General features: G+C 75.7%; 59 protein-coding genes (2 of these 59 running past the window's edge). 32 read left to right on the top strand and 27 right to left on the bottom strand.

Going from position 1 to position 55424, the window contains the following annotated elements; translation table 11 throughout:
* From JOD57_RS17130 to JOD57_RS17115, 4 genes are all read right to left on the bottom strand, one after another.
* Positions 1 to 1239, bottom strand: the 5' end (the start) of a protein-coding gene (locus JOD57_RS17130) for a PEP/pyruvate-binding domain-containing protein (RefSeq protein ID WP_204693111.1). Its footprint begins 1278 nt before the window's first position; only the first 1239 of its 2517 coding nucleotides appear in the window; its start codon is at positions 1237 to 1239; its stop codon lies off the left edge, out of view.
* A 68-nt stretch (positions 1240 to 1307) separates the two neighbouring features.
* Positions 1308 to 1466, bottom strand: coding sequence for a hypothetical protein (locus tag JOD57_RS17125; protein ID WP_204693110.1), 159 nt, complete (start codon positions 1464 to 1466; stop codon positions 1308 to 1310).
* On the bottom strand, positions 1463 to 1855 hold the full coding sequence (locus JOD57_RS17120) for a DUF3037 domain-containing protein (RefSeq protein WP_204693109.1): 393 nt from the start codon (positions 1853 to 1855) through the stop codon (positions 1463 to 1465). Before JOD57_RS17120 ends, JOD57_RS17125 begins: the two co-directional genes overlap by 4 nt.
* Positions 1852 to 2718 (bottom strand): HipA family kinase, encoded by an 867-nt coding sequence (locus tag JOD57_RS17115; protein WP_239568580.1) that lies wholly within the window; start codon positions 2716 to 2718, stop codon positions 1852 to 1854. The genes JOD57_RS17120 and JOD57_RS17115 overlap by 4 nt, the downstream gene beginning before the upstream one ends.
* Before the next feature lie 24 nt (positions 2719 to 2742).
* Here JOD57_RS17115 and JOD57_RS17110 point away from each other — a divergent pair, with 24 nt between their 5' ends.
* Together JOD57_RS17110 and JOD57_RS17105 are read left to right on the top strand one after the other, a co-directional pair.
* Complete coding sequence (locus tag JOD57_RS17110; RefSeq protein ID WP_204693108.1) at positions 2743 to 3294, top strand: DUF1990 domain-containing protein; 552 nt, start codon at positions 2743 to 2745, stop codon at positions 3292 to 3294.
* Entirely contained in the window at positions 3291 to 4478 is a 1188-nt protein-coding gene (locus tag JOD57_RS17105; protein WP_204693107.1) for a serine hydrolase domain-containing protein, read from the top strand. Before JOD57_RS17110 ends, JOD57_RS17105 begins: the two co-directional genes overlap by 4 nt.
* Positions 4479 to 4542: 64 nt before the next feature.
* Here the strand turns inward: JOD57_RS17105 and JOD57_RS17100 are convergent, their stop codons facing one another.
* Positions 4543 to 5364 (bottom strand): formate/nitrite transporter family protein, encoded by an 822-nt coding sequence (locus JOD57_RS17100; protein WP_204693106.1) that lies wholly within the window; start codon positions 5362 to 5364, stop codon positions 4543 to 4545.
* 23 nt (positions 5365 to 5387) lie between these two features.
* Between JOD57_RS17100 and JOD57_RS17095 the strand changes: the two genes are divergently transcribed.
* Positions 5388 to 6107, top strand: a complete 720-nt coding sequence (locus tag JOD57_RS17095) for a monooxygenase (protein ID WP_307824755.1) — start codon at positions 5388 to 5390, stop codon at positions 6105 to 6107.
* On the opposite strand, the gene JOD57_RS17090 is transcribed toward JOD57_RS17095, so the two are convergent.
* The 3 genes from JOD57_RS17090 to JOD57_RS17080 all read right to left on the bottom strand — a co-directional run bounded on the left by JOD57_RS17090 (position 6108) and on the right by JOD57_RS17080 (position 8069).
* Entirely contained in the window at positions 6108 to 6626 is a 519-nt protein-coding gene (locus JOD57_RS17090) for a GNAT family N-acetyltransferase (RefSeq protein ID WP_204693105.1), read from the bottom strand.
* 47 nt (positions 6627 to 6673) lie between these two features.
* Entirely contained in the window at positions 6674 to 7399 is a 726-nt protein-coding gene (locus tag JOD57_RS17085; RefSeq protein ID WP_204693104.1) for an FAD-binding oxidoreductase, read from the bottom strand.
* 61 nt (positions 7400 to 7460) lie between these two features.
* On the bottom strand, positions 7461 to 8069 hold the full coding sequence (locus tag JOD57_RS17080; RefSeq protein WP_204693103.1) for a molybdopterin-dependent oxidoreductase: 609 nt from the start codon (positions 8067 to 8069) through the stop codon (positions 7461 to 7463).
* Between the two features lie 194 nt (positions 8070 to 8263).
* On the opposite strand from JOD57_RS17080, the gene JOD57_RS17075 reads away from it, so the two are divergent.
* The 5 genes from JOD57_RS17075 to JOD57_RS17055 all read left to right on the top strand — a co-directional run bounded on the left by JOD57_RS17075 (position 8264) and on the right by JOD57_RS17055 (position 12877).
* Positions 8264 to 8926 carry a succinate dehydrogenase cytochrome b subunit gene (locus JOD57_RS17075; RefSeq protein WP_307824754.1) on the top strand — a complete coding sequence of 221 codons (663 nt, stop codon included), beginning with the start codon at positions 8264 to 8266 and terminating at the stop codon, positions 8924 to 8926.
* A gap of 11 nt (positions 8927 to 8937) precedes the next feature.
* Positions 8938 to 10884, top strand: coding sequence for a fumarate reductase/succinate dehydrogenase flavoprotein subunit (locus JOD57_RS17070; protein ID WP_204693101.1), 1947 nt, complete (start codon positions 8938 to 8940; stop codon positions 10882 to 10884).
* Positions 10885 to 11658 carry a succinate dehydrogenase/fumarate reductase iron-sulfur subunit gene (locus tag JOD57_RS17065; protein ID WP_204693100.1) on the top strand — a complete coding sequence of 258 codons (774 nt, stop codon included), beginning with the start codon at positions 10885 to 10887 and terminating at the stop codon, positions 11656 to 11658. It begins immediately after the preceding gene.
* Between the two features lie 173 nt (positions 11659 to 11831).
* On the top strand, positions 11832 to 12332 hold the full coding sequence (locus JOD57_RS17060; protein WP_307824753.1) for a winged helix-turn-helix transcriptional regulator: 501 nt from the start codon (positions 11832 to 11834) through the stop codon (positions 12330 to 12332).
* The gene (locus JOD57_RS17055; RefSeq protein WP_307824752.1) at positions 12329 to 12877 is read left to right on the top strand and encodes a PaaI family thioesterase; all 549 of its coding nucleotides are present in this window, start codon (positions 12329 to 12331) and stop codon (positions 12875 to 12877) included. Before JOD57_RS17060 ends, JOD57_RS17055 begins: the two co-directional genes overlap by 4 nt.
* 4 nt (positions 12878 to 12881) lie before the next feature.
* Here the strand turns inward: JOD57_RS17055 and JOD57_RS25570 are convergent, their stop codons facing one another.
* The gene (locus JOD57_RS25570) at positions 12882 to 13673 is read right to left on the bottom strand and encodes a glycoside hydrolase family 16 protein (RefSeq protein ID WP_204693099.1); all 792 of its coding nucleotides are present in this window, start codon (positions 13671 to 13673) and stop codon (positions 12882 to 12884) included.
* Positions 13674 to 13678: 5 nt separating this feature from the next.
* The gene (locus JOD57_RS17045; protein ID WP_307824751.1) at positions 13679 to 14434 is read right to left on the bottom strand and encodes an LURP-one-related family protein; all 756 of its coding nucleotides are present in this window, start codon (positions 14432 to 14434) and stop codon (positions 13679 to 13681) included.
* Positions 14435 to 14674: 240 nt separating this feature from the next.
* On the opposite strand from JOD57_RS17045, the gene JOD57_RS17040 reads away from it, so the two are divergent.
* The 10 genes from JOD57_RS17040 (at position 14675) to JOD57_RS16995 (ending at position 24566) form a co-directional block, all read left to right on the top strand.
* The gene (locus JOD57_RS17040) at positions 14675 to 15865 is read left to right on the top strand and encodes an inositol-3-phosphate synthase (RefSeq protein WP_307824750.1); all 1191 of its coding nucleotides are present in this window, start codon (positions 14675 to 14677) and stop codon (positions 15863 to 15865) included.
* Complete coding sequence (locus JOD57_RS17035) at positions 15862 to 16782, top strand: hypothetical protein (protein ID WP_204693098.1); 921 nt, start codon at positions 15862 to 15864, stop codon at positions 16780 to 16782. Before JOD57_RS17040 ends, JOD57_RS17035 begins: the two co-directional genes overlap by 4 nt.
* Positions 16779 to 17804 (top strand): class I SAM-dependent methyltransferase, encoded by a 1026-nt coding sequence (locus JOD57_RS17030; RefSeq protein ID WP_204693097.1) that lies wholly within the window; start codon positions 16779 to 16781, stop codon positions 17802 to 17804. The genes JOD57_RS17035 and JOD57_RS17030 overlap by 4 nt, the downstream gene beginning before the upstream one ends.
* Positions 17805 to 17910: 106 nt before the next feature.
* Positions 17911 to 18906, top strand: coding sequence for a Gfo/Idh/MocA family protein (locus JOD57_RS26985; protein WP_204693096.1), 996 nt, complete (start codon positions 17911 to 17913; stop codon positions 18904 to 18906).
* The gene (locus JOD57_RS17020) at positions 18903 to 19862 is read left to right on the top strand and encodes an MBL fold metallo-hydrolase (protein WP_307824749.1); all 960 of its coding nucleotides are present in this window, start codon (positions 18903 to 18905) and stop codon (positions 19860 to 19862) included. The genes JOD57_RS26985 and JOD57_RS17020 overlap by 4 nt, the downstream gene beginning before the upstream one ends.
* Positions 19859 to 21322 carry a YcaO-like family protein gene (locus tag JOD57_RS17015; protein ID WP_204693095.1) on the top strand — a complete coding sequence of 488 codons (1464 nt, stop codon included), beginning with the start codon at positions 19859 to 19861 and terminating at the stop codon, positions 21320 to 21322. The genes JOD57_RS17020 and JOD57_RS17015 overlap by 4 nt, the downstream gene beginning before the upstream one ends.
* Positions 21319 to 22152: a sugar phosphate isomerase/epimerase family protein gene (locus tag JOD57_RS17010; RefSeq protein WP_307824748.1), complete on the top strand. Its 834-nt coding sequence runs from the start codon at positions 21319 to 21321 to the stop codon at positions 22150 to 22152. Before JOD57_RS17015 ends, JOD57_RS17010 begins: the two co-directional genes overlap by 4 nt.
* Positions 22149 to 23357, top strand: a complete 1209-nt coding sequence (locus JOD57_RS17005) for a glycosyltransferase family 4 protein (RefSeq protein ID WP_204693094.1) — start codon at positions 22149 to 22151, stop codon at positions 23355 to 23357. Before JOD57_RS17010 ends, JOD57_RS17005 begins: the two co-directional genes overlap by 4 nt.
* Positions 23357 to 24067 carry a PIG-L deacetylase family protein gene (locus JOD57_RS17000; RefSeq protein WP_204693093.1) on the top strand — a complete coding sequence of 237 codons (711 nt, stop codon included), beginning with the start codon at positions 23357 to 23359 and terminating at the stop codon, positions 24065 to 24067. Before JOD57_RS17005 ends, JOD57_RS17000 begins: the two co-directional genes overlap by 1 nt.
* A gap of 109 nt (positions 24068 to 24176) precedes the next feature.
* Positions 24177 to 24566: a VOC family protein gene (locus JOD57_RS16995; protein ID WP_239572554.1), complete on the top strand. Its 390-nt coding sequence runs from the start codon at positions 24177 to 24179 to the stop codon at positions 24564 to 24566.
* Between the two features lie 63 nt (positions 24567 to 24629).
* Here the strand turns inward: JOD57_RS16995 and galE are convergent, their stop codons facing one another.
* Positions 24630 to 25598 (bottom strand): UDP-glucose 4-epimerase GalE, encoded by a 969-nt coding sequence (gene galE, locus JOD57_RS16990; protein WP_204693091.1) that lies wholly within the window; start codon positions 25596 to 25598, stop codon positions 24630 to 24632.
* A gap of 36 nt (positions 25599 to 25634) precedes the next feature.
* Complete coding sequence (locus JOD57_RS16985) at positions 25635 to 25787, bottom strand: hypothetical protein (protein WP_204693090.1); 153 nt, start codon at positions 25785 to 25787, stop codon at positions 25635 to 25637.
* A 98-nt stretch (positions 25788 to 25885) separates the two neighbouring features.
* On the opposite strand from JOD57_RS16985, the gene JOD57_RS16980 reads away from it, so the two are divergent.
* Together JOD57_RS16980 and JOD57_RS16975 are read left to right on the top strand one after the other, a co-directional pair.
* Positions 25886 to 26719 carry a VOC family protein gene (locus JOD57_RS16980; RefSeq protein ID WP_204693089.1) on the top strand — a complete coding sequence of 278 codons (834 nt, stop codon included), beginning with the start codon at positions 25886 to 25888 and terminating at the stop codon, positions 26717 to 26719.
* Between the two features lie 43 nt (positions 26720 to 26762).
* The gene (locus tag JOD57_RS16975) at positions 26763 to 27008 is read left to right on the top strand and encodes a glutaredoxin family protein (RefSeq protein ID WP_204693088.1); all 246 of its coding nucleotides are present in this window, start codon (positions 26763 to 26765) and stop codon (positions 27006 to 27008) included.
* Positions 27009 to 27012: 4 nt separating this feature from the next.
* Here the strand turns inward: JOD57_RS16975 and JOD57_RS16970 are convergent, their stop codons facing one another.
* Positions 27013 to 27654, bottom strand: coding sequence for a maleylpyruvate isomerase family mycothiol-dependent enzyme (locus JOD57_RS16970; protein ID WP_204693087.1), 642 nt, complete (start codon positions 27652 to 27654; stop codon positions 27013 to 27015).
* A gap of 513 nt (positions 27655 to 28167) precedes the next feature.
* On the opposite strand from JOD57_RS16970, the gene JOD57_RS25565 reads away from it, so the two are divergent.
* Complete coding sequence (locus JOD57_RS25565; protein ID WP_239568574.1) at positions 28168 to 28884, top strand: RNA-dependent RNA polymerase family protein; 717 nt, start codon at positions 28168 to 28170, stop codon at positions 28882 to 28884.
* Positions 28803 to 29255 carry an RNA-dependent RNA polymerase family protein gene (locus JOD57_RS16965; RefSeq protein ID WP_307824747.1) on the top strand — a complete coding sequence of 151 codons (453 nt, stop codon included), beginning with the start codon at positions 28803 to 28805 and terminating at the stop codon, positions 29253 to 29255. The genes JOD57_RS25565 and JOD57_RS16965 overlap by 82 nt, the downstream gene beginning before the upstream one ends.
* Before the next feature lie 12 nt (positions 29256 to 29267).
* Here JOD57_RS16965 and JOD57_RS16960 read toward each other — a convergent pair whose 3' ends face one another.
* A complete protein-coding gene (locus JOD57_RS16960; protein ID WP_204693085.1) occupies positions 29268 to 29585 on the bottom strand; it encodes a hypothetical protein in 318 nt (105 codons plus the stop codon).
* 150 nt (positions 29586 to 29735) lie between these two features.
* On the opposite strand from JOD57_RS16960, the gene JOD57_RS16955 reads away from it, so the two are divergent.
* Both JOD57_RS16955 and JOD57_RS26420 read left to right on the top strand, forming a co-directional pair.
* On the top strand, positions 29736 to 30134 hold the full coding sequence (locus JOD57_RS16955; RefSeq protein WP_204693084.1) for a DUF1761 domain-containing protein: 399 nt from the start codon (positions 29736 to 29738) through the stop codon (positions 30132 to 30134).
* A gap of 136 nt (positions 30135 to 30270) precedes the next feature.
* Positions 30271 to 31734 (top strand): PRC-barrel domain-containing protein, encoded by a 1464-nt coding sequence (locus JOD57_RS26420; protein ID WP_204693083.1) that lies wholly within the window; start codon positions 30271 to 30273, stop codon positions 31732 to 31734.
* Between the two features lie 54 nt (positions 31735 to 31788).
* Here JOD57_RS26420 and JOD57_RS16945 read toward each other — a convergent pair whose 3' ends face one another.
* Entirely contained in the window at positions 31789 to 32820 is a 1032-nt protein-coding gene (locus tag JOD57_RS16945) for an aldo/keto reductase (protein ID WP_204693082.1), read from the bottom strand.
* A gap of 306 nt (positions 32821 to 33126) precedes the next feature.
* Between JOD57_RS16945 and JOD57_RS16940 the strand changes: the two genes are divergently transcribed.
* Both JOD57_RS16940 and JOD57_RS16935 read left to right on the top strand, forming a co-directional pair.
* Complete coding sequence (locus tag JOD57_RS16940; RefSeq protein WP_204693081.1) at positions 33127 to 34920, top strand: toll/interleukin-1 receptor domain-containing protein; 1794 nt, start codon at positions 33127 to 33129, stop codon at positions 34918 to 34920.
* A 1-nt stretch (position 34921) separates the two neighbouring features.
* The gene (locus JOD57_RS16935) at positions 34922 to 35860 is read left to right on the top strand and encodes a DUF4231 domain-containing protein (protein WP_204693080.1); all 939 of its coding nucleotides are present in this window, start codon (positions 34922 to 34924) and stop codon (positions 35858 to 35860) included.
* Positions 35861 to 35886: 26 nt separating this feature from the next.
* On the opposite strand, the gene JOD57_RS16930 is transcribed toward JOD57_RS16935, so the two are convergent.
* Together JOD57_RS16930 and JOD57_RS16925 are read right to left on the bottom strand one after the other, a co-directional pair.
* Positions 35887 to 37287: a TonB-dependent receptor gene (locus JOD57_RS16930; RefSeq protein ID WP_204693079.1), complete on the bottom strand. Its 1401-nt coding sequence runs from the start codon at positions 37285 to 37287 to the stop codon at positions 35887 to 35889.
* A 126-nt stretch (positions 37288 to 37413) separates the two neighbouring features.
* Entirely contained in the window at positions 37414 to 38253 is an 840-nt protein-coding gene (locus JOD57_RS16925; RefSeq protein ID WP_204693078.1) for an SRPBCC family protein, read from the bottom strand.
* Positions 38254 to 38378: 125 nt separating this feature from the next.
* Here JOD57_RS16925 and JOD57_RS16920 point away from each other — a divergent pair, with 125 nt between their 5' ends.
* The gene (locus JOD57_RS16920; protein ID WP_204693077.1) at positions 38379 to 39845 is read left to right on the top strand and encodes a protein adenylyltransferase SelO; all 1467 of its coding nucleotides are present in this window, start codon (positions 38379 to 38381) and stop codon (positions 39843 to 39845) included.
* Positions 39846 to 39879: 34 nt separating this feature from the next.
* Here JOD57_RS16920 and JOD57_RS16915 read toward each other — a convergent pair whose 3' ends face one another.
* Positions 39880 to 40914, bottom strand: coding sequence for an NAD(P)H-dependent flavin oxidoreductase (locus tag JOD57_RS16915; RefSeq protein ID WP_307824746.1), 1035 nt, complete (start codon positions 40912 to 40914; stop codon positions 39880 to 39882).
* Positions 40915 to 41096: 182 nt separating this feature from the next.
* Here JOD57_RS16915 and JOD57_RS16910 point away from each other — a divergent pair, with 182 nt between their 5' ends.
* Entirely contained in the window at positions 41097 to 41600 is a 504-nt protein-coding gene (locus tag JOD57_RS16910; RefSeq protein ID WP_204693076.1) for an inorganic diphosphatase, read from the top strand.
* A gap of 23 nt (positions 41601 to 41623) precedes the next feature.
* On the opposite strand, the gene JOD57_RS16905 is transcribed toward JOD57_RS16910, so the two are convergent.
* The 3 genes from JOD57_RS16905 to JOD57_RS16895 all read right to left on the bottom strand — a co-directional run bounded on the left by JOD57_RS16905 (position 41624) and on the right by JOD57_RS16895 (position 46545).
* A complete protein-coding gene (locus tag JOD57_RS16905; RefSeq protein ID WP_204693075.1) occupies positions 41624 to 42700 on the bottom strand; it encodes a DUF2855 family protein in 1077 nt (358 codons plus the stop codon).
* 72 nt (positions 42701 to 42772) lie between these two features.
* Positions 42773 to 43609, bottom strand: coding sequence for a class I SAM-dependent methyltransferase (locus JOD57_RS16900; RefSeq protein WP_204693074.1), 837 nt, complete (start codon positions 43607 to 43609; stop codon positions 42773 to 42775).
* Between the two features lie 92 nt (positions 43610 to 43701).
* Positions 43702 to 46545, bottom strand: a complete 2844-nt coding sequence (locus JOD57_RS16895; RefSeq protein WP_204693073.1) for an AfsR/SARP family transcriptional regulator — start codon at positions 46543 to 46545, stop codon at positions 43702 to 43704.
* A gap of 199 nt (positions 46546 to 46744) precedes the next feature.
* On the opposite strand from JOD57_RS16895, the gene JOD57_RS16890 reads away from it, so the two are divergent.
* Positions 46745 to 47440, top strand: a complete 696-nt coding sequence (locus JOD57_RS16890; protein WP_239568566.1) for a peptidoglycan-binding domain-containing protein — start codon at positions 46745 to 46747, stop codon at positions 47438 to 47440.
* 249 nt (positions 47441 to 47689) lie between these two features.
* Here the strand turns inward: JOD57_RS16890 and JOD57_RS16885 are convergent, their stop codons facing one another.
* Positions 47690 to 48346 carry a pyridoxamine 5'-phosphate oxidase family protein gene (locus JOD57_RS16885; protein WP_204693071.1) on the bottom strand — a complete coding sequence of 219 codons (657 nt, stop codon included), beginning with the start codon at positions 48344 to 48346 and terminating at the stop codon, positions 47690 to 47692.
* 17 nt (positions 48347 to 48363) lie between these two features.
* Positions 48364 to 48561, bottom strand: coding sequence for a hypothetical protein (locus tag JOD57_RS16880; RefSeq protein ID WP_204693070.1), 198 nt, complete (start codon positions 48559 to 48561; stop codon positions 48364 to 48366).
* Between the two features lie 306 nt (positions 48562 to 48867).
* On the opposite strand from JOD57_RS16880, the gene JOD57_RS16875 reads away from it, so the two are divergent.
* The gene (locus JOD57_RS16875) at positions 48868 to 49287 is read left to right on the top strand and encodes a hypothetical protein (RefSeq protein WP_204693069.1); all 420 of its coding nucleotides are present in this window, start codon (positions 48868 to 48870) and stop codon (positions 49285 to 49287) included.
* 119 nt (positions 49288 to 49406) lie between these two features.
* Here the strand turns inward: JOD57_RS16875 and JOD57_RS16870 are convergent, their stop codons facing one another.
* The 3 genes from JOD57_RS16870 to JOD57_RS16860 all read right to left on the bottom strand — a co-directional run bounded on the left by JOD57_RS16870 (position 49407) and on the right by JOD57_RS16860 (position 52989).
* Positions 49407 to 49820, bottom strand: a complete 414-nt coding sequence (locus JOD57_RS16870; protein ID WP_204693068.1) for a DUF6640 family protein — start codon at positions 49818 to 49820, stop codon at positions 49407 to 49409.
* 124 nt (positions 49821 to 49944) lie between these two features.
* Positions 49945 to 52119: an MMPL family transporter gene (locus tag JOD57_RS16865; protein WP_204693067.1), complete on the bottom strand. Its 2175-nt coding sequence runs from the start codon at positions 52117 to 52119 to the stop codon at positions 49945 to 49947.
* A gap of 180 nt (positions 52120 to 52299) precedes the next feature.
* Positions 52300 to 52989 (bottom strand): hypothetical protein, encoded by a 690-nt coding sequence (locus JOD57_RS16860; RefSeq protein ID WP_204693066.1) that lies wholly within the window; start codon positions 52987 to 52989, stop codon positions 52300 to 52302.
* A gap of 459 nt (positions 52990 to 53448) precedes the next feature.
* Between JOD57_RS16860 and JOD57_RS16855 the strand changes: the two genes are divergently transcribed.
* Both JOD57_RS16855 and JOD57_RS16850 read left to right on the top strand, forming a co-directional pair.
* On the top strand, positions 53449 to 54042 hold the full coding sequence (locus JOD57_RS16855) for a carboxymuconolactone decarboxylase family protein (RefSeq protein ID WP_204693065.1): 594 nt from the start codon (positions 53449 to 53451) through the stop codon (positions 54040 to 54042).
* Entirely contained in the window at positions 54039 to 54908 is an 870-nt protein-coding gene (locus JOD57_RS16850; protein WP_204693064.1) for an RNA polymerase sigma-70 factor, read from the top strand. Before JOD57_RS16855 ends, JOD57_RS16850 begins: the two co-directional genes overlap by 4 nt.
* 123 nt (positions 54909 to 55031) lie before the next feature.
* Here JOD57_RS16850 and JOD57_RS16845 read toward each other — a convergent pair whose 3' ends face one another.
* A protein-coding gene (locus JOD57_RS16845) for a tryptophan-rich sensory protein (protein ID WP_204693063.1) crosses the window boundary here: on the bottom strand, positions 55032 to 55424 show its 3' portion. It continues 108 nt past the right edge of the window; the window shows 393 of its 501 coding nt (coding positions 109-501); its start codon lies off the right edge, out of view; its stop codon occupies positions 55032 to 55034.

Raw genomic sequence — 55424 nt, 5'->3', positions numbered from 1 at the left:
GGCCAGCAGCGCGGCGTCGTCCAGGGCCGTGAGGTCGACGTCGCGCAGCGCGGCGGCGCGCGCGTCCAGGTCCGGCCGCCACTCGCGGTGCCACCGCTCGATCAGCGTCCCGGGGACGTCGCTGCGCACGGCCGCCTCGGCGCTCCGGACCCGCCGGCGCAGCGCGGGCACCAGCCGCACGGCCAGGGGCACCGCCCAGGCCGGCAGGGGCGGGGGCTCCCGGCCGCCGAGGGGGACGATCCGCATGTACTCCCAGCCACCGATGTCGCGGAACTCCACGGCCTGGAACAGCAGCCCGAGCTCGGTGCACACCTGCTCGAGGGCGCGGTTGCGCGGCGCGAGGACCGCCCGGGTGAACGGCGTCCAGGGCAGCGGCGAGTGGCTGGTCTCGCGGGTCCAGTACCCCTCCGGGGGCTCGGCCGGGACGGGCAGCGGCGTCCCGGTCCGGCGGGCGAGCGTGGTGATCGGGCGGGACTGGAGGACGACGACGCCGCCGTCCGCGGTCCCCGCCCACTCCACGTCCTGGGGCCGGCCGAGCACCCGCTCCGCGCGCCGGGCGAGGTCGGCCACGGTGGCCGCGGTGCCGGCGTCGATCACGGCGTCCGCGTCCGGCGACCGCCGCCGCGGATCGTCGCGGACCTCCCAGCGCTCGGGCGTCACGGCGCCGGAGACCAGCCGCTCCCCCACGCCCCGGGCGGCGTCGATCACGACGACGCCGCGGTCGCCGGTCACCGGGTCGGCGGTGAAGGCCACCCCCGCGGCGACGGCGGCGACCATCGGCTGCACGAGCACGGCGACGGCCGGAGCGGGTCCCGGCCCGGCGTAGGCGCCCACCCGGGGTGCGGCGGCCGAGGCCCGGCAGCGGGCCACCGCCTCGCGCAGCGCGGCCTCGCCGCGCACGCCGAGCACGGTGGTGTACAGGCCGGCGAAGGATGCCTGCGGCGAGTCCTCCGCCGTGCCGGACGAGCGGACCGCGAGCGGCACGTCGCCCCACGCGCCGACCGCGGCGACCAGCTCGCCGGGGACGGTGCCGGCGTCCCCGGCGGCGGCGGGGACGACGACGCCGTCGGGCACCGGGAGCCCGGCGCCGCGCAGGACGGCCAGGTTGGCGGCCTTGTGGCCGAACCGGGCCGGGTCGGTGGCCTCGTCGAGGGGGACGACGGCCCGGCTCAGGACGGCGCCGGGACGGCGCGGCCCCTCGTCGCGGGGGGCGTCCGCGGCAGCTGGGCTCCCCGTCATGGCGGCGACCTCCTCGGCCGGCGAGGCGGCCGATCGTAGCGCCGGAGGCGGCCCGCGGGACCCGCTCGTCAGCTCCCCGCGCGGCCGCCGCCGCCGACGGTGCGGCGCCGGGCGAGGACGCCGGTCAGGGCCGGCGCGCCGGCGGCGACGGGCACACCGCCGGTCAGGCCCGGCAACCCGCCGGCCACCGTCGCCCCGGGCACGAGCAGCCGCCGGCCGCCGGTCACTCGGAGACCGGCAGGACGAGCAGCCGCAGCAGCCGGTCGGCCTCGGCGTCGGGATCGGCGGTGAGCCCGGTGTGCACCGGGCCGGGCTGCACGACGGTGCTGCGCGGCGCGGTCAGCCAGCGGAACCGCGGCCCCAGCGCCTCGCGGCCGGCGGCCCCCGCGGCGGGGTCGGCCGCGCAGACGTCGGCGGCGGCCTGCAGCGCCCGGCCGATGGCGCCGGGGTCGGCGGTGGGGTCCAGCGCGCGCAGCCGGTCGACGTCGAGGTGCACCCGGCTGCCGAGGTAGTCGCGCTGCCGGCAGTAGACGAGCACACCGGCGTTGAGCGCCTCGCCCCGCTCCACCCGCGGCACCACCCGCAGCACGGCGTACTCGAAGGTGTCCCGGCTCACCGCTGCCGCACCCCCTGCGGCGGGGGCGGCCCCAGCCAGGCGGGCCGGTTCTCCCCGCGCGGGGCCCTCCGGCGCGACCCGCCCGCCGCCGCGGTGGCCACCAGCTGCGGCAGCCACGCGCCGCGGGCGGCCAGCCGGGCCAGCAGCTGGTCGGCGTAGCGGTCGCGGACGTCGTCGGGCGCGTCGTCCGGCGACGGCCCCTCCAGCCACTCGTCGGGCACCTGGGCCAGCACCCGGTCCAGCAGCGGCCGGGTGACCCGCGGCCCGAGGTCGGCGTCGGCGGCCCGCACGTCGGGCGTGCACTCGACCAGCGCGTGCTGCGCGGCGTCGTAGGGGCGGGCGACGGCGGCCGCCGCACCCGGCCAGTTGTGGTGGAAGGTGAGCGCGGCGCCGTGGTCGATCAGCTGCAGCCGGCCGTGCCAGAAGAGCATGTTGGGGTTGCGCCACGAGCGGTCGACGTTGCCCACGAGCGCGTCGAACCACAGCACCCGTCCGGCCAGCTCGGCGCCCACCGCGCCGACGCCGGCCTCGACGTCCAGCGCGCCCGGCAGGTAGTCCAGCCCGAGGTTGCGCCCGGCCGAGCGCTGCAGCAGCTCCTGCACCTCGGGGTCGGGCTCGCCGACGGCGAGCTCCGGGGCGACGTCGACGGTCACCAGCGCGGGCACCGGCAGCGCCAGCGCGCGGGCCAGCTCACCGCACACCACCTCGGCCACCAGCACCCGCACCCCCTGCCCGGCGGCCCGCCACTTGACCACGTACGTGCCGAGGTCGTCGGCCTCCATGAGCCCGGGCAGCGAGCCACCCTCGCGCAGCGGGGTGACGTAGCGGGTGGCGGTGACGGCGGGCAGCACAGTGCCGGACAACCTACGCCGGTCCACACTGGGCCCATGGGCCTGTTCCGGGCCGCGTCGCCCGAGGGCCTGCGAGACGCGCCGCTCACCTACGCCGAGGTCGGCGCCACCCGTGCCGCGGACCTCCCGGCCGGCTACCTGCCCGGCGAGTGGACCGAGGTCGTCGGCTCCGGCCGGGAGACCTTCGAGCGGGTCGCGGCCGCGGTGTTCGACTGGACGCCGCAGCGCAGCGCGGGCCTGCGGGTGCGGGCCACCGGGCCGGCGGGCGAGGTCGGCACCGTCGTCGTCCTCACCGCGGGGCTGCCGCGGCTGGGCTACGACATCCCCTGCCGGGTCGTGTGGGCCTCGACCACCGGTGACGAGCGCGGCTTCGCCTACGGCACGCTGCCCGGGCACCCGGAGAGCGGCGAGGAGTGCTTCACCGTCCGGCTCGCGGCCGGCGGCGACGTCGTCGTCACCATCCGGGTCTTCTCCCGGCTGGCGACGCCGGCCGCCCGTGCCGTGCCGCCGCTGAGCCGGCTGGTGCAGGGGCTGGCCACCCGCCGCTACCTCTCGTCGCTGCACCGGGCGGCACGGCCGGGCCGATGAGCACCGCGTCCCCGGCCGGTCGCTACGGCATGGGACTGGCGAGGGACGTCGAGCGGGTGGTCGGCGAGGCGGTGGCCGCGGGCGCCGTACCGGGCGCGGCCTGGTGGGTGGAGCGGGACGGGGAGACGGCGCGCGGCGCGGCCGGCACGCACGCACCCGGCGGGGACGACCCGGTCACACCCGGCACCGTCTTCCGGATCGCCTCGACGACCAAACCGGTGGTCGCGGTCGCCGCGCTGACCCTCGTCGACGACGGCACGCTCGGCCTCGACGAGCCGATCGACACGCACCTGCCCGAACTGGCCGACCGGCGCGTCCTGGCCGACCCCGCCGACGCGGACGCGGGCACCGTCCCGGCACGGCGGCCGATCACCGTGCGCGACGTCCTCACGTTCCGGCTCGGCCTGGGGATGGACTTCTCCGCGCCGTGGCCCACCCCGACGCTCGCCGCGCTCGCGGACGCCGGGCTGCCGGCCGGGCCGCCGGCACCGCAGGCCGCGCCTCCGCCCGACGAGTGGCTGCGCCGGCTGGCGTCCGTCCCGCTGGCGTACCAGCCCGGCGAGCGCTGGCTCTACCACACCGGCGCGAGCGTCCTGGGCGTCCTCGTCGCCCGGGCCGCGGGGCGGCCGCTGCCCGAGGTCCTCGCCGAGCGGGTGCTCGCGCCGCTCGGGATGCGCGACACCGGCTTCGGCGTGCCCGGGCACGCCCGCGACCGGCTGGGGCCGCACTGGACGCCACCGGACGACACCGGCGCGCGCCGGGTCTACGACCCGCCCGACGGTCAGTGGGCGCGACCGCCGGCGTTCCCCGACGGCGCCGACGGGCTGGTCTCGACCGTCGACGACCTCGCCGTCCTCGCCGGGGTGCTGCGCGCCGGCGGGCGTGCGCCCGACGGCGGGCGGGTGCTCGCCGAGGCCACCGTCGCGGCGATGCTCACCGAGCAGGCCGGGCCGGTCGACGACGAGGGCGGCGGCTGGGGTCTGGGCATCGGCGTGCGCCGCGCCGACGAGCCCGGCGGCCGGCACGCCGGCTCCTTCGGCTGGGACGGCGGCCTGGGCGGCTCCTGGTGGACCGACCCGGTCACCGGCACGACGGCGGTGCTGCTCACCAACCAGATGTGGACCTCACCCGCTCCGCCGGCCGTGTTCGACGAGTTCCGCGCCGTGGCCTTCGGCCCGCGGTGACCCCGGCCCCTCTGCAGCGCCCCGCTGCGAGCTGGCGGGTGGCGGGGGGCACGGGGGTCCTCCGTCAGTCCTCGGCCTCGGCCGCCGCGCGCTCGCGTTGCAGCAGCTCCTTGCTCCGCACCAGCCGCAGCAGGGTGACCACGAGCAGCCCGCCGGCCATGTTGAGCAGCGTCGTGTACCAGAACCAGGCCAGCCACTCGCCGTAGCCGAACGGCGCCGTACCGGTGTGGATGGCGCCGAAGATCAGCAGCGAGTCCAGCACCGAGTGGAACAGCTGCAGCCCGGCGAGGACGAAGGCGCCGGCGACGGCGGCCACCACCTTGACACCGTCGGCAGGGGTGCCGTTCTGCATCCGGGTCATCAGCGTGATGACCGTGCCGCCGAGGAAGGCCAGGCAGACGGCGCGCAGGTCCAGCGGCGCCTCGACGAAGTGCCGGGCCGACTCCACGACGGTGGGCCCCAGCTCCGGGTAGCCGTGCACGACCACCCACATGAACAGCCAGCCGCCGACCAGGTTGGCCACGAGGGTCCCGCCCCACAGCTTGCCCAGCTGCGCCCAGCTCGCCCGCCCGGCCACCACCGCGGTGACCGGCAGGAGGAAGCCCTCGGTGAACAGCTCGCTGCGGGCCAGCAGCAGCGCGATGAACCCGACCGAGAAGGCCAGCCCGGCCAGCAGGTGGCTGCCGGTCTGGGCGTAGACGGCGACCAGCGCCAGGACGCCGACCGCCACCTCCAGCCCGCCGGCCAGACCGGTGGTGAGCACCTCGCGCCAGGTGCGGTGCAGCCGCTGGGCGCCCTGGCTCACCACCCGGTCGAAGGCCTCGACGACCTCGTCCTCGGCAGGGGCGTCGGTGTCGCCGAGTTGCACGCGGCGCTGGTCGGTCACCGGACGCACCTACCCTCGGCGGCGTGTCCCCACCCCAGCCGGTCAGTGACACCCCGACCGTGACGCTGCACCTGTGGGGCGTCCCCGGCCGCGCGGTGCCCGGGGCGGTGCTGCGGATGGCCTCGCTCCGTCCGGCGCTGGCCCGGACGCCGGGCCTGCGCTTCGCCAAGCTCCTGGGCACCGGCGACGGGCGCACGTTCACCGTCCGCGACGCCGACCCGCGCCGCTGGGGACTGCTCGCCGTGTGGGACGACGCCCCGGCCGCCGACGCGCTCGACGACGGTCCCGTGGTGGCCAGCTGGCGCCGGGTCGCCGAGGAGGAGTGGTCGGTGCGGCTGCGCCCGCTGGCCGCCCGCGGGCTCTGGTCGGGCCGCGAGCCCTTCGGCACCCCCCGGCCGCAGCGGTGGGACGGGCCGGTCGCCGCCGTCACCCGCGCCCGCCTCGTGCTGCGCCGCGCCGCGCGCTTCTGGTCGGCCGTGCCACCGGTGTCGGCCGACCTGCACCGGGCGCCGGGCCTGCGCATGGCCGTCGGCATCGGCGAGGCGCCCCTGGGCCTGCAGGGCACCTTCAGCGTCTGGGACTCCGGCGCGGCGCTCAACGCCTTCGCCTACGACCGTCCCGAGCACGCCGCCGTCGTCGCCCGCACCGCCCGGGAGGGCTGGTACGCCGAGGAGCTGTTCGCCCGCCTGGCGGTGCTCTCCTCACGGGGCACCGTCGCGGGGGTCGACCCCGCCGCCGGCTGACTACAGCCGCACGAACAGGTGGACCTCCTCGCGGTCGTCGCCGGGGCCCAGCCGGATCGCGCCGGGCATGCGGCCGAACTCGCGGTAGCCCCACTGCGCGTAGAACCGCTCCAGACCGAACCCCTCGCGCACGGTCAGGTGCAGCATCTCCAGGCCGCTGTCCCGCGCGACGGCGTGGACCCCGGACAGCAGCACCCGGCCCAGCCCGCGCCCCTGCCGGCCAGGGTGCACCTGCACCCGCAGCACGGTGGCCCAGTGCCGCCGCAGCGGGCTGAGCGACAGCGAGAGCACGGCCCAGCCGGCGAGAGCGCCGTCCTCGGTGAGCACGACCAGCCGCTCGCGGCCCTGGCGCACCCGGTCGAGCAGCGCGTCGAGCACCGGGGCGACGTCGTCCTCGGTGACCGGCGGGACGAACCCGACCGCGCCGCCGGAGTTCGTGACCTCGGTCCAGCAGGCCAGCAGCTCGCGGCGCAGGCCCGCGTCGACGACGTCGACGGCGGTCACCACGGCGGACGGCATGCCCCGATCATCGTCCGCGACACCGGTCCCGGACCGTCCGGCCCCCCTCAGCCGGAGGTGCCGCTGGGGCCGAACCGCTCGACCCGGATGTCGGGGGCCGGGACGCCCAGCCCGACCAGCAGCTGGCTGGCCGCCTCGGCGAAGGACGCCGACCCGCAGACGTAGGCGGTCTGGCCCGGCTCCCACAGCGGCACCAGGTCCTCGGCCACGAGCCGGCCGGCGCGGCGGATCCCGTTCGGCTCGCGGCTGAGCGCCAGCAGCGCCCCCGAGCCGGCCAGCTCGTCGGCGTAGGGCAGCAGGGCGCGGGTGCGGGCGGCGACGGCGAGCCGCAGCAGGTCGCTGCGGCCGAGGTCGTGCGCGGTGCGCAGCATGGCGACCAGCGGGACGACGCCGCTGCCGCCGCCGACCAGCAGCGCCGGGCTGCCGCCGTCCCAGACGAACCAGCCGCCGATCGGCCCGCGCACCTCGAGGACGTCGCCGGGCTCGACGACGTCGGCGAGGTAGCCCGACACCTCGCCGTCCTCGAGCCGCTCGACGAACAGCTCGACCTGCGGGTCGCCCGGCGGCGAGGCCACCGAGTAGGAGCGCTGCGCCCGGTAGCCGTCCTCCGCCGTCAGCCGGACGACGTAGTGCTGGCCGGGCAGGTGGTCGATCCGGTCGGCGACGTCCAGGCGCAGCCGCACGCCCCGCGGCGTCGGCCGGTCGACGGCGGTGACCGTCGCCGTCCGCCAGCCGCCGGCCGGGGCCCGTCGTCCGCCCGGTGAGGAACCCATCGGCCCCGCTGCAGGGTCCCGCCGCGAGCCTGCGAGCGGTGGGGGGCAGCGGGGTCCTTGGTCAGTCACCCTGGTAGCGCTGCTCGCGCCAGGGGTCACCGCGGTCGTGGTAGCCGTTCTGCTCCCAGAACCCCGGCTGGTCGCGCTGCAGCAGGGTCAGCCGGGTGACCCACTTGGCGCTCTTCCAGAAGTAGAGGTGCGGCACCAGCAGCCGGACCGGGCCGCCGTGTTCGATCGGCAGCGGCTCGCCGCCGAACTCCCACACCAGCCACGCCCTGCCGCCGGTGACGTCGGCCAGCGGGAGGTTGGTCGTGTAGCCGGTCTTGGCCGTCGCCATGACGAACGCCGCCTCGGGGGCGGGCCCGGCGGCCTCGAGCAGGGTGTCGACGCTGACGCCGGCGAAGTGGGTGTCGAACTTCGACCAGGTCGTGACGCAGTGGATGTCGCCGCGGTACTCCGAGCCCGGCAGCCGGTGGACCTCGTCCCACGTCCACGTGGTCGGGTTCGCCACCCGTCCGTCGACGGTGATGCTCCAGGTCTCCGGCGCGATCCGCGGGGTCGGCTCGGCGGTGAGCACCGGCCAGTCGGCCCCCGTGTCGTACTGGCCGGGGGGCAGTCGCGGGTCGCGTTCCCGCCGCCGTCCGAGGAAACCCCGGGTCGGTCCTGTCACGCGTCCTCCTCCGATCGGGTGGGTCCGGCACGGTGCCGTGACCGGCGGGGAGCCACCAACGTCCTGACCTGCGCTGAGGGTTCCCTTACATGAGGTGAGTCACTGCGTGTCCACATGGCCGAGTGGTGGGTAACGAGCCTAACTTTGGTGCTGTGGTGACGGTGACGCACTCGGGCCAGCGCAGGACCCCGAAGGTGGCGAAGACCAGTTCGGTCGCGAAGAAGGCCGTGATGGCGGTCAGCGGGATCATCCTGGTCCTGTACCTGATCGCGCACATGGTCGGGAACCTGAAGCTCTTCGCCGGCGCGGAGACCTTCAACGGGTACTCCGAGTGGATCCGCCGGATCGGCGAGCCGGCCGTCCCGGGCCAGACGGTGCTGTGGATCATCCGCGTCGTCCTGCTGGTCGCCGTGGTGGCGCACGCGTGGGCCGCGGTCTCGCTGTGGCGGCAGGCCAAGCGGGCCCGGCCCCAGCAGTACGTCGCCCGCAAGGCCGTGGCCCAGAGCTACGCCTCGCGCACCATGCGCTGGGGTGGCGTGATCCTGGCGCTGTTCATCGTCTACCACATCCTCGACCTCACGCTCGGCGTGGCGAACCCCGAGGGGCACGACTCGACCCCCTACGAGCGGGCGATCGCCGGGTTCTCCAACCCGATCGTGACCCTGGTCTACGTCGTCGCGCTGCTGGCCCTGGGCTTCCACCTGCGGCACGGCATCTGGAGCGCGACCCAGACGCTGGGGCAGAGCAACAAGACCCGCGAGCGCACCGTCAACGCCTTCGCCACGGTGTTCGCCGTGGTGCTGACCGCGGGTTTCCTCATCCCGCCGCTCAGCGTCCTCGTCGGCATCATCGAGTAGGAGCACTCGTCATGGCCCTCGAACTGTTCACCGTCGGCGAGCCCATCGCCGACACCAAGGCCCCGATGGACGTCCCGATCGGTGAGCGCTGGAGCGAGCGCCGCTTCCGGGCCCGCCTGGTCAACCCGGCCAACCGCCGCAAGCTGACGGTCATCGTCGTCGGCACCGGCCTGGCCGGCGGCGCGGCCGCCGCCACGCTCGGCGAGGCCGGCTACAAGGTCAAGTCGTTCTGGTACCAGGACAGCCCGCGCCGCGCGCACAGCGTCGCCGCGCAGGGTGGCATCAACGCCGCGAAGAACTACCGCAACGACGGCGACTCGGTGCACCGGCTGTTCTACGACACGGTCAAGGGCGGCGACTTCCGCGCCCGCGAGAACAACGTGCACCGGCTGGCCGAGGTCAGCGTCAACATCATCGACCAGTGCGTCGCCCAGGGCGTGCCCTTCGCCCGCGAGTACGGCGGCCTGCTCGACAACCGCTCCTTCGGTGGCACGCAGGTGTCGCGGACGTTCTACGCCCGCGGCCAGACGGGCCAGCAGCTGCTCTACGGCGCCTACCAGGCACTCGAGCGGCAGATGGCGGCCGGCAACGTCGAGCAGTTCCCGCGCACCGAGATGCTCGACCTGATCGTGGTCGACGGCCGCGCCCGCGGCATCGTGGCCCGCGACCTCATCACCGGCGAGATCAGCACCCACTTCGCCGACGCGGTCGTGCTCGGCACCGGCGGCTACAGCAACGTCTTCTACCTGTCCACCAACGCCAAGGGCTCCAACGCCACGGCGATCTGGCGGGCGCACAAGCGGGGCGCGCTGTTCGCCAACCCCTGCTACACGCAGATCCACCCGACCTGCATCCCGGTGCACGGCGAGTACCAGTCGAAGCTCACGCTGATGAGCGAGTCGCTGCGCAACGACGGCCGGGTGTGGGTGCCCAAGGAGCGCGGCGACACCCGCGACCCGCGGCAGATCCCCGAGGAGGAGCGCGACTACTACCTCGAGCGGATCTACCCCTCGTTCGGCAACCTGGTCCCCCGCGACATCGCCTCGCGGCAGGCCAAGAACGTCTGCGACGAGGGCCGCGGCGTCGGCCCCAACGGCCTGGGCGTGTACCTCGACTTCGCCGAGGCCATGCAGCGGCTGGGCCGGCCGGCCATCGAGGCCAAGTACGGCAACCTCTTCGACATGTACGCCCAGATCACGGGTGAGGACCCCTACGAGGTCCCCATGCGGATCTACCCGGCGGTCCACTACACGATGGGCGGCCTGTGGGTCGACTACGACCTGCAGTCGACGATCCCCGGCCTGTTCGTGATCGGCGAGGCCAACTTCTCCGACCACGGCGCCAACCGGCTGGGCGCCAGCGCGCTCATGCAGGGCCTGGCCGACGGCTACTTCGTCCTGCCCAACACGATCAACGACTACCTGGCCGGCGGGCCCTTCGACAAGGTCGCCCCCGACCACCCGGCCGCCGTCGAGGCGCTCGAGGGGGTGCGGGAGCAGTCCGAGCGGCTGCTGTCGATCAACGGCACCCGCACCACCGCCTCGTTCCACCGCGAGCTCGGCCGGCTGATGTTCGACCTGTGCGGCATGGAGCGTTCGGAGGAGAGCCTGCGCAAGGCGCTCGACCGGATCCCCGAGATCCGCCAGGAGTTCTGGACCAACGTGAAGGTGCCCGGCGAGCTGGGCCGCTTCAACCAGAGCCTGGAGCACGCCGGGCGGGTCGCCGACTTCATCGAGCTCGCCGAGCTCATGTGCGTCGACGCCCTGCACCGCAACGAGAGCTGCGGCGGGCACTTCCGCGCCGAGAGCCAGACCCCCGAGGGTGAGGCCCTGCGCGACGACGAGAACTTCGCCTACGTCGCCGCGTGGGAGTGGACGCCGGAGGGCGTCCCGCCGGTCCTGCACAAGGAAGCCCTCGAGTTCGAGTACGTCCACCTCGCCCAGCGGAGCTACAAGTAGATGAACCTCAAGCTGCGCGTCTGGCGTCAGCGGGACCGGACCGAGAAGGGGAAGATGGTGACCTACGAGGTCACCGACATCTCCCCGGACATGTCCTTCCTCGAGATGCTGGACGTCCTCAACGAGCAACTGATCCTCGACGGCGAGGACCCGGTCTCCTTCGACCACGACTGCCGTGAGGGCATCTGCGGGTCGTGCGGCGTCATGATCAACGGTCGCGCGCACGGCAACGGGTTGTTCCCGGGCCACCCGCAGACGGCCACGTGCCAGCTGCACATGCGGTCGTTCAAGGACGGCGACACGATCGACGTCGAGCCGTGGCGGGCGACGGCGTTCCCGCTGATCAAGGACCTCGCCGTCGACCGGTCGGCCCTGGACCGGATCATCCAGTCGGGCGGCTACATCAGCGCCCCGACCGGCACCGCCCCCGAGGCGCACTCGATCCTGGTCGCCAAGAAGGACTCCGACGCCGCCTTCGACGCCGCCACCTGCATCGGCTGCGGGGCCTGCGTCGCGGCCTGCCCCAACGCCTCGTCGATGCTGTTCACGTCGTCGAAGGTCGTGCACCTGGGGCTCATGCCGCAGGGCCAGCCCGAGCGCAACGACCGCGTGGTCAACATGATCCACCAGCAGGACCTCGAGGGCTTCGGCGGCTGTACGAACATCGGCGAGTGCTCCGTCAGCTGCCCGAAGGGCATCTCGATGGAGAACATCTCGCGGCTCAACCACGACCTCCTCGGCGCCCTGCGCGCCGGTGCGCGGCCGAAGAGCTGACGGAAGGACCCCCTCGCCCCCCGCCGCTCGCACGCTCGCGGCGGGCCCCTGCGAGGGGGCCGTTCCAGCACGGCACCAGGCGGGCGGGGACCTCTCGGGGTCCCCGCCCGCCGCCGTTCGTGCCGGGGTGACGACGACTGGCGCCCCGTCGGTTCGACGGGCAAACTGACCCCGTGACCGCTTCGTTCGACCTGGCCCGACTGCCCGGCCGCCCGTGCTCGATCGCCGCCGCCCTGGAGCTGGTCGGCGAGCGCTGGTCGCTGCTCGTCGTCCGGGAGGTGTCGCTGGGCAACCACCGCTTCAGCGACATCGTCCGCGGCACCGGGGCGCCCCGCGACCGGCTGACCGCCCGGCTCAACGCGCTGGTGGCCGCCGGCGTGCTGGAGCGGCGGCAGTACAGCGACGCGCCGCCGCGCTCGGGCTACCACCTCACGCCGTCCGGCCGGGACCTGCTGCCGGTGCTGCAGGCGCTGCTGCAGTGGGGTGACCGCTGGGCGGCCGAGGAGCCGCCGGTCCGGCTGACACACGCCCCGAACGGGCACGAGGAGCACGCCGTGGACGCCGAGTGGGTCTGCCGCACGTGCGGGGAGCCGGTCAACGCCAGCCGGGTCGGGCGCGTGCTGACCCCCGCCGGTCGCGTGCTGTCGGGCCTGCCCGCCGAGGAGGACGCGTGAGCACGGACGCCGTCCCCGACACCACCTCCGGCGCCGCGCCCGGGTCCTGGGGCGAGCCGCGCTCGCGCACGGTGACCTGGTTCGACCCGATGCTCACCGCGGCCGGCGGGCGGGAGCGCTCGGGGCTGGAGACGCTGGAGGCCATCCGCGACGGCGTGCTGCCGCCCCCGCCGATCGCCGCGCTGGTGCAGATGGACGTGGTCGCCGTCGAGCAGGGGCGGGTCGAGTTCCGCTGCGCCGTCGACGAGTCGGCCTACAACCCGATCGGTGTCGTGCACGGCGGGCTGGTCTGCACGCTGCTCGACACGGTGGCCGGCTGCGCGGTGCACTCCACGCTGCCGCAGGGCGTCGGTTACACCTCCATCGAGCTGAAGGTGACCTACCTGCGGGCGGTGACGCAGACCAGCGGGCCGCTGACCGCCGTCGGCACGGTGGTCAAGCCCGGCCGCCGGGTGGCGTTCGCCGAGGGGCAGGTCCTCGACGCCGCCGGCCGGCTGGTGGCGACGGCGTCGAGCTCGCTGCTGGTCTTCCCGCTGCCCGCCTGACCGCTCACCCGGAGGACGCCGCCGGCCCGCTCCCGATCCGGTCGACGACGAGCTCCGGGACGACGTACGGCTCCCCCGGCACCGCCTTCCCGGGGAAGTCGAAGACGGCGAGCATCGCCTGCACCGGGTAGTCGGGGGTGACCGCGACCTCGCGCAGCGGCACGCCGTCGACGGAGAAGACCGCGCCGTCGGGCCGCCAGTCGACGGCGTAGGTGTGCCACTCCGAGACGTCGATGCCGGGCCGCGGCGCGGCGAAGTCCTCGGCGAGCCGCGGGTCGCGGAACGGGTGGGTGCCGGCGCCGACCGCCGCCCCCTCCACCGGGTCGACGGCGTCGCCGAAGACCTCCACGACGCACAGCTCGCCGCAGCGCTCCGGCACGTCCTCCAGGCCCACCAGCCACCACGCCACCATCGACCGCGGGGTCACCGTCGCGCGGGCGCACATCTCCAGCACCCCGTACCGCGGCGTCCACCCCCGGTGCGCGGGCTGCTCCTCGCGGACGACGGCGCCCGGCCGCACCGGCTGCTGCCCCACCGTGCTGCCGACCGGCCCGGAGAAGACCCCGGACTGGATGCCCGAGACCCGCAACGGCGGGTGGTCCTCCGGGCACCACAGCGGGGCGTCCTCGGGCAGGTACAGCCGCAGGCACGAGTCGCGGACCTCGTAGGCGGCCGCCGTCGCCGCGCGGGAGCTCCACTGCGGCAGGTAGTGCGGCACCCAGACGTCGCGGTCGAGGTCCGGGCCGTCGAAGTCGTCGGTGAGGTCGCCGGTGGGATCGCGGTGCGGGGCCGGCACGTGCGTCAGCGGCTCTGCAGGGCGTCCAGCGCCACGGCCATGGATGCGGCGACGCGGAAGTCCAGGCGCGGGTCCGGGACCGAGACGTCGTAGCGGTCGCGGATGGACTTGCGCCGCTCGACGACCAGGACCGGGGCACCGGTCGTGGTGTCGACGAAGTCGAAGTGGAAGACGAAGGGCACCCAGACGTCGCCCAGGAACGGGATGAAGTCCCAGATGCGCCGCAGGATCGCGATGAACGGCCGGCGCTCGCGGCCGATCGCGGTCAGCCCCGGGGCCTCGAGCTCCCAGGTGGACCGCAGCAGGCTGGCGCCGAACCGCTTGCTGAACGTACCGAGCACCCGGCCCTGCTCGTCGAAGACGTCGTGCTGGGCGTGCACGTCGAGCCGCTGGCGGGCGCGGAAGGAGAACACCGGACGGGTGCGGGCCTCGTCGGAGGTGAAGACCACCTCCTCCTTGAGCTTGAGCCGCTTCTGCTGGGCCATCGCCAGCAGCCCCCGCTCGCTGCCGTCGGGGCCCACCTCCCAGACCTCGTAGCGGTTGACCATCACGGTGATCCGCTGGCGGACGGCGAAGCGCGGCACGACCATCGCGGCCTGCGGCGAGCCGGGGGGCTGCTGCCCGTACTGCGGCTGCGCGTACGGCTGTTGGCCGTACTGCGGCTGCGCGTACGGCTGTTGGCCGTACTGCGGCTGCGCGTACTGCGGCTGGCCGGACGGCGGCTCGGCGGACGGCTGCTGGGCGAACGGCGGCTGGGTCACGACAGGCTCCTGGTCGGCTCGGGGGGCACCCATCCTGGCCCGGCCCGCGCCCCGGCGGGAGCCCCCGCGGCACCGGGCAGGCGCACCGAACGGCAGACCACCGGGTTGCACACCAGAATCTTGTTCTCGCTCGGCAGGGGGGATCGTCCTGTGCCAGGCTCGGGACGGGGTGGAGCGGGTCCACCCCGAGGAGTGCGGAGGTCCGTCTTGTCGCAGGAGTCTCGTCGCGTCGGCATCGCTGTGGTCGGACTCGGGGGTGCGGTCGCGACGACCGCGGTCGCCGGCCTGGAACTGGTCCGGAACGGTGCCGCGGGCACCGACGGCCTGCCCCTGGCCGGGCTGGAGGTGGCCGGCGGACCGGTCGAGGAGACCACCGGCATCGTCGGCTACGACTCCCTCGTCATCCGCGGGTGGGACCTCGACGGCTCCGACCTGCGCAAGGCCGCCGAGCAGCACGGCGTCCTCGACCACCGCCAGCTCGAGCAGGCCGGTCCGGCGCTCTCGGGCGTCACGCCCTGGCCCGCGGCCGGCGACGCCGACTTCTGCCGCAACGTCACCGGCGGCAACGTGGTGCTGGCCGAGACCCGCCGCGCGCAGGTCGACGCCGTCCGTGCCGACCTGCGCCGCTTCCGCGAGGAGGAGGCGCTCGACGGGCTGGTGCTGGTCAACCTGGCCTCGACCGAGCGCTGGCCGGACCCCGCGGCGCCCGCCCTGCAGACGGTCGAGGCCTTCGAGGCCGGGCTGGACGCCGACGACCGCGCCATCACCCCGGCGATGGTCTACGCCTACGCCGCGATCACCGAGGGCGTCGGCTACGTCAACTTCACGCCGTCGCTGGCCGCCGACGTCCCCGCGCTGGTGGCGCTGGCCGAGGCCCGTGGCGTCCCGGTCGCGGGCAAGGACGGCAAGACCGGCCAGACGATGATGAAGACGGTCCTCGCGCCGGCCTTCCGCAGCCGCTCGCTGACCGTGGAGGGCTGGTACTCGACCAACATCCTCGGCAACCGCGACGGCCTCGCCCTCGACGACCCGGACTCGCTGGAGAGCAAGCTGCAGACCAAGGGCAGCGTCCTGGACTCGATCCTGGGCTACCCGGTCGAGGACCACGTCGTCCGCATCGACTACTACCGGCCGCGCGGTGACCAGAAGGAGGCCTGGGACGCCATCGACCTGGTCGGCTTCCTCGGCCAGCGCATGCAGGTCAAGGTCGACTTCCAGTGCCGCGACTCGATCCTCGCCGCGCCGCTGGCCCTCGAGCTGGCCCGGCTGACCGACCTCGCGCAGCAGCGCGGTGAGGGCGGCGTTCAGCGGCACCTCGGCTGGTTCTTCAAGGCGCCGATGACCGCCGACGGCAGCGTCCCCGAGCACGCCCTGCACCGGCAGGAGACCGCTCTGCTCGACTGGCTGGCCGCCGGCGCCGCCGCCCGGTGACCGACCTCGCCCCCTCCCCGACCGGGACGCTCGCACCACTGGCCGGCCTGCGCCCGCTGCTCGCCGAGATCGGCGACGCCAAGCGGGTGCGGGTGGCCGGCAGGTCCGGCTCCCTGGCCGAGCAGGCCTTCGCCCGCGCCTGGGCGCGGCTGGTGTCCGGTGAGGACGTCGCCGCCGTGGCGTACTCGGAGACGGCCGCCGCCGTCGCCCGCGCCCGGCTGGCCGGCATCGACACTGGCGTGCTCACCACCGCCGGGCTGTCCGACGGCGAGGTGCTCGGCGTCCTGCGCCGCGGGTTCGACGAGGTGGCCGGCCCGCTCGACCCGGATCTGCGCGCGCGGCTGCGCGCGGCCCTCGGGCGCCTGCCCTCCCCCGGGACGCCGCCCGGCCTGGCCGGCGCGCTCAACGCCCAGCCGCGCGCGGGTGCCACCGCGCCCGGCAGGCCGCGGATCGTGGTCGAGCCACCGGAGAGCCACGGCGACCACTGCCTCACCGTGGCCGTCTACGCCGCGCTGGTGGCGCCGGTGGTCGGCGCCGACCCGGTCGCGCCGTTCCTGCTGGGCCTGGGTCACCACCTGCACAACGTCGTGCTGCCCGACGCCGGGTTCGCCGGCGAGGTGCTGCTCGGCGACGCGCTGGAGCGGGTCGTGGCCACGCTGGAGGAGCGCGAGCTCGCCGCGCTGCCGGGCCCGCTGGCCGGCCGGCTGCGCGAGGCGCTGGCGCTGCGGCCGGGCGCCGACGTCCCGGAGGCGCGGGCGTTCCACGCCGCCGACGTCCTCGACCGGGTGCTGCAGGTGCACCACCACGCCCGCGCGGCGGCCTTCACCGCGTCCCAGGCGCTCGACGACCTGGAGCTGGTGCACGCCGGGCCGGTGCAGGGCTACCACCTCGACGTCCTGGCGGCGGCGGGTCTGTGACGGGCACGCTGCTCGACGCACCGGTCGTCGACGGGATCCCCTTCGCCCGGGCGGGCAGGGACGACCTGCGCGCCCGGGTCGGTGAGCTGCTCGCCGCCGGCGAGGTCGACCGGGCGCGGGTGCTGCTGCTCGCCGACGCCGACGACTGGTGGACCGAGCCGCCGCCCCCGCCCGAGCAGCTGGCGCGGGTGCCCGCGGCCGGGACGCTGCGCGAGGCGATGCAGCTGCTCGGCATGGGCCGGGTGGCCGACTACTTCGCGCACCGCTGGTCGGACCCCACGCACCTGGCCGGGCTCGCCCTGCTGCAGCAGCACTGGCCGGGGAGGAGGCCGGTGGTCGACGTCGCCTGCGGGACCGGCGCGCACCTGCGGGAGCTGGCCCGCCGCGGCGTGCCCGACCTGCTCGGTGTCGACGTCGTCTGGGCGAAGCTCTGGCTGGCGCAGCGGTTCGTCTGCCCGTCGGCCCGCTACGTCTGCGCCGACCTCACCGCCGCGCCCGACCTCGCCGTCGGGCAGCCGGCCTACGTCATGTGTCACGACGCCTTCTACTTCCTGCGCGACAAGCCGGCCGCCGCCGCGGCGATGCGGGCACTGGCCGGGGACGGCGGCACCGTCGTCGTCGGGCACGCGCACGTGGCCGACCCGCACGGCGAGCCGCTGCCGCCGGAGGGCTACGCCGAGGTCCTGGGCACCGGGCTGCTCTACGACGACGAGGAGCTGACCCGCTCGCTGCTCGAGGCCCGCCCGCCGCGCCCCGCCGACCCCGCCGACCTGCGCGCCAGCGAGGCGGTCGCGCTGGTGGCCGGCGACCCACTGGCCCCCGCGCCGGCCGACCTCGGCGAGCCGCTGCCGCCACTGACGCCCAACCCGCTCTACCGCGACGGCGTGCGCACCTGGCCCAGCGAGCGCTACGCCGCCGAGTACGGCCCGCGCTCGTCGTACCTGCCCGAGCGCTGGCCCGACCCGCTGCCCGCCGACGCCGCCCGCCGCCGGCTGCTCGTCGACCTCCCGGAGGCCTGGTGAGCGGGGACGGGGTGACCCTGCCGGTCCCCCGTCGAGATCGGCGGTCTCGTACGGCCACGGGGCCGGGAACGTGCGAGATCGCCGATCTCGTCGAGGGGTGGGGGCGGTGACCGCCACCGTCGGCTGGGGCGTCGCCGGGTGCGGCTGGGTGGCCCGCGACCACGCGCTGCCCGCGCTGCTCGCCGTCCCCGGCGCCCGGGTGGTCGCCCTGCACGACCTCGACCCCGCCGCGATGGAGCGGATGCCGGTGGAGGGCGCGCGGCGGACCACCGACCTGGCGGAGTTCCTGGCCGCCCCGGGACTGGACGCCGTCTACGTCGCCGTCCCCAACGCCGGGCACCGGCCGCTGGTCGAGGCGGCCGCCGCGGCCGGCAGGGCCGTGCTGTGCGAGAAGCCGCTGGCCGCCGACGCCGGCGACGCGCAGGCGCTGGTCGACGCGTGCGCCGACGCGGGCGTGCTGCTGGGCACCGCCTACGACCAGCGCTGGCACCCCGCGCACGTGCGGCTGCGCGAGCTGGTGCCCGAGCTCGGCACGGTGACCGCGGTGCGGATCGTCTACTGCTGCTGGCTGCCCGGGGACTGGACGCCCGACGGCCGGCCGCACGACAACTGGCGGGTCGACCCGGCCCGCGCCGGCGGCGGCGCCGCGATCGACCTGGCGCCGCACGGACTCGACCTGGTCGGCACGCTGCTCGGCGAGGACGTCACGTCGCTGTCGGCGCTGCTGCAGACCCGGGTGCACGACTACGGCGTCGACGACGGCGCGCTGCTCAGCGGCAGCACCGACAGCGGGGTGCTGGTCGCCCTGCACGTCGCCTTCAACACCCCCGACGAGCTCCCCCGTCGTCGGCTCGAGGTGGTCGGCACCCGCGGCATGGCGGTCGCCGTCGACACGATGGGCCAGACGGCGGGAGGCTCGCTGACGCTGTACCGCCCCGACCCGGTGGACGTGGCCTTCCCCGCCGGCACCACGCCGTTCGAGGCCCAGTTCGCCGCCTTCACCGACGCGGTCGCGGGCCGCGCGCGGTGGCCGTACACCCCCGCCCGCGACCTCGCCCTGCACCGCCTGCTCCTCACCGCTCTGTCCGGAGGGACCCCGTGAGCTCGCCCGACGTGCCCGCCGCCATCGACCGGGCCACCGACCCGGCAGCCGACCCCGGTGCCCGGCACGGCACCAGCCAGGTCGACACCAACCCCTACCGCGGCCTGCTGCCCGACCTGCCCGCCTACGCCTGCACCAACTGCGGGCACTGGCAGCGCTGGCCGGCACCCGGCCCGCTCGTGTGCCCGGTCTGCACCGACGTCCGCAACGCGCTGCCCGAGCACGGCTTCGAGTTCATCACCGACAAGCAGGCCGACGAGCTGGTCACCGGGTTCTGGCGGCCGGCCCCCGTCGACGGCGTCACCGAGTTCGGCACCGAGCCGCGCTTCGGCCTCGACAGCCGCGGCTGGGTGATCGAGACCGACATCGGCCTGGTCGGCTTCGAGTGCGCGCCCTGGTACACCGCCGACATGCTCGCCGAGCTGCGCCGGATGGCCGGCGAGCGGGGCGGCTTCCCGGTGCTGGCGTCGAGCCACGTGCACGGCTACGGCGCGCTGTGGCAGCTGCAGCAGGAGCTCGAGCCGCGGGTGGTCTGCGTCAACGTGCACGACCTCGTCTGGACCAAGGCGTTCCGGGTCACCTGGCCGGCCGACGACGTCCTGGCGCTCGCGCCCGGCCTCACCCTGCACCGCACCGGCGGGCACTTCCCCGGGCACTCGGTGCTGCACGACTCCCGCCGCGGCATCCTGTTCTGCGGCGACTCGCTCAAGGTCGACCTCTCCCCCGACGGCGACCCGGTGGCGCTGAGCGCGCACAAGGCGTTCCACGCGCAGATCCCGCTGTCGCACGGCGAGCTGCGCGAGATGCTCGCCGTCGTCGCGGAGCTCGACTTCGAGGTGGTCGCGACGCCGTTCGAGATGGTCCCGGGCGTCACCACCGACCACGTCGTCCACCTGGTGCAGCGGCTGCTGTCCGGGTCGCCGGACGCCGCCCCCGTCCCCCTGGCCGAGCTGTGACCGCCGTCGAGGTGAGGCCGTCGCAGCGGTACCGCGACTCGTTCCCCACGCCGGTCGAGGACTTCGCCATCGAGGGCATCGACGTGCTCGACGTGCCGCTGCACAGCGCGGTCCTCACCACCTCGGCCGCGCACCCGGGCGGCAGCGGGCTGGGCTACGGCGCCACCCGCGAGGAGGCCCGCACCGGCGCGATGGGCGAGATGGCCGAGATGGCGCTGTCGCTGCGGGCGCACCAGGGCGTCTCGCGCGAGCAGGGCTCCTACGCCGAGATGACCCGCCGGCACGGCCGCGACCGGGTCGCCGACCCGCGCACGCTGTGCCTGGAGGCCGGCAGCGACTACTCCGGCGACAGGGTCCTCCAGTGGCTGCCCATGACGCGGCTGCGCGACGGCGAGACGGTGCAGGTGCCCGCCGAACTGGTGGCGTCGGCGCCCGACGACCTGCCCGGCGACCCACCGCCGGGTGGCTGGCTCACCACGGTCATCACCAACGGGCAGGGCGCGGCCTTCGACGCCGACCGCGCCGTCACCCACGCGCTGCTCGAGGTGCTGCAGCGCGACGGCAACGCCACCGCCTTCCGCGCGATGGACCGCGGCGCCGTCGTCGGCCTCGACGGGCTCACCGACCCCGACGCGCTCGCGCTGCTCGACCGGCTCGACGCCGCGGGCATCGACGTCGTGGTCAAGCTCGCCTCGACCGACTTCGGCGTCGTCGACCTGTACGCCGTCGGCTGCTCCCGGGACGGCTCGGAGCCGGTGCCGGTGATGGCCACCGCGTGCGGCGAGGCGGCGCACCCCGACCGCGACACCGCCGTCCGCAAGGCGCTGCACGAGTTCGCCTCGGCGCGCAGCCGCAAGGCGTTCATGCACGGGCCCTACGACGTCGTGCTGCCGGCGACGCCGCCGGGCTACCTCGACCACTGGCGCGGCGGGCACCCGCCGGAGCGGCTGGTCGAGGAGGACCGGGCGCTGCAGGCGATGCTCGACTGGACGCGGATGGGCACGAGCGCGCTGGTGGACCTGCTGCAGGACAGCGTGCTGTCGCGGCGGTCCACCGTGGCGCTGGCCGACCTGCCGGCCTGGTCCGGCGAGGACCTGCACGCGCACGTCACCGGCGCGGTGCAGGCCGCCGGCCACGACGTGCTGGTGGAGCTGCAGCCCTCGGTCGGCGAGGCGGTGGCGGCGAAGGTGCTGGTCACCGGGCTGGAGGTCGAGACGATGTCCTACGGCCGGATCGGCGAGCGCGGCGTGCGCCGGCTGGTCGAGCACGACGAGGGGCTGGCCGTGGTGGGCGCCGACCCCGGCGGGTGGGCGCGGGTGCACCTGACACCCGAGGCCGAGGAGCGCCTGGGCGGGCCGGCCTGGTTCGACCGGGCCGGTGCCGACCGGCGGGTGGGAGCGCTCTACGCGCTGTACCGCGAGCCGGGTCGGCACGTGGTGGCGGAGGTCCTGGGCTCGTGAGCCTGCGGTACGCCTACAACACCAACGGCCTGACCTCGCACCGGCTGTCCGACGCGCTGTCCCTCCTCGCCGACTGCGGCTACGCCGGGGTGGCGCTGACCCTCGACGTCGTCCACCTCGACCCCTTCGCCGACGACGCCTTCGCCCGGGCCGAGGCGGTGCGGCGGCGGTGCGACGAGCTGGGCCTGGGCGTGATGGTGGAGACCGGCGCGCGCTTCCTGCTCGACCCGCGGGTCAAGCACGAGCCGACGCTGGTCACCGCCGACGCCGAGGGCCGGGCGCGGCGGCTGGCCTACCTGCGGCTGGCCTGCGACCTCGCGGAGGTGCTGGGCGCGGAGGCGGTGAGCTTCTGGGCCGGGGTGCCCCGGGACGGTGTGGACCGGGACGCGGCGTGGGGCTGGCTGGCCGACGGCGTGCGCGCCCTCGTCGACAGCCACGGCGGGCGGTCCTGTGCCCTCGCCGTCGAGCCGGAGCCCGGGATGCTGGTCGAGGACTGCGACGGCTGGGCGCGGCTGGCCGCCGAGGCACCCGGCATCGCGCTGGCGCTCGACACCGGGCACTGCGTCGTCGCCGGGGCGTACGAGCCGGAGGAGGCGGTGGCCCGGTTCGCGCCGTCCCTGGGCACGGTCGCCGTCGAGGGCATGCGCCGCGGCGTGCACGACCACCTGCCGCTCGACGAGGGCGACGTCGACCTGCCGGCCGTGCTGCGCGCGCTGCGCGACGCCGCCTACGACCGGCTGGTCACCCTGGAGCTCTCCCGCGACGGGCACCGCGCGCACGAGATGGTGCCGCGGGCGATGGCCACCCTGCGCGCGGCGGAGGCGGCGTGAGGGTCTGCTTCGTCAGCCGCCGCTACTGGCCGGCGGTGAGCGGGATGAGCGTCTACGCGGAGAACCTGCTGCGCGAGCTGGTCGCGCTCGGCCACGAGGTGGTGCTGGTCAGCCAGTACCGCGACGACGAGGCCGGCACCCGCGTCTACGGCGGCGGCCCGCCCCCGGCCGACCGCGTGCCCGACGGCGTCGAGGTGGTGGCGCTGCCCAGCCGCGGGGAGACCGTCGTCCCGGCCGACTGGGAGGGCGACATCGCCGAGATCGTGCGCACGGTGCTGGACCTGCACGCCGACCGGCCGTTCGACGTGCTGCACGCCCAGTACGGCTACCCACCGGGACTGGCCGTGCTGGCCGCCGCGCGGGAGACCGGGCTGCCGGCCGTGGTGAGCATCCAGGGCGGCGACGGGCACTGGGTGGGCACCTGCTGCAGCACCCACGCGCACGCCATGCGCGCCGTCGTCGACTCCTCGAGCGCGGTGCTCATCGGCAGCGCCAGCTTCCGCGACGAGGTGGTGGGCAACCTCGGCTCGGACCCGGCGCGGTTCACGATCGTCCCCGGCGCCACCGACACCGGCCGGTTCACCCCGGCGGAGCGGCCGCTGGGTGCGCTGCAGGACCCGCCGGTGCTGCTCTTCCACGGCCGCGTGGACCGCCGCAAGGGCGTGCTCGACCTGCTCGAGGCGCTGCCCGAAGGCGTCCGGCTGGTCGTCTCCGGCATCGGCCCCGACCTCGACGAGGCCCGCGCCCGCGCCGACGGGCGGACGACGTTCCTCGGCTACGTGCCGCCGGACGAGGCGCCCGCGGTCTACCGCTCGGCCGACGTCTTCGTCAGCCCGACCTACAGCGAGGGCTTCAGCAACACGCTGCTCGAGGCGATGGCCAGCGGGCTGCCCACGGTGAGCACCGACAGCGTCGGCGTCGTCGACTGCCTGCGGCACGAGGACAACGGCCTGCTGCACGAGCCGGGCGACGTCGCCGGGCTGCGCGCCGCCCTGGAGCGGCTGCTGGGCGACGCCGGCCTGCGCACCCGGCTGGCGACGACGGCGCTGGAGGAGGTGCGCCGGCTCTACTCGTGGCCGGTGCTGGCCCGCTCGATCGACGCGGTGTACCGGCAGGTGGCGGGGACGACGCCGGACGACGGCTGGACGGTGCCGGCCGACGTCGACCTCTCCTGCCGGTTCCGGTCGGCCGCGCACCTGCTCTGATGCGGGTCACCGCGGTCAGCCCGCACCTCGACGACGCGGCGTTCTCCGTCGGCGGCACGCTCGCCGCGCTGGCCGACGCCGGGCACGAGGTCACCGTGGTCACCTGCTTCACGCGCAGCGTGCCGGACCCGGCCGGCTTCGCGCTGGCCTGCCAGCTGGACAAGGGACTGCCCGCCGACGTCGACTACATGGCCCTGCGGCGCGCCGAGGACACCGCCGCCATGGCCGTGCTCGGCGCGACGCCGCTGCACCTGGACCTGCCCGAGGCGCCGCACCGGGGGTACACGAGCGCGGCGGACCTCTTCGCCGGGGTGCACGACGGCGACGGGATCTGGACGACGGTGCGCGACCTGCTGGCCGCCGTCCCGGGCGACCTGTGGCTGGCCCCACAGGCGCTGGGCTCGCACGTCGACCACCTCCAGGTGCTGCGCGCGGTGGCCGGCACCGGCCGCCCGGTGCTGTGGTGGCGGGACTCGCCCTACGTGCTGCGCGACCCCGACGCCGTCCCCGGACCGGACCTCCCCGGCGGGCTGGTCCCCGTCGAGCTCCCGCAGGACCGGGACCGGCGGGCCGACGCCTGCGCCCGCTACGCCACCCAGCTGGGCTTCCAGTTCGGCGGGGTGGCGCAGATGCGGAGGGCGCTGGCCGGGCTGACCGAGGTGCTGCTCGCGGACGCGGACGCCCGGGCCGTCCTCGCCGCCGCGTCCTGACCTCCCTGCCCGACCTCGCTGCGCCGGCGGCGATGAGCTCCGGCGCTCCCGGCGGTCTCGATCGGCAGGCGGCGCAGCGCCGCCGGAGAAGGAGGAGATCCCGGTGGAGATGAAGCTCGAACTGGTGCCCGTCCCGGTGACCGACGTCGACCGCGCGAAGGCCTTCTACGTCGACCGGCTCGGCTTCGTCGAGGACGTCGACGTCCGGCCGTTCGACGGGGTGCGGGTGGTCCAGCTGACGCCCCCGGGGTCGGCCTGCTCGATCGGCATGGGCACCGGGCTGCCCGCCTACGAGGACATGGCGCCCGGCACGCTGCGGGGTCTGCACCTGGTGGTCGCCGACATCGAGCAGGCACGCGCCGACCTGGTCGGCCGCGGGGTCGACGTCGGTGAGGTGGTCGACGTCGGCGGCGGTGTCCGGTACGCCTGGATCACCGACCCGGACGGCAACACGCTGACCCTGCAGGAGATGGCCTGGCGGACCGGGGACGCCTTCTGAGGCGGATCCCGCGGTCGCGCTCCGCCCCCGGTGCGGACCGGAGCACGAGGTCCGCGGAGGAGGTCAGAGCGGCTGCAGCGCGCGCCAGGCGGTCCAGGCGCTGGTGACCATCTCGCGCAGGTCGCGGGTGGCGCGGAAGCCGAGGTCGGTGGCGATCCGGTCGACGGCGGCGACCACGCGGGCGGCGTCACCGGGACGGCGGCCGGTCACCTGGGGGGTGGTGTCGCCGCCGGTGACCTCGGCGACGACGCGCAGCACCTCCAGCACGCTGCTGCCCTCGCCGCGGCCGACGTTGTAGGTGCCGCCGGGCCGTCCCGCGGCCAGCGCGCGGGCGGCGGCCACGTGCGCGTGGGCGACGTCGGAGACGTGCACGAAGTCGCGCACGCAGCTGCCGTCGGGCGTCGGGTGGTCGTCGCCGAACAGCAGCGGCGGCCGGCCGGCGTCGAGCGCCTCGAAGACCAGCGGCACGAGGTTCGCCGCCCCCCGGTCACCGAGCTCCGGCGCGGCGGCGCCGGCGACGTTGAAGTAGCGCAGGCTGGTCGAGGTCAGGCCCCAGGCGGCGCAGTCGCGCAGCAGGTCCTCCCCGGCGAGCTTGGTGCGGCCGTACGGCGACAGCGGGCAGCAGGCGGTGTCCTCGGCAACGCGGTCGGCGTCGGGCGTGCCGTAGACCGACGCGCTCGAGGAGAAGACGAACCGGGTGACGCCCTTGGCGCGGCACCCCTCGAGCAGGGCGACCAGCCCCTCGACGTTCTCCGCCCAGTAGAGCAGCGGGTCGGCCACGGACTCGGCCACCTGCTTCTTCCCCGCCAGGTGCACGACGCCGCTGACGCCTTTCTCCCGGAGCACCCGCCGCACCGTGCCGCGGTCCCGCACCGAGCCGACCTCCAGCGGCACCTGCGGCAGGCCGGCGAGCCGGTCGGCGTCGCCGGTGGAGAGGTCGTCGAGGACCACGACGTCCTCCCCCGCCGCGACCATCGCGTGGACGACGTGCGCCCCGACGTACCCGGCACCCCCGGTGACCAGCCAGCTCACCGGCCCAGCCTGCCGTGCCCGGCGCCGGGCCGCGCGTCAGGACAGGCGCTGCCGCAGGTGGACGGCGACCCTCGCCGCCCGCCGGGTGCCGAACGGCTCGGCGGAGCCCGGCACGGTCAGGTAGGTGGCGAAGGCGCCGTCCTCCTCGATGGGGGCGGTGGACGAGGCGTCGTCGTCCTGAGGGGTCACGGTGGGCGGACCGCGCCGGCGGCCCCGGCTCATCGGTGGCAGCCGGTCCTGTCACCGGCGCGCCCTACGGTGCCGACGACCACCCCCGTGGAGGAGCCATGACCGAGGTCCGGACCTATCCGCACGGCGTGACCTGCTGGATCGACACCGAGCAGCCCGACCCGGCCGCCGCGGCCGACTTCTACGCCGGCCTGTTCGGCTGGTCGTTCACCGACGCGGTGCCGCCCGGCGCCCCGGGCACGTACCTCGTCGCGACGCTGCACCACGGGCAGGACGTGGCCGCGATCGGGCCGGGCGAGGGCCCCGCGACCTGGAACACCTACGTCGCCGTCGACGACGCCGACGCGACCGCCGCGCAGGTCCCCGGCCTGGGCGGCACGGTGACCAGCGGCCCCGAGGACGCCGGTCCCGGCGGCCGGACGGCGGCGTGCACCGATCCGCAGGGGGCGCGGTTCCGGCTCTGGCAGGTCCGCCGGCGCCCGGGCGCCCAGCTCACCAACACGCCCGGCACCTGGAACTTCTCCGACCTGCACACGCCCGACCGGGCGGCCGCGATGGCGTTCTACCGCCCGCTGTTCGGCTGGCGCGACGCCGACATGGCCCAGGACGCCGGCGTGATGATCCAGGTGCCCGGCTACGGCGACCACCTGGCGGCCACCGTCGACCCGGGCATCCACGAGCGGCAGGCGTCGGCGCCGCCGGGCTTCGCCGACGTCATCGGCAGCCTCGTCGTCCGGCCCGGTGAGCCGGCCCGCTGGCACGTGACCTTCACGGTGACCGACCGCGACGACGCCGCCGCCACCGCCGAACGGCTCGGCGCCACCGTGCTGGACTCGGAGGACGGGATCTGGACCCGCACCGCGCTGATCCGGGACCCACAGGGCGCGGAGTCCTCCCTCAGCCAGTTCACCCCACCCGAGGGCAGCTGGTGAGGGACGGGCCGTGGTGACCGCGGGTCCCGAGAGGAGAACTGCCATGACCGACCAGGCCGTCACCGTCTACTACAGACCGGGCTGCCCGTACTCCGCGAAGCTGCGGGCCACGATGGTGCTGACCCGCCTCCCCCACCGGTCGGTGCGCTTCGCTGACGACCCGGAGGCCGCCGCGACTGTCCGCGCGCGGCACCCGGAGGGCTGGGAGGTGTCCCCCACCGTCGTCGTCGGCGGGCGGTACCTGACCAACCCGTCGCTGCGCGAGGTCCGCGCGGCGATGCGCGGCTGAGGCCTCAGCCCGGCGAGCCGGCGGCCAGCCGTCCGGCCGCCGGACCACGCAGCCGTCCGGCGCGCTGCCGGCGGCCGCACACGGTGAGCAGCAGGTCCTGCGCGCGGCCCTCGACCACCTCGCCGTCGCCGTAGGACCAGTCGGCGTCGACCGCCCGCAGCCGCACACCGGTGAGGTCGACGCCGAAGAACCGCAGCTGCCTGGGCTGCAGGCCGGAGAGCACCAGCGCGCACCGCTCCGGGGAGGCGTACCGGTCGTCGAGGCCGAGCGCGGCGGAGGTGTCGAGGCCGTGGATGACGTCGTGCGACAGGGCACCGAGCGGCCCGCCGCCCGGCGGGGACCACTGGAAGTCGACGTTGTCGCGCAGCGAGGTGAGCAGGTCGGCCGGCGTCAGCTCGACGGCGTCGCGGCGCGCGGCGCGGTCGGCGAAGCGGTCGAAGCTGCCCCGCGCCCGCACCATCCCCCGCAGCACCCGGCCGGTCGAGTAGCGGAAGGGCATCGTGGTGTGGGCGAGCACCTCCCGCACCCGCCACCCGGCGCACAGGCTCGGCGCGTCCCACTGCTCGTCGGTCAGCGACCCGTACAGCGCCACCTGCGCGCGCCGCTCGTCCGCCGTCGCCGCGCGGATCCCGTCGTCCGTCGTCACGTCGTGCCCTCCCTGGTGTCCCGTCGAAGGGCAGACGGTCCGGGCGACGGGAACTCATCGGCGTCGGCCGGTGCCGCTACGGTGCGGCCCGTGCGCGGCGGGACGGGCAGGACCACCGGCGAGAGCCGGTCCCCCCGGGGCGACCCCGGGGCGGTTCGTCACGGCCACCATCGGCACCACCCGCCGGACGGCGCGCTCCGCGCACGCGACGGCGACTCCCACTGGGAGCGGCTGCCCGCCCCGTCGCGCACGTGACGCCCGAGCGGCAGGCCGCGGCGACGGCGTCCGGCATCGCCACCGCACTCCTCGCCGGGCCGTGGCGGCGGCGGGAGGCGGTGCGCCGCGTGGCCGTCGCCCTCGGCCACGCCCGGGCGCCGCGGTGGGTCGGTGCGCTGGTCGCCGAGGTGCTGCTCACCTACCGCGACGCCCCGGCCGACCGGCCGCGCGAGCTCGCCGCCCTCGTCACGGCGACGGAGGGCTGGGCGCGCCCAGGCGGCCGACGTCCCACCGCGCGTGGTGCTCCGGCAGCCGGTGCCGACCCGCGCCGTCCGGGTGCGCGCGCCGGTGGCCGACGTCCCCGACCTCGCCGCGCTCGCCCGGCTGCTCGACCTCGACCAGGGCGAGCTGGCCTGGTTCGCCGACGTCCGGTCCTGGGGGCGCACCACGGACGACGAGGCGCTGCGGCACTACCGGTGGCGAACGGTGCCGCGCCCGGCGGGCGGGGTGCGGTTGCTCGCCGCGCCCAAGCCGCGGCTGCGGGAGGCGCAGCGCCGGGTGCTGCGGCACGTGCTGGCGCTGGTGCCGGTGCACCCGGCGGCGCACGGCTGCGTCCCCGGGCGGTCCGTGCGGACGGCGGCCCTGCCCCACGCCGGGGCGGACGTCGTCCTCGGCATGGACCTCGAGGCGTTCTTCGCCGGCGTCCCGGCCGGCCGGGTGTGGGGTGTGCTGCAGGGCGTGGTCGGGCTGACCGAGCCGGTGGCGCACGCGCTGACCGGGCTGGCGACCACGGTGGTGCCCGCGGCGGTGTGGCGGCGGGTGCCGGTGCCCGCGGACGCCGACGGCCGCGACCGGCACCGCCGGCTCGGGCGGCGGCTGGCGTTCCGCACCTGCCGCAGGGTGCACCGACGTCGCCGGCGCTGGCCAACCTGGTGTGCGCGCGGCTCGACCGCCGGCTGGCCGGGCTGGCCGCGGCGTCGGGTGCCGTCTACACCCGCTACGTCGACGACCTGACCTTCAGCGGCCCGCGGTCGCTGCGCTCGGACCGCTTCGCCGCGCGGGTGACCGCGATCGCCGCGGACGAGGGTCTCCGGGTGAACCCGCGCAGAACGCGCAGCGCCGGTGCCGGACGGCGGCAGCAGGTGCTGGGCGCCGTGGTCAACGACCGGCCGACGCTGCCGCGGCCGCAACGGGACGCGCTGCGCGCGCTGCTGCACAACTGCGCCGTCCACGGCTGGGCCTCGCAGGTGCGCGACCGCGACCCGGCGACCTTCCGCGACCACGTCCTCGGCCGGGTGGCGTGGGCGGCGTCGGTGGACCCGGTGCTCGGCGAGCGGCTGCGGGTGCTGGCCGCGCGGATCGACTGGGCGCAGCCACCTCCCTGACCCGGTCCGGCGTCAGGCCGGCGGCGTCCCCTCCTCGAGCGCCCGCAGCCGCCGCTCCAGGTGCTCGAGCCGGTCCTCGACGGGGCCGGGCGCCGGCGGGGCAGGGGCCGGCGGCGCGGCCAGGCCGGCCAGGGCCTCGGACAGCCGCCCGACCAGGGACGCGGCCTCCTCGGGCGTGAGGTGCACGCTGCCCACGCACCGGTCGTCCCGCCACAGGCTGAGGGCGAGCAGGCCGGGCCCGGCGTGCGGCGAGACCCGCACGGCCCGGGTGCGGCCGCGGGCGCTCTCCCACGTCCACCGGCCGGGGGTCGGGAACGGGACGACGCTCATCCGGGAAGCGTGGGCTCCCCGCACCCGCCCGTCAACGCGAGCACCCGACCGATGAGTTCGGCCACCGGGACACGTCTGCCCGTCGACGGCGTCGCGAGGAGGAGACATGCACCAGTGGTCCACGAGGACACCGGCCGGGGAGGACGCGTCGTGAGCGCCGTGTCGCCGCTGCGGGTCGCCGCCGCGGCCGCAGCGGCGTTCGCGGCCAGTTCGGCCTGGTACGCCGCCTTCGGCGCCCGGCTGGCCCGGCTGGACGACGCCTACGCCGGCCCCGGCCTCTCCCCGGCGGTGGTGGCCCCCGTCGAACTGGTCCGCAGCGGGGTGGTCGCCACCGCGGTGTCCCTGCTCGCCGGCGGCCTACCCGCCCGCGGTCCACGCCAGGTGCTCGCCCTCGGTGCCGGCTTGTGGGCGGCCTTCCCGGTGGTGCTGCTGACCGGGTCGGTGGTCCACGAGAAGGTGCCCTGGCAGCAGGCCGCCATCCACGGCGGTGACTGGCTGGTCAAACTGCTCCTGGTCTCGGCCGTCGTCGGCAGGGATCCGCGGGCGTGACGGCGTCCTCGCTGGTCGGCCCCTGCATCGCCCGCGCGAAGCGGGTCGGGTTGGGCGCGGAGGACCGGGGTAGTCGGCGGGACAGGAGCGGCGGGGCCATCGGGGCCCGCCCGCGTGAACAGGTGGGAGATCGGCCATGGCTCTGCCCGACCGGGACTCGGTGCGCAACTGGGTCGGCATGACGGTGGTCGGCCGCGACGACGCGGAGATCGGCGAGATCACGCACCTGCTGGCCGACGACGAGACCGGCGCACCGGAGTGGCTGTACGCCACGGTGGACGGCGACACCGTCGTCGTCCCGCTGCTCGACGCGACGGAGGTCGACGGCCGGGTGCGGGTGGTGGTCGAGCGCACCGCCGTCGCCGCCGCCCCGCGGTTCGGCGAGAGCCGTGAGCTGACCACCGACCAGGAGGCCGAGCTCTACCTGCACTACGGCATCCAGTACTCGACGGAGACCTCGGAGAGCGTGCTGCCGGTCGACGAGCCCGAGCCGGTGGCGCCGCGCGACCCCGAGGCGGTCCCGGACACCCCCGCGCCGTCGGTGGCGCAGCCCGGCGACTCCGACTTCGGGCTGACCGAGCGCCCACCGACGAGCGCGGCCGCGCGCGCGGCCCAGGTCGGCGGCGCGGTGGCGGCGCTGCTGGGCGTCGGGGCGGTGGTCTTCTCGACGACCCGCCGGCGCCGGCGTCCGGCGCGGAAGGTGTCGCGGCCGGCGCGGCAGGTGTCGCGGCGGGCGTCCAAGGGCGCGGGGCGTGCGGCCAAGCAGGCGCGGCGGGCCCAGCGGCGGACGGCCCGGCGGGCGGTCGCCGTCCCCGCGGCGGGCCGGGCCCGGCTGGGGTCCCTGACGGCGTCGGTGGCGCCGCTCGCGGCCACCGCGGCCGAGCGCGTGACGACGGCGTCGCGCACGGGCGCCGAGCGCCTGTCGGCCTCGGTCGCCCCGCTCGCCGCCACCGCGGCCGGCCGCGTGGGCACGCGGTCGCGGACGGGCGTGGCGCAGGTGGGCCGGGCGGCTGCCCTCGCCGCGCAGCAGGCCGCCGCCGCGTCGATCGCCGCCCGCGCCCGCGCGGCGGAGGCCGCGGCGTCGGCCGCGCCCCTGCTGGCGTCGGCGTCCACCACCGCCCGCGCCCGTGCGGCGGAGGCCGCGACCGCCGCTGCACCCCTGCTGGCGTCGGCGTCCACCACGGCCCGCGCCCGTGCGGCGGGGGCGGCGTCGGCGGCCGGTCCCCTGCTGGTGGCGACCGGCTCCGCCCTCCAGCACGGGACGAACGCCGGTGTGGAGGCCGCGCGCAGGGCCGTCGACACCGGCGCCGTGCTCGCGGCCACCGCCGTGTCCAAGGCGGCCGAGGCCAGTGCTGAGCTCGGGCAGACGGGCCTGCGGGCGGCGATGCGGGCCGAGCGCAGGGTCGAGAAGGTCCCCGAGGCGGTCGCCAAGACCGCGCACCGGGTCGAGAAGCGCGCCAAGCGTGCTGCCCGGCTCACCTCCCTGGGCCTCGGCATGGGCACCGGCTACGTGCTCGGCGCCCAGGCCGGGCGGCCGCGGTACGAGCAGATCGTGCAGGCGGTCGGCAAGGCCACCCAGCGGGCGACCGGGCGGGCGTAGCCGCACCACGACGGCAGCGCGGCCGGGTCCGGGAGGGACCCGGCCGCGCTGCCGTCAGGCGCCGGAGAGGTCCCGGCTGCGCTGCTCGGCACCCACCTCGCCGTAGGGGTAGTCGGCCGCGCCCGGGTCGCTGACCGCGTCGAGCCGGGCGGTCTCCTCGGCGTCCAGCACGAGGTCGGCCGCGCCCAGGTCGTCCCTCAGCTGCTCCGTCGTCCGGGCGCCCAGGATCACCGACGTCACCGCCGGCCGGGCGGCCAGCCAGGCGAGCGCGACCTGCGCCATCGACGCCCCGCGCGCCTCGGCGACGTCCTGCACCGCCTCCAGCACGTCCCAGGTGCGCTCCTGCGCGCCGACCCGGTCGTAGGCCTCCATGCCGCGCCCGGGGTCCTCGCCGAGCCGCGTGGCGCCCTCCGGCCGCTGGTCGCGGGTGTACTTGCCCGACAGCCAGCCCCCGCCGAGCGGCCCCCACGGCAGCAGCCCGAGCCCGTTGTCCAGGCAGGCCGGCACGATCTCGAACTCGATCTGGCGCACGAGCAGGCTGTAGGACGGCTGCAGTGTGACCGGCACGGCCCAGTGCCGGTGCTCGGCGAGGTCGATCGCCTTCTGCACCTGCCAGCCGGTGAAGTTCGACAGGCCCGGGTAGGCGATCGTCCCGGCGTGCACCGCGTCGTCGAGGAAGTGCAGGGTCTCCTCGAGCGGGGTGTGCGGGTCCCAGGCGTGCAGTTGGTAGAGGTCGACGTGCTCGACACCGAGCCGGCGCAGCGAGTCGTCGAGCGCGCGGCGCAGGTGGCGGCGCGAGTTGCCGACGGCGTTGGGCTCGGTCCCCATCGGCATCCGGCCCTTGGTGGCGAGGACGACGCGGTCGCGGACGTCGGCCGGGCGCGCGGCGAGCCACCGCCCGACGATCTCCTCGGCGGCGCCGGCGGAGTAGACGTCGGCGGTGTCGACCAGCGTGCCGCCGGCCTCGACGAAGACGTCGAGTTGCTCGTGCGCGCCGGCCTCGGCGGTCTCGGCGCCGAAGGTCATCGTCCCCAGGCACAGGGACGAGACCGAGCAGCCGCTGCGGCCGAGCGTGCGGTACTCCACGACGGTGCTCCTGTCCTCGGCGGTCACGGCGCGCCCCGTCCGCGGGGCGACGCGCGGGCACGCCCGACGCTGCCGCAGGGGACGGGGAACCGCCACCTCGACGTCGGGCGGACAGGCCAGCGGTCGTGGCGTGGGTCGACGAACGCCGTCGAGGTGTCGAGGACGGGTCTGCTCGACGAGCTCGACTCGTCGGCTGAGCGCGGTCACGTACGAGGCGGACGCCGCACCGCCAAAGGGGTATCAGGCTGCGCCGGTCCCGCCTCATCATCGGTGGCGGCTGCCGGCTGGTACGGCGGAGGGGGACCGATGCGGCTCTTCGTCAGCTACTCCCGCGCGGACGGACCCGCGGTCGGGGAACTCATCACCGACCTCGAGCAGGCGCACCTGTCCGTGTGGCACGACAGGGAGCTCCACGGTGGGGACCCGTGGTGGCAGGAGATACTCGAGCGGATCCGGGCGTGCGACGTCTTCCTGTTCGCGCTGTCCGACCACTCCCTCGCCTCGAAGCCGTGCCTGGCGGAGCTGTCGTACGCACGGCAGCTGGGCCGACCGGTCGTCCCCGTGCAGGTCGGTGACGTCAGCAAGCTCCGTCTCAGTCCTGTCGCGGACATCCACGTGGTCGACTACCGCGACCGCACGAGGTCCGGCGGCCTGGCGCTGACAGGGGCGGTCCACGAGGCAGCGCGCGAGCGGCGCCCGTTGCCCGACCCCCTCCCCGAGCCGCCTCCCGTCCCGTTCGAGTACCTCCTGAGACTCGGCTCTGCGATCGGTGCAGTGCAGCTGACGCCAGACCAGCAGGGTGACTTCATCCGCCAACTGCGGGAGTGCCTCGAGACCGAGGACGACGAAGCCGCACGCGCGGACGCCCGCGAGCTGCTCGGTGCGCTCCGGCGGAGACCGGACATCACCAATCGAAGCGCCGTGGCGATCGACGAGTTGCTCGCCGAGCTGGACGGCGTCGACGGCCGGGACGGTGACTCCCCGAAGCCCGGCCGGAGGTGGTACGAGCGGCCCCGACTGCTGGCCGGCCTGGTGGCCGGCGGCGTCTTGCTCGTCCTAGCGGCCCTGCTAACGGTGGTGGTGCTGCTCCTCTCCGCCACCTCCGTCTACGCCCTGTCCGCGGTGCAGCGGGGGCCCGACCCGTTCGACCGCCCCGCCGGCGAGGACGCCGGCGAGGACGCCGTGCCCACGAAGGACGGACGGGTGTCCGGGGACACCCCTGGCCTCTACGGCGGCAGCGGGGCGAACACGTGCGATGCAGAAGCGCTGGCTGAGGCGCTGACGGAGAAGCAGTCCGAGGCGGAGGAGTGGGCCGCCGTCCTGCGCCTCTCCTCAGTGGCTGCCATCCGGGGCTACCTGCAACAGCTGACGCCCGTGACCCTGCTGACCGACACGGCCGTCACCAACCACGGCTACCGCGAGGGTCGTGCCTACCCCTATCAGGCCGTGATGCAGGCGGGGACGGCAGTGCTGATCGACGACTCGGGCCTCCCGCGGGTCCGCTGCGCGTGTGGGAACCCACTGGCGGAGCCCGAACCGCCGTCACGAGCGGACTACCGGGGATCGCCGTGGGAGGGCCTCCGTGCAGACCAGGTGACGGTGATCGAACCGGCAGCGGAGCGGGTCCAGCGCTTCGTCGTCGTGGACGAGCACGGCGAGGCCCTCGCGCGACCGGTCGGCTCTGGCGGCGAGATGGACGAGCAGGCAACTGCGGAGGAAGCAGCCGCGGCCGCCGAGATGGGAGGTGAGGCCCGGGACGGGGAACCGGGCGAGACCGACCCGGGCGAGACCGACCCGGGCGAGACCGACCCGGGCGAGACCGACCCGGGCGAGACCGACCCGGGCGAGACCGACCCGGGCGAGACCGACCCGGGCGAGACCGACCCGGGCGAGACCGACCCGGGCGAGACCGACCCGGGCGAGACCGACCCGGGCGAGACCGACCCGGGCGAGACCGACCCGGGCGAGACCGACCCGGGCGAGACCGACCCGGGCGAGACCGACCCGGGCGAGACCGACCCGGGCGAGACCGACCAGGGCATGGGTTCCACCACCTCCGGCCCGGCCGACGCCAACGACGGCACCCCCGAGGGCGGCTGAGATGGGCGGCGACCGCGGCGCCGGCAGTGTCGAGGACACGGCCACCGGTGATGACCGTCCTGCCTACGCGAGCGCGTTCACCGTCGCGGACCGCACGGCGGCCTGGGGACAGCGGCTCCACCTGCGCTTGACCAGGGTCGAGCTGCTCCTGTTCATCGGGGCGGCCGCGGCGAGCTTCATCCCCGGTGGCGGGCGCGGCTACGACCTCGGTGGTGTCATCGCGACGGTCCTGTTCGCCTCGACGCTCGCGGTGCGCACCTACCGGACGACGACCCGCCCGAACATCGTCTGGCAGGAGGCCCGAGCAGCCGCCGAGTCGATCAAGACCCTCTGCTGGCGGTACGCCGTGGGCAGCAAGCTCTTCCCGGTCGCCATGGACGCGGCCGAGGCGGATCGGCTGTTCGTCGAGCGACTGCGGGAGATCCTCGGGGGCCTGCGCAACCTGCCCTCGATCCGGACCGAGGTCACCGGGCAGGTGCAGGTCACCCCGTGGATGCGGTCGCTGCGCGCCGCCCCGCTCGAACGACGACGTGCCACCTTCGACCGGGCGCGCCTCGAGGATCAGCAACAGTGGTACGCCGCCCGCACCGCCCTCAACACGCGGCTCCTCTGGCGATGGCACCTCATCGTCATCGGGCTCGAGTTCCTCGGGGTGGTCGCCGGGACCCTGAAGGCCCTGGACGTGATCGAGCTGAGCGTCGGCAAGGGGGACCTCGTCGGTCTGGTCGCCACGCTCGGCGCGGCAGCGAGCGCGTGGGCTCAGACCCGGCAGTACGTGACCCTCTCGGCGGCCTACACCATCGCGGACGAGGAGCTGTCGGCGATCCGGACGCTGCTCCCCCACGTCTCCGGGGAGGTGGAGTGGGAGGAGTTCGTCGACTCGGCCGAGGCAGCCATCTCCCGCGAGCACACGATGTGGCGGGCGTCGCGGTCGACGTGAGGCCCGCTCCCGGGACCGGCGCCCGCTCAGCGGTCGCGCCGGTAGCCGAAGAAGCCGCGCTTCTTGATCAGCTCGGCGACCTCCGGCGGCACCATCGACTCCCACGTCTCGTCGTCCGTGGGGATCCGCTTGAGGACGTCCCGGCTGAGGATGGGCAGGTAGTCGGGCTTGTACTGGTCGAGGTGGACGAAGCTGCCGCGTCGCGCCAGGTAGTCGTAGAGCGGCTGCAGCTCCTCGCCGACCGCGACGGTCTCGACCGTGGTGACCTCGCCGTCGCGCAGCATCGGGTAGACGAAGAGCCGGAGGTCGTTCTTGAACAGGCGGCCGAAGCTCTCGAGGATCCCGCCGGGCAGGTCGGCGTGGCTGGCCTCGTCGAACAGCTCGAGCAGGCTCGGGACGCCCATGACCATCCCGATCCGGCCGTCGGTCCGCCAGGCGAGGTAGGCCGCGAGCCGGTGGTAGGCCACGTAGTCGGAGATGAGCACCGTCATCCCGCACGCGGCCAGCAGGTCCACCCGGGCGAGGAAGTCCCTGCGGTCGACGACGTCGCCACCGGCGCGCAGGTTCGCCATGGTCAGCTCGGTGAGCGACAGGACCTCGCGGTCGGCGACGGCGGGATCGGCCTGGAACTCCGCCCGCGCGGCCTCGAGCATGTCGATGTTGACCACCGTCGGCGGGCGGAAGCTGCCGCGCTCGACCAGGATCGCCTTCTTGCGCAGCACCTCACTCGGCTGCAGGACCTGCCGGTCGGGCCCGAACATCGCCGCCCCGCTGAGCCCCAGCTGCACGAGCTTGAGCGCCATGACCCGGTTGTCGACCGCCCGGAACTCGATGCCCTTGAGCTCGATCATGTCGATCTCGATGCGGCCGGTCGTCAGCTGGTCGAGCAGGCTCTCCACCAGGCGTTCGGGCTCGTGGTGGTGGAAGAAGGCGGCGTGCAGCAGGTTCACGCCCACGATCCCCAGCGCCTCCTGCTGCTGCGGGGCCTCGTCGTCGAGCATCCGCACGTGGACGACGACCTGGCTGGGCTCGTCGCGGGGGTGGGACTGGAACTCCACGCCCATCCAGCCGTGACACTCGTTCCCGCCGCGGTAGCTGCGCGCCACGACGGTGTCGGCGAAGGCGAAGAAGGCCGTCTCGTCGCCGCGCTGGTCACCGAGCCGTTCGACGTTGAGCTGGTACTCGTGGTCGAGCATCGCCTGCAGGCGGCCCTTGGAGACGTAGCGGTCGGCCTTGCCGTAGACGGCGTCGCTGACCGCCATGTCGTAGGCCGACATGGTCTTCGCCACCGTGCCGGCCGCGCCGCCCGCCCGGAAGAACCACCGGGCGACCTCCTGGCCGGCGCCGATCTCGGCGATCGTGCCGTACCAGCGGGGGTCGAGGTTGATCTGCAGCGCCTTCTGCAGGGTGTCGACGCCGGCGTCCATGGCCGCTCTCCTCGCGCAGGGTGGCGGCGAGCGTAGCCCGGCCCGGCGGACGCGGCCGGGGCGGCCGGCCGCGTCCGGCGGGCCGGTCGGTGGAGGAGTCGTCGGCTCCTCCACCGACCGCCTGGGTCAGCGGTTGCCGCCGCCGATCATCGGGTCGTCTCCGTCCGGGCGCACACCCCGCTCGACGCCCTCGGTGGAGCTGGTGCCGGTGTAGCCCTCGGGGTCGGACTCCGGGACGAGCACGTCGTCGCGGACCACCGCGTCCGGCGGCGGCTGGTCGACGACGGTCACCTCCTGCGACTGGACGACGCCCTCCGGCCGCGCCGGCTGCTCGACCGGCTGCGCCTCCTGCTCCTTGCCGCCCGACGACGTGGCCGCGGCCGCGGCCGCCGCCGCGACACCGGCCACCGCCGCCACGCCGGCGGCGACGGCCTTGCCCGAGACGCCGGCCTTGCCGCTGTCGCCGTGCGAGCCGTAGGCGTCACCCGTGGTGGGCGTGCCGACGTCGAGGTGCTCGTTGACCGAGCCGCGCCACGCACCGCTGGCGTAGCCCTGGTCCTCGATGAGGCTCTTGAACCGCTCGAGGTCCGACCGCACCTGCCGCTCGACGATGCCGAGCTTGTCGCCGACCTGCTCCACGAGGCCCTCGGGCTCGTACTCGAGCTCCAGGTACACGATCGTCGAGGTCGGCCCGGCGGGTTCGAACCGGACCGCGCCCGCGTTGGTCGCGCCGCCCGTGGCGGCCCAGGCGACCTTCCGGTCGGGCACCTGCTCGAGGACGGCGGCCTCCCACTCGCGCCGGACACCGGCGATCTCGGCGACCCAGTGCAACCGGTTGTCCGTGAGCTGGCGGACCTCCTTGACCCCGCCCATGAAGTGGGGGAAGTCCTCGAACTGGGTCCACTGGTTGTAGGCCGTGGTCACCGGTACGTCGACCTGGATCGACTTCTCGACCTTCGTGGTCACTGTTCCTCCTCCGTCGCAGGACGTTGGTGCTGGACGTGACCGGCGTTACCCCTGGTCAGGCCGCGCAAGCGCGCGGCCCGTCGTCCGACCCGCCGGGGAGCGGACGGGGACGTACCGTCGGGGGGGTGAGCGTCGCCCCGGCAACCCACGTCCGCCTCGAGAGCCGCTTCGCGCGGGAGCTGCCGGAGATGGCGGTCCCGTGGCAGGCGGCCGAGGCGCCCGACCCGCGGCTGCTCGTGCTCAACGAGCCGCTGGCCACCGAGCTGGGCCTGGACCCGGCGTGGCTGCGCAGCACCGAGGGCGTCGGCCTGCTGACCGGCACGCAGGTCCCCGACGGCGCCGCGCCGGTGGCGCAGGCCTACGCCGGGCACCAGTTCGGCGGCTTCGTGCCGCGGCTCGGTGACGGGCGCGCGCTGCTGCTCGGCGAGCTGACCGACGCCGAGGGCCGGCTGCGCGACCTGCACCTCAAGGGCTCCGGGCGGACGCCGTTCGCGCGCGGCGGCGCCGACGGCCTGGCCGCGGTGGGTCCGATGCTGCGCGAGCACGTGGTCAGCGAGGCGATGCACGCCCTCGGCATCCCGACGACGCGGTCGCTCGCCGTCGTCGCGACGGGCCGGCCGATCCGTCGCGAGACGCTGCTGCCCGGGGCCGTCCTGGCGCGGGTGGCGAGCAGTCACCTGCGGGTGGGGAGCTTCCAGTACGCGCGGGTGACCGACGACGTCGACCTGCTGCGCCGGCTGGCCGACGTCGCCATCGCCCGGCACCACCCCGGCGCCGCCGACGCCGACGACCGGTACCTGGCGCTGTTCGAGTCGGTGATCGCGGCGCAGGCGTCGCTGGTGGCGCGGTGGATGCTCGTCGGGTTCGTGCACGGGGTGATGAACACCGACAACACGACGATCTCCGGCGAGACCATCGACTACGGGCCGTGCGCCTTCCTCGACGCCTTCGACCCGGCGACGGTGTACAGCTCCATCGACCACGGCGGGCGCTACGCCTACGGCAACCAGCCGATCGTCATGGAGTGGAACCTCGCGCGGTTCGCCGAGGCGCTGCTGCCGCTGCTCGCCGACGAGCAGGAGAAGGCGATCGAGCGGGCGGTGGGGGCGCTGGGCGGGTTCCGCCCGGCGTACAACGCGGCCTGGTCGGCCGGCATGCGGCGGAAGCTGGGCCTGCCGGAGGGTCTGGACGACGAGGTGGCGCGAGCGCTGTTCGACGACCTGCTGGGGCTGCTCGCCGCCGACCACGTCGACATGACGTCGTTCCACCGGGGGCTGTCCGGGGCGGCGCGCGGGTCCGTGGAGCCGACGCGGGAGCTGTTCCTGGACCTGGCGGGCATCGACGGCTGGCTGGAGCGCTGGCGGGCGCTGGCGCCGGACGCCGACGCGATGGACCGGGTCAACCCCGCCTACGTCCCGCGCAACCACCTCGTCGAGGAGGCGCTGCAGGCGGCGACGGACGGCGACCTGGCGCCGGTGCAGCAGCTGCTCGGGGCCGTGACGCGGCCGTTCGACGAGCGGCCGGGCCTGGACCGCTACGCCGCCCCGGCTCCGGAGACGTTCGGCTCCTACACCACGTTCTGCGGCACCTGATCAGCTGACGGCGGCAGGCGGCAGCCCGCCGCCGTCACCGCCGCGACACCGTCCGCAGTGCCGCCTGCGCGTCGTCGGCGAGACGGCGGACCAGCTCCCCGGCGGGCAGGGCCTCGACCAGGGGGTGGCCCTGACCGGCCCACAGGTTGATCGCGTCCGGGTCCCCCGCCTTCCGGGCGGCGGCGCGCAGCGGCGTCGTCAGGTGGTGCACCTGCGGGTAGGCCGCCGGCGCCGTCGCGGTGTGCTCGGCGAGGAACCGGTTGACCAGCCCGCGCGCCCGGCGGCCGCTGAACGCCCGCGTCAGCGCCGTCCGTCCGTACGTGGTGAGCGCCTCGCGGTGCACCGGGCTGGTGCCCGCCTCGGGGCAGCACAGGAACGCCGTGCCCAGCTGCGCGGCCTCCGCACCGGCGACGAGCACGGCGGCCACCGACGGGCCGTCCACCAGCCCGCCGGCGGCGACCAGCGGCAGGTCCACCGCCCGGGCGACGAGGCGCAGCAGCGTCAGCAGGCCGTACTCGCCGGCGCCGTCCTGGTCGAGGAAGTCGCCCCGGTGCCCGCCGGCCTCGACGCCCTGCACGGTCAGCGCGTCCGCGCCGACGTCGCGGGCGGCGACCGCCTCCTGCGGCGTGGTGACGGTGACCAGCACGGTCGCGCCGGCGTCGTGCAGCGCGGTGACCATGTCCGGACGCGGCAGGCCGAAGGTGAACGACACGACCGGCACCCGCTCCTCGGCGAGCAGGTCGACCTTCGCCTCCCAGGCGTCGTCGTCGGCCCTCGGCTCCCCCAGGTCGACGCCCCACCGCTCGGCGTCGGCCCGCAGCTCACCCGCGTACCGGCGGACGGCGTCGTCGTCCCCGGGCGGTCCGGGGACGAAGACGTTGACGCCGAACCGCTCACCGGTCAGCGCCCGCAGCGCGCGGACGTCCTCGGCCACCGCGGACGGCGTCTTGTAGCCGGCGGCGAGGAACCCGAGCCCGCCGGCCTCGCAGACCGCCGCGGCGAGCTCCGGCGTCGACGGGCCACCCGCCATCGGCGCCTGCACGATCGGTCGACGCAGCTGCAGGACCACGGGTGCCTCCTCGGCTCGCGCCTCCGGGAACCGACATGCTCGCACCCGGCGAGGACACCGGTCGGACGCGCCCGAGGGAGCACCCGAGTTGACGGGTGAGGGGTGCTCGGTCAGGGTCGGCTGGCGCCGATCCGGCCGCGACGGACGCCGTCGCACCGGGACCGGCGCGGGAGGAGGCGTCCGTGCTGGTCGACGTGATCGTCGAGGTCCCCAAGGGGTCGCGGAACAGGTACGAGTACGACCAGCGGCTCGGCCGGATCCGGCTGGACCGGATGCTCTTCACCGCCACCGGCTACCCCGGCGACTACGGGTTCGTCCCGGACACGCTGGCCGAGGACGGCGACCCGATCGACGCGCTCCTGCTGCTCGCCGAGCCCACCTTCCCCGGCTGCGTGGTCCGCGCGCGGGTCATCGCCGTGTTCTGGGTCGAGGACACGCGGGGCCCCGACGCCAAGCTGCTGTGCGTGCCGGCGACCGACCCGCGACAGCTGCACCTGCAGGAGCTCGAGGACGTGCCGATGCACCAGATCGCCGAGATCTGGCACTTCTTCGAGATCTACGAGGCCCTGTCGCCGGACAAGTCGGCCGAGACCCGCGGCTGGGAGCGCAAGGCCCAGGCCGTCGCGGCACTGGAGGACGCCCGGCGCCGCTGGCTCGAGCAGCAGCCCGCCGCGGCCCCCGGCTGACGGGGCCCACAGGCTGACGGGGCCTACAGGCTGACCACCAGTCCCCTGCGGGGGTCGACGTCCCCGTCGACGAGCGCCGACCAGGCCCCGGCGAGGGCGTCGGCGCCGGTCACGTGCTCGAACCGGAGCAGCTCGGGCACCCGGTCGGTGGCGAACGCCGCCCACGCCGTGCCGAGCCGGCGCGCGAACGCCGCCGTGCCGGACGCGGCGGTCCCCTCCGCGGCCGCGTCCGGTGCGGAGAAGACCACCGGCGCCGGACCCGGCAGCCCGCTGCTTCCGCCGGCCCGCGTCCAGTGCGTCGCGCCGACGACGATCGAGGCCCGCAGCACGTCCCGGGTGCGCTCGTGCACCGCCGCGCGGACGGCGGTGTCGCCGGCGACGTCGACCAGGACGACCCCGCGGTCGACCGGCAGCGCGCCGACGTCGTCGTAGGCCAGCACCTGGTCGTAGAGGCCGAGCCCCGCGGTGTCGTCCACCCGCCCGGCCGACGTCAGCCCGATGACCGCCGGTGCGTCGTCGCGCGCCCGGATCGCCGTCGCGGTGCACCAGGCGGTCCGGCTCGACGCCGAGGTCAGCACCACCGCTCCGGCGCCGTGCCAGTCGCGTGCGGCGAGCTGGTCGGCCAGCAGCCACCCGGTCATGAACAGCGGCCGCAGGACCGCCGCGGCGTCGTCGTGCTCGGGCGGGAAGCCGGTCTCCGGCAGGGCGCGCAGGTACCGGGTGTAGACCGCAGGCAGGGACGCGCGGGCGGCCGAGCGGTCGACCACGCCGCCCGCACCCGCGGCCACCTCCAGGGTGACCCGGCTCGTCATCGGCCAGAACCCGAAGAAGCGGTCCCCCACGGCGACGCCGTCGACACCGGAGGCCGCCACCCGGCCGAAGCCCCAGGCGGGCACCCGCCCCCAGCCGTCCGGCCCCGGGAAGTGGTCCCAGTAGCGCCACCGGTCGCCCAGCACGGCGTAGGTGAGGTTGTTGGCGGTGAGCCCGAAGCGCTCGACGACGAACTGCACCGTGCCCGCGGCCACCTCGGTCCGCGCCGGCTCGCCGGGGTCGACGCGGACGACCCGCAGGTCGTCCCGCCGGACGAGGAGATCGACCACGTCTGCACTCCTCCACTGCTCAGGACGGGCCGGCGCCGGTCCCCCGGCGCCGGTCCGCGGGTGGCGCACCGCTCAGGCGCGGCGCGCGGTCAGGACCAGGTACTCCCAGTCCAGGACGGTCTCTCCCGTGCCGCGGTCGTACCGCGCGGCGAGCGCGGCCAGGTCGCGGTCGAGCGCCGCCACCCGCTCGGGGTCGTCGGCGATGTTGCGGTAGGTGGCGATCGTCGGCCCGTAGACCGACTTCCAGTAGTCCCGCCACGCCTCCGGCGACTCCCAGCCGCTCGTCGTCACGGTCTGCCGCCGCGCGACGACGTCGGTGACCCGGTCGCCGAACAGCTCGCGCACGTGCTGCTCGTCGCCCCACAGCGGCGGCGGCTGCGCACCGGGCGGCGGCGGGGGCGCGTAGGGCTTCATCGTCCGGAACATCTCGCCGACGAAGCCCTCCGGCGTCCAGCTGACCAGGCCGATCCGCCCGCCGGGGCGGCAGACCCGCACCAGCTCGTCGGCGGCCTGCTGGTGGTGCGGCGCGAACATCACGCCGACGCAGGACAGGACGACGTCGAAGCCGGCGTCCGCGTAGGGCAGCGCCTCGGCGTCGGCCTCCTCCCACGAGAGCTCCACGCCCTCGCGGGCCGCGAACGCGCGTCCGGCCGGGAACAGCTCCGGGGTGAGGTCGGAGGCCACGACCTCGGCGCCGGTCAGCGCGGCGGGGACGGCGGCGTTGCCGGTGCCGGCCGCGACGTCCAGGACCCGCTCGCCGCGGCGCACCCCGGCCGCGGCGACCAGGACGCGCCCCAGCTCGGGGATGAGGTCCCTCGCCACGGCCGGGTAGTCCCCCAGCCCCCACATCGCCCGGTGCTTGGCCTTCAGGGCGCGGTCGGCGGCGGTCGCGTCGATCGTGTCGGTCATCTGTCTGCTCCTCGTCGTCGTGCGGGTCGTCCCCGCAGTGCGACGACGGTGGCCCCGCCGCGTTGCAGACCGGCTGCAACGCGGCTGCACGCTCATGCAGGGCCGGGCACGAGCCGCCCGGAGGCGACCCGGCGGAGGGCCGCGCGGGCGTGCGCGACCGCCGCGGCCTCGGCCGCCCGGGGGTCGCTCCGGGACGCGAGCCCGTCGGGCGGACCGAGCGGTGAGGGCTTGCCGGCCGCGACCAGGTGGTCGTGCAGGACGGCGGCGTCCGCCGTCGCCCCCACCCGCTGCAGGAGCCGGGCCGCGTAGCGCAGGTTGAGCCACTGCTGCGTGGCGTCACCGACCCGGTCCCAGTGGGCGAGGACGGCGACCAGCGCGCGGGCGGCCACGACCGGGTCGCCGTGCACCGCCCGGGTGGCCGCCGCCTCCATCATCGCGATGCCCTGCCACCAGAAGTTGCGCACGCCCGCGGCCAGCGCCTCCGCCTCGTCGAACAGCGCCAGGGCGCGGTCGGGGTCGGACTTCTTGAGCACCAGCCCGAGCGCGTAGCGGGCCATCGACTGCGCCGTCGGGTTGGCCGTCGACTCCGCGACGTCGAGGCTCTCCCGCGCGGCGGCCAGACCCCGCTCCGGTTGGCGGCGGACCGCCTCGCACACCGCGACGTAGTAGAGCGTCCAGACCAGCCGGATGCGGTCGTCGTCGGCCCGGGCCCGCGCCGCCTCGGCCGTGTAGTGCGCGAGCGCGGCGTCCACGTCGCCGTCGTAGAGCGCGACGTCGGCGAGCACGTCGCCCGGGTGGGCGATGCGGGCGGTGCCGGGCAGGGGCAGCCGGCCTCCCGCCAGCCGCGCCGTCGCCGTGGCGAGGGGGAAGTCGCCGCGGTTCCACGCGCCGCGGGCGGCGGCGCCGACGGCGGCCGGGTACAGCGGGTGGTCGGGGTCCACGACGTGCAGCAGCTGCTCGGCCCAGGCGTAGGCCTCGTAGCCGACGCGCAGGTGCACCAGCTCGGGCACGGCCGCCACCAGCCGCACGGCCAGGTCCCAGTCGCGGTCGGCGGCGGCCCGGGTGAATGCCGCGCGCAGGTCGTCGTAGACGCCGAGGGCCTCCGCCGCCCACGCCCGCTCGTCGGGGCCCTGCAGTCCCCGGCCGGCCCGCTCGGCGAACTCGACGTGGTACGCGACGTGCCGCCGAGCCAGCGCGGCGTCCTCACCGGCGGCTTCGGTGCGCGAGCGACCGTAGGCCCGCAGGGTCTGCAGCAGCCGGTAGCGGCTGCGCACCCCGCTCGCGGCCACCACCATCGAGCGGTCGACGAGCCGGGCGAGCCGGTCGAGGACGTCGTCCTCGGTCGCCGCCGGGTCGACGACGCGGTGCACCGCGCGCAGGTCGGCTCCTCCGGCGAACACCGACATGCCGCGGAACAGCCGCTGCTCGGGCTCGGGCAGCAGCCGGTAGGACCACTCGATGGTGGCCACGAGGCTCTGGTGCCGCGCGACCGGTCCGCGCCCGCCGCCGAGCAGCGGGGTGTCCTCGAGCCGGCGGGCGACCTCGACCGGGCTCATGACGCGCATGCGGGCCGCGGCCAGCTCGATGCCCAGCGGCAGGCCGTCGAGCCGGCTGCAGATGGTGGCGACGGCGTCCGCGGCCGCCGGGTCGAGGCGGAAGTCCGGCGTCGCCGCGCGGGCCCGCTGGACGAACAGCGCGGTGGCGTCCTCGGGCGGCAGGGGCGGGACCGGCCACACCTGCTCACCGTCGACCCCGAGCGGCTCGCGGCTGGTCGCGAGGACCACCACCCGGGGGCACCGCTGCACGACCTCGCCGACGAGCCGGGCCGCGTGCTCGAGCACGTGCTCGCAGTTGTCCACGAGCAGCAGCAGCGAGCGGTCGCGGAGGTACTCCAGGACCGTCTGCTCGATCGACAGGCCGGACCGCTGGCGGATGCCGAGGGCCGCGGACACCGCGTCGCCGATCGGGGCCCCCTCGGGCAGGGCGGCGAGCTCGCAGAGCCACACGCCGTCGCCGAACCGTCCCCGGTCCCGGGCCGCGGCCTCCACCGCGAGCCGGGACTTCCCCGTACCGCCGACGCCGGTCAGCGTCACCAGCGGGCCGGCGCGCAGCGCGGCCAGGACCCGCTCGACCTCCCGGTCGCGGCCGACGAAGCCGCTGGCCCGCCGCGGGAGGTTCCCGGGTGGCGGCGTGGCGGCCAGGGCCGGGTCGTGGGCGAGGACCCGCCGGTACAGCGCCTGCGCGGGCGCGGCTGGCTCCACCCCCAGCTCCTCGCCGAGCCGGGCCCGCAGCTCGTGGAAGGCGGCGAGCGCCTCGGCCTGGTGCCCCGTCGCGTACCGGGCCCGCATCAGCGTGACGGCGGGCCGCTCCCAGGAGGGGTGCCGGCGCACCAGCGCCTCGAGCTCGGGCACCGCCTCCGCCGCCCGGCCCAGCTCCACCAGCGCGTCGGCGCGGTCGGCGGTGGCGCCGGTGCGCAGCTCGGTCAGCCGGGCCGCCTCCGCCGCCGCGAAGTCCTCGTCGGCGACCTCGGCGAGCGCGTCCCCCCGCCAGAGCTCGAGCGCGGCGTCGAGGTCGGCCAGCGCCCGCGCGGGGTCCCCCGCGGCCGCCGCGGCCCGGGCGGCCCGGAGCCGCTGCTCGAACTCCGCGGCGTCGAGGGTCGCGGCGTCGAGCGACAGGCAGTAGCCGGGCGGGCGGTGGTGGATGGGCGCGGCGGTCCCGAGGACGCCGCGCAGCCGGGAGACGTAGGCCCGCAGCGCGGTCACGGCCCCTGCGGGCGGGGCGTCCCCCCACAGGGCACCGACCAGCCGGTCGGCCGACACCACCTCACCGCGCGCGACGAGCAGGGCGGCGAGCAGGGTCCGAGGCTTGTGGCCGCCGACGGAGACCGGCCCGTCGCCGTCCTCGACCTGCAGCGGCCCCAGGACCCGGATCCGCACGTGCGCTGCACCTGTCATCGCTGCCTCGCCTGCGAGCGGGTTGCAACGGGCGCGGCCGACCCTAGCGGCGCCCCGTCGCCGGGGACAGGCGCAGGCCGGCGCCGATCGCCAGGTGACCAGGCCGTCCCCGGCCGTCCTCCGGCTCCCGGGTGACGCAGGGATGACGGCCCCGTGACGGCGGCACGGTTCGGTGACGCCCATGACCGAACTCGTGGGGCAGAAGCTGTCGGGCACCCTGACGACGGGCCCGATCGAGGAGACCGTGACGCAGCGCGACGGCCGGACCTTCCTCGTGGGTGTCCGCGCCGGCCGCAACAAGGACTTCGACCGGCTCGTCCTCGACTTCGAGGGCCCGGCCCCCGGGTACCACGTGCGGTACGTGGACCAGCTGATCGAGGACGGTTCGGGCCGGCCGATCCCCCTCCGCGGCCGGGCCGTCGTCGAGATCACCTTGCAGCCCGCGGCCGCGCACCGGGACGACGGGAGCCCTACGCGGTCCGGCCCGCTCCCCGACGTGACGGGGTTCGCGGCGTTCCGCCAGATCGCCGACGCGGGTGACTTCGAGGGCGTGCTCACCTGGGGCATCGGGGTGGCCGCCAGGACCGGGCTCCGCGTCACCACGCTCGGCGGGCCTGCTCGCGTCGCCGTCGACGTCGTCCACGCGGAGCCGGGCACCGGGAACCAGCTGCTCCGCCGCGGTGACAAGGGGGCTGCGGTGGCGACCTGGCAGTGGCGTCTCGTCCAGGCCCTCGACCGGCGGGTCGACGTCGACGAGGTCTTCGGGCCGATGACGGAGCAGGCGACCCGCGACTTCCAGAGGGCTTCGGGGCTCGCCGTGGACGGCGTGGTCGGACCGCGCACCCGTGCAGCGATGGTGCGAGCCCTCGGTCTCTGATGCGCGGGGGGACGTCGAGCCGGCGTTCCCGCCGGCCCCCGGGAGTGGTGACCGGGCCGGGGTACGACCTCGCGCCCGTGGAGCCGCTCCCAGGGACGAGGGCATGACCGAGGGCCGGGTCGGCCCGGTCGAGCGAGACGTCGTCCGCGTCCCGGGACCGGGCGCACGGGCAGCCGTCCCCGACGGACGGGGGCGCTGCTCGCCGTGGCTCTCCCAGGACCCGGGAGCGCGGCACCGGGCCGCTCGTCGTCATGCGGGGTGTGAGCGCTCGCAGAGGTCGGCGTCGCCGTCCACCCACGGACGGGGTGAGTGCTTCGCGCGGAAGAAGTCCCCGCCCGTGCGGACCACGTCGTCGGTGCCCCGGGCCCGGGGCACCGCAGGACGCGGCACCAGCCGCGGGATGTGCTTGGAGCAGTGGACGTAGGCCTCGACGACGTCTACCGCCACCCAGCACTCCGGCCGGCGACCGCCCTGCTGCCCCAGGGCGGCGAGGACGCCGTCGGGGAGGCCGGCCCGGGCCAACAGCTCGGCGTTCTCGCTCAGCCTGGCCCGGCCGTTGACGTGCAGGCCGATCCCGTCGCCGCAGAAGTCGATGAACAGCAGGCCGACGTGGCCGTTCTCGATGATGTTGCCGAGGCTGGCCATCACGCCGTTCCCCCGGTACTCGGGACAGAGGAGCCGCCGCTCGTCGAGCACGCGGACGAACCCGGGCTCCCCGGCGCGGAAGGAGCAGTCGGCCTCGCCCGCGGAGTCGGCGGTGGCGACGAAGACCATCTCCGCGCGGGCCACGAAGGCCTGCATGCGCTCGTTGAGGTGGTCGAGCACCTGGTGGTCGTAGAAGCCGCGGGCACGGGAGACGGTGCCGTACCGCTCCTGCAGGACGTGCTCGCCGATCGAGCCGGGCACGGCGCCTCCCTCCCGGGTCACGGGTCACTGCCGCACTGCTGCAGGCCGCCCGAGGGCACCAGGCCGGCCCTGCTGGTGACCACCCGGCCGGCCGCCCGGGACGTCGACGTGCTGCTGGAGCGGTCGGTGATCCGTGCCCCGGTGGGGCTCTCGTCCGTCGCGCCGGGGTGTTCCTTCACCTGTGCCGGCGTCCACTCGCTGCGGAGCCTGCTCATCGCGTCGCCTCTCCCGTCCGGGTCGCTGACGCGAGCCTCCGCATGATGCGTCACCGCAGCGTCACAGACGGCAAGGCCGCGGGGTCGTCGGCGGTCGACGCCGGCGCCCCGAGCGGCCGGGCCGGCGCCGCGACCGGGCGGCCGGGCGGGTTGGCACGCCACCTGCTGGGTAGCTGGCGGCGGAGGCCGTCGACGCGGCGGGCGGGTCACCCCGGCCGCCGACGGACACGGGCACACCGAGGCCGCCACCCGAGGTGGTCCGCCGGAACCGGTGGACGACCGGCGGAGGACGACTGGAGGAGAGTCATGGGCAAGCTGTCGTTGGGGCTCGGCCTGGGGGTCGGGTACGTGCTCGGCGCGCGCGCCGGGCGGGACCGGTACGAGCAGATCAAGCAGGCCGCGGCCGGCCTCGTGGAGCGGCCGGAGGTCCAGCAGGCCCTGGAGCAGGCCAGGGCCGTCGCTCCGGCTCCGCTGCAGGGCAGCATCGACAAGCTGTCCGGGCGCGGGTCCGGGAGCCAGGGCACCGGCACCGGCACCGGCACCGGCACCGGCTCCGGGACGGCCGACGTCGGGACGGTCAGCCTCGAGGACGTCGACGTCGTCGTGCCGCCCCCTCCGGCTCCGCCGGTGTCGGGTACGGGCGGACCCGTCGGGGCGGAGGCTCCCCTGCCGGACCCGCTGGTCCCGCCCGCCAAGTCGGGCAACCGCCGCAACGGGCGGCCCTGACCCGGCAGGGCCGCACCGCGGGTCGCGACCCCCGTCCGCGCCGGTGCGGGTGAGCACTCCGCTCACCCGCACCGGCGTCGGGCGGACCGCCCCGCGGTGAGGCCCTCCGGCGCGGGTGACTACAGCCCGCGGCGGTGCAGCAGGTAGCCGAGGGCGGCAACGGCCGGCACGAGGGTCGCGGGCACCAGGTTGAGCGGCACGCCGGCCACGCGCGGCAGGTGCCCGGGCTCGTCCTCGACCGCGGTGCCGGGTGTGGCCAGGGCGGCGAAGAAGGGCGCCCACGCGACCGCCGGCAGCAGCGCGGCGGTCCTGGCCGCCAGGTCCTGCTCGGCGGTGGTGGACGCCGGCCGCCACAGCAGCCACAGCGCGACCAGTTGGGCGCCGGCCACGGTGCCCCAGCCGGCGGCGCCGTGGAAGCGGGCGTGCGGGGGCCAGTCGGGGTTGAACACGTGGGTGGCGTTGAGGTCCGCGCGCGCCGTGCCCACGATCGTGCCGACCGCGGCGCCGGTCAGCACCACCCGGCTCGTCCTCATCGCACCCCTCCTCCACTGCAGGCACACAGCCTGGGGCACTCCCGGCCCGGCGGCCAGGGGTGCGCGGCCGGGGTGGCGGTCGTGGTCCCGGTCGGGCGCGGCAGCCCTGTCCGCGGACGGTCGGTCAGGCGTCGACCAGCCGCTCCGGCCGGGGCAGCGGCTCGCCCTCGGACTCGCGGATGCCGTAGCGGGCGTAGAGCCGGCCCAGCGGTCCGGGCGCCCACCAGTTGGCCCGGCCGAGCAGTCGCATGGTGGCCGGCACGAGCACCGTCCGCACGACCGTCGCGTCGACGACGATGGCGATCAGCATCGCGATCCCGACCATCTTGATGAGGACGACGCCGGAGGTCGCGAAGGCGCCGATCACCACGACGAGCAGCAGCGCCGCGCTGGTGATGATCCCGCCGGTGCGCTGCAGCCCGGTCGCCACGGCCGCGGTGTTGTCGCCGGTGAGGTCGTACTGCTCGCGGATGCGGGACATGAGGAAGACCTCGTAGTCCATGGACAGCCCGAAGACGATGGCCAGCACCAGGATCGGGGACGTGGCCTCCAGGAAGCCGGTCGGCGTGAAGCCCAGGACCCCCGACAGGTGACCGTCCTGGAAGACCCACACCAGCGCACCGAACGAGGCACCCAGCGACAGCACGTTCATCACCATGGCCTTGACCGGCACCACGACCGAGCCGAAGGCCAGGAACAGCAGGACGAACAGCGTGACCGCCACGAGCACGGCCATCCAGGGCAGCAGCGAGCCGAGGCTGTCGAGCAGGTCGGCGTAGAGCGCGCTCGGTCCGCCGACCAGGACCTCGGCACCGTCGGGAGGGGACACGGACCGGACCGCGGCCACCAGCTGCCTGCTCTCGGGACCCACCGGGTCGACACCGGAGGCGATGGCCACCCGCGCCGTGCTCCCGGCCGCGTCGACGACCGTGGCGCCGTCCACGCCGGGGACGGCGCCGACCGCGGTGACGTAGGTCTGCAGCGCCGCCCCGCCCTCCGGCGAGTCGGCCGCGCCGGGCAGCGTGACGATCGCCTCGACCGGCCCGGCCGGACCCGGGGGGAAGTCGCGCTCGATCGTCTCGGCGACCACCCGGCTCTCCGCCCCCTCGGGCATGGCGCGCACGTCGATGCCGCCGAACTCCGCCCGGGTGAAGGGCAGCGCGAGGACCACCAGCAGCCCCGTGACCGCGACGCCGTGGACGACGGGACGCCGCATGACGGTGCGCGCGATCCGGTACCACGCCCCGTCGCGGTGGGCGGCGTGGGCCGGCCGCCGGCGCCGGCGCCGCACCGAGAGGGCGTCCACGCGGGGTCCGAGCACCGCCAGCAGCGCGGGGAGCAGGGTCAGGGCGGCCAGCATCGCGACGAGGACGGCGCTCATCCCGCCGAAGCCCATCGAGCGGAGGAAGACCTGCGGGAAGAGGAGCAGACCAGCCAGCGAGATCGCCACGGTGACGCCGGAGACGGCGACCGTGCGTCCCGCCGTCGCGAGGGTCCGGGCCAGGGCGTCCTCGACGCTGCGCTGCCGGTGGACCTCCTCGCGGAACCGGCTGACCACGAAGAGCCCGTAGTCGATGGCCAGCCCGAGGCCCAGGACGGTCACCACGTTGACCGCGAAGATCGAGACGTCGGTGACCAGCGAGAACGCGCGCAGGGCGGCGAGCGAGCCGAGGATCGCGGTCACGCCGATGGCCAGGGGCAGGCTCGCGGCCGCCAGGCTGCCGAAGACGGCCAGCAGCAGCACCGCCAGGACCGGCAGGGAGATGCTCTCGGCCAGCGTGAGGTCCTCGCTGACCTGCTGGTTCATGTCCCGGTTGAGGGTCACCTCCCCGCCGAGCCGCGTCGTCAGCCCGGGAGTGGCCAGGTCCTCCTCGACGGCGTCGAGGACGTCCTCCCGCTCGTCCTCGTCGCCGCGCAGGGTGAGCACGGCGTAGGTGCTGCGCCGGTCCTCGCTGACCAGCGACGGATCCGGGTTGTCGAGGAAGGAGACGGTCCGGAGCACGTCGTCCTCCGGCAGGGCGTCCAGGGTGGAGGCGACCGCCTCGGCGTAGCGGGGGTCGTCGACCGTCAGGTCGTCGCTGGAGTACAGGACGACGACGTCCGCGGCGCTGCGGCCCAGGTCCCGTTCGGCCTCCCGGGCGGCTAGCGAGCTCTCGCTGCCGGGGTCGTCGAAGCCCCCGCCGGTCATCTGCCCGAAGACACCGGAACCCCAGACCCCGGAGAGGACGACGAGCACGAGGGCGAGCGCCAGCACCCACCGCCGCCGGCGGTACACCAGACGGCCGAGTCGATCGAACACAGCCCCTCCTGACTCACCGGCCGGGGCAGGGGCACGGGTGTCGGCAGAGGACAGCCCGGCACACGGGCCGCTGTCGAGCACCTCACGCCCGCGACCTGGGAGTTCTCGGTCGTGCACGGCTCCGCGGCCGGCCTCGTGGACCCGCACGGACCCCGACGCCGCGTGCGGGGACGAGGGGCGTCATCGCGCCTCGGTGGGCTCCTGCCGGGCGGGTCCCGCGGGTGGCGGGGAGGCCCGGCAGACGAGCCAGACGAGGGCCGCCTGCCACAGCAGGAAGCACGCGAGGACGCCGAGCCACTCCACGAGGCCCAACCGGTCGAGTACCGCACGCGGGACCACCGCCACCGAGCACAGCGCGACGACGCCGCACAGCCACAGCACCAGGGCGGTCCAGCGGTAGCGCACGGCCGGGCTGGAACGGACCGCGACGCCCAGCGCGGAGAGGTCCTCGGGAGGGTGCCGGCGGACCATGCGCCGCCGGGACCGGTGGACGGAGACGTCGGGATAGCGCTCGGCGAGCACCTGCTCCAACCGGCGCCGTCGGCGGGGACCGGTGCGGCGAGGGAGGCTGACGGCCACGATGCGCGCCGCCGCGGCCCGGAAGCCGGTGTCACCGAGGATGACGCGGCCACGGGCGGCGACGACCGCCGTGACGTTGCCCCAGCCGGTGCCCAGGCCGGTGTAGCTCGGGTGGTACCAGCCGTAGAGGCCGCAGCCGCACCCCCACTCCGGGGGCACGTGCCCCTCGTCGACCGCACACCGGGCCCGCTCGATCCGCCCGTCCCAGGGCCCGGCGCCGAAGTGCACCGGCGGGCACAGCCCGTCCTCGGTCAGCCGGAACCGCCGGTACCCCTGCACCTCCCCGGCCACCAGCGACGGAGATCGCTCCGGGAGGCCAGGAGGCGGGGTCATGCAGGAGCGGGCTCGGCCGGCGCGGTCGGCGCCGGATCCGGCTGGGCCGGAGCCGGGTCGGCCACCGGCTCGCACTCGATCTCTCGGCGCTCGACACCGATGTCACCGGCCACGCACGGCCGCACCAGCGGTCCGGCGGCCCGGGTGGCACGGGGTGACGGCGAAGCGGTGAGCGTGCCCATCTGCGGCTCCTCGCCCGTGGGACTCGACTACTGACCGGTCAGCGCGGCGGCGAGCAGACGAGTTCGGTACCCGCTCCCGCCACGGCCGCCCACGTCAGTGAAGCACCGATCGACGTCCGGACCCACTCCCTCCCGGCCCGTGGAGCCGACGGCCGGCCGGGCCCGACCGCGGGTGTCACACCCGCGGCGCGGCCGGTGTCTCCATGTCGACGCCACCGCACACCCTGGAGGAGACATGGCGAGCAGCACCCGGGTCCCCGCGATCGAGATCACCGGCATCTACGGGACCCTCCTCAAGACGATCAGCCGCAGGATGCTCGGCCAAGTGCCGGAGGGTGCCGGGGTCATGTGGCACCACCCGGCCGTGCTGAAGGACTCGATGAGCTTCGGCCGCAAGGTCGACTCGTGGGACCGGCTGGACCGCGACCTCGCGACGTTCGCGGCCATGGCCGCGGCCGCGACGATCGGCTGCGGTTTCTGCCTGGACCTGCACTACTTCATGACCCACGACCGCGGGCTCGACGAGGCCAGGGCGCGGGAGGTGCCGCGGTGGCGCGAGTCCACGGCGTTCACACCTCTGCAGCGGCGGGTGATGGAGTACGCCGAGGCGATGAGCCAGACCCCGCCCGCCGTGACCGACGAGTTGTCGGCCGCGCTGCTCGACGAGCTGGGAGCTCCCGCGCTCGTGGAGCTGACCGCCAGGATCGGCATGATGAACATGACCGCGCGGGGCAACGTCGCGCTCGGCATCCGCTCGCAGGAGTTCGCTGCGTCCTGCGGCCTGCCGCCGCTCGCGGCCCGGTCGACGGACGGCGCCGCCTCGGCATGACCGACGACCCGTTCCTCGCCCACCGCGGCCTGCTGTTCACCGTCGCCTACCAGATGCTCGGCTCGGCCGCCGACGCCGACGACGTGGTGCAGGAGACCTGGCTGCGGTGGGCGGAGGCGGACCGGGCGGCGGTGCGGGACCCGCGGGCGTACCTGGTGCGGATCGTCACCCGGCAGGCGCTCAACCGGCTGCGCACCATGGCCCGCCGCCGGGAGGACTACGTCGGCGAGTGGCTGCCCGAGCCGCTGCTGACCAGTCCCGACGTGGCCGACGACGTCGAGCTGGCGGAGAGCGTCTCGATCGCGATGCTCACCGTGCTCGAGACGCTGGAGCCGACCGAGCGTGCGGTCCTGGTGCTGCACGAGGTGTTCGACGTCCCCTACGACGAGATCGCCGAGGCGGTGGGCAGGTCGAACGCCGCGGTGCGGCAGATCGCGCACCGGGCGCGCGGGCACGTGGCCGCGCGCCGGCCGCGGATGGCGGTGGGCCGCGCCGAGCAGCAGCGGGTCGTGGACCGGTTCCTCGCCGCGGTCACCTCCGGCGACGTGCAGGGCCTGCTGGACGTGCTCGCGCCCGACGTCGTGGTGGTCGCCGACAGCGGCGGCCTGGCGCCGGCCGCGCTCCGCCCGGTCACCGGCCAGCTGCGGGTGGCCCGGGCGCTCGCGCGCTTCGCGGAGCTGGCGCCCGGCGTGCGGATCACCACGCCGCTGGTCAACGGCACGGTCGCCGCACACGTCGACCCGGGCGGCCCGTTCGACACGGCGATCACCTTCGTCGTCCAGGACGGCCGGATCGCGCACATGTACGCGATGCGCAACCCGCACAAGCTGGGTCGGCTCGACGAGGTGACCGACCTCCGGCGGTGACGGACAGGAGCACCGAGCGCGGCCCACGCCGCCCATGCGGTGAGGCGGAACGGTGGGCCGTGCGACGCCTCTGTCCGCTCGTGATGGCTGGAGCCCGGCGAGTTGCGACTCGGCCCGGGCTCGTCAGTCGCCGGTGTCGGGAAGGCGCGTCCGCACGTCGGTCGGGTTCATCCGCCACAGCCGGTAGGTCCACGGCAGGTCGTACACGAGGACGTAGGCCGTGTACGGGGCCAGGACGTGGCGCGAGCGTGCGTCCCCCACCACCGATCGCTGGAGCGCCACCAGGGGGACCACGAAGGCGCACAGGCCGGTGAAGCCGGCACGAGCGCTCCGACGGCCGAAGAAGACCCCGTTCCAGGCCTCGTTGCCCACGAGGACCGCCAGGCTCCATGCGGTGCTCCTCGCGTCGCGGCGGTCGATGCTCCGCGCGAGCACGTAGCCGATGATCCCGTAGTAGAGCCCACCGACGACCAGGAAGGCAGGTAGCGGCAACTGCCAGCGCGGAGCGGTGAGGCC

The sequence above is a fragment of the Geodermatophilus bullaregiensis genome, assembly GCF_016907675.1.
Classification (GTDB): domain Bacteria; phylum Actinomycetota; class Actinomycetes; order Mycobacteriales; family Geodermatophilaceae; genus Geodermatophilus; species Geodermatophilus bullaregiensis.
This window is presented reverse-complemented; position numbering and strand designations above follow the sequence as displayed.

Excerpts from the sequence above, each read along its gene's own strand:
- JOD57_RS17110 (WP_204693108.1), top strand. The coding sequence starts at position 2,743 with ATGGGCCTGTTCCGGGCCGCGTCGCCCGAGGGCCTGCGAGACGCGCCG.
- JOD57_RS17105 (WP_204693107.1), top strand. The coding sequence starts at position 3,291 with ATGAGCACCGCGTCCCCGGCCGGTCGCTACGGCATGGGACTGGCGAGG.
- JOD57_RS17090 (WP_204693105.1), bottom strand. The coding sequence starts at position 6,626 with ATGCCGTCCGCCGTGGTGACCGCCGTCGACGTCGTCGACGCGGGCCTG.
- JOD57_RS17085 (WP_204693104.1), bottom strand. The coding sequence starts at position 7,399 with ATGGGTTCCTCACCGGGCGGACGACGGGCCCCGGCCGGCGGCTGGCGG.
- JOD57_RS17070 (WP_204693101.1), top strand. The coding sequence starts at position 8,938 with ATGGCCCTCGAACTGTTCACCGTCGGCGAGCCCATCGCCGACACCAAG.
- JOD57_RS17065 (WP_204693100.1), top strand. The coding sequence starts at position 10,885 with ATGAACCTCAAGCTGCGCGTCTGGCGTCAGCGGGACCGGACCGAGAAG.
- JOD57_RS17000 (WP_204693093.1), top strand. The coding sequence starts at position 23,357 with ATGCGGGTCACCGCGGTCAGCCCGCACCTCGACGACGCGGCGTTCTCC.
- JOD57_RS16995 (WP_239572554.1), top strand. The coding sequence starts at position 24,177 with ATGAAGCTCGAACTGGTGCCCGTCCCGGTGACCGACGTCGACCGCGCG.
- JOD57_RS16980 (WP_204693089.1), top strand. The coding sequence starts at position 25,886 with ATGACCGAGGTCCGGACCTATCCGCACGGCGTGACCTGCTGGATCGAC.
- JOD57_RS16975 (WP_204693088.1), top strand. The coding sequence starts at position 26,763 with ATGACCGACCAGGCCGTCACCGTCTACTACAGACCGGGCTGCCCGTAC.
- JOD57_RS16960 (WP_204693085.1), bottom strand. The coding sequence starts at position 29,585 with ATGAGCGTCGTCCCGTTCCCGACCCCCGGCCGGTGGACGTGGGAGAGC.
- JOD57_RS26420 (WP_204693083.1), top strand. The coding sequence starts at position 30,271 with ATGGCTCTGCCCGACCGGGACTCGGTGCGCAACTGGGTCGGCATGACG.
- JOD57_RS16940 (WP_204693081.1), top strand. The coding sequence starts at position 33,127 with ATGCGGCTCTTCGTCAGCTACTCCCGCGCGGACGGACCCGCGGTCGGG.
- JOD57_RS16935 (WP_204693080.1), top strand. The coding sequence starts at position 34,922 with ATGGGCGGCGACCGCGGCGCCGGCAGTGTCGAGGACACGGCCACCGGT.
- JOD57_RS16930 (WP_204693079.1), bottom strand. The coding sequence starts at position 37,287 with ATGGACGCCGGCGTCGACACCCTGCAGAAGGCGCTGCAGATCAACCTC.
- JOD57_RS16900 (WP_204693074.1), bottom strand. The coding sequence starts at position 43,609 with ATGACCGACACGATCGACGCGACCGCCGCCGACCGCGCCCTGAAGGCC.
- JOD57_RS16890 (WP_239568566.1), top strand. The coding sequence starts at position 46,745 with ATGACCGAACTCGTGGGGCAGAAGCTGTCGGGCACCCTGACGACGGGC.
- JOD57_RS16880 (WP_204693070.1), bottom strand. The coding sequence starts at position 48,561 with ATGAGCAGGCTCCGCAGCGAGTGGACGCCGGCACAGGTGAAGGAACAC.
- JOD57_RS16875 (WP_204693069.1), top strand. The coding sequence starts at position 48,868 with ATGGGCAAGCTGTCGTTGGGGCTCGGCCTGGGGGTCGGGTACGTGCTC.
- JOD57_RS16870 (WP_204693068.1), bottom strand. The coding sequence starts at position 49,820 with ATGAGGACGAGCCGGGTGGTGCTGACCGGCGCCGCGGTCGGCACGATC.
- JOD57_RS16855 (WP_204693065.1), top strand. The coding sequence starts at position 53,449 with ATGGCGAGCAGCACCCGGGTCCCCGCGATCGAGATCACCGGCATCTAC.
- JOD57_RS16850 (WP_204693064.1), top strand. The coding sequence starts at position 54,039 with ATGACCGACGACCCGTTCCTCGCCCACCGCGGCCTGCTGTTCACCGTC.